Source organism: Pseudomonas brassicacearum, assembly GCF_003732265.1.
GTDB lineage: Bacteria > Pseudomonadota > Gammaproteobacteria > Pseudomonadales > Pseudomonadaceae > Aquipseudomonas > Aquipseudomonas brassicacearum_D.
Map to the genome: position 1 here is coordinate 400,672 of NZ_MOBK01000006.1, position 56,863 is coordinate 457,534.

The following is a 56,863-nucleotide window of genomic DNA, read 5'->3' on the forward strand; positions in this document are numbered from 1 at the left end:
CCCGAAACCTGGCGCAGTACCCTGGAAACCGCGGCCCAAGGCACGGACAGATTGACCCACCTGGCCAATCAATTGCTGTCGCTGGCACGGGTCGAAAACGGTGCTCGGGCGATCGCCGAGGGCGGCGCGCAGTTGCTGGATTTGAGTCAATTGGCCCGTGAGTTGGGCATGGCCATGGCGCCGCTGGCCCACGCGCGCGGCGTGGCGCTGGCACTCGAAGCGGACGAGCCGGTGTGGCTGCGCGGTGAGCCGACGCTGCTGAACGAACTGCTGAGTAATCTGGTGGATAACGCGTTGGCCCATACGCCGTCGGGCGGCAATGTGATTCTGCGGGTCACGGCACCGGCGGTGCTGGAGGTCGAGGATGACGGGCCGGGGATTCCGGTAGATGAGCGGGATCGGGTGTTTGAGCGCTTTTATCGGCGTAATCAACAGGTCGCCGGGTCGGGACTGGGGCTGGCGATTGTGGGCGAGATCTGCCGCGCGCATTTGGCGCAGATCAGTTTGCATGATGGTGAGACGAAGGGGTTGAAGGTGCGGGTGAGTTTTATTGCCGGGTAGTTTTCTATTGTCTGGACTGGCCTCTTCGCGAGCAAGCCCGCTCCCACAAGGGATCTTCGGGGTAACGGAGATCTAATGTGGGAGCGAGCCTGCTCGCGAAGGGCGCGACTCGGTCTCGTCTAGTAAAACATTGACCGCGATTCTTCCAGATCCTTGATCACCGCGTCGTTCTCCAGATCAATCCCAAGCTTCTTGAAGGAAGGCACGCTGGTCAGGTCGAAACGGGCCAGCGGGTGATCGCTGTCCTTGTGGCAATACAGACTGGCCACTTGCACCAGATCCACATAATCAATCCGCTCAGACTCACGCTTGAAGTCCAGGTATTGTCCCGGAACCATCACCAGCTTCTCCGGAAACTCCCAGACCCTGAGCAGTTTGTCGCCGATCAAGGGGTGAATGTGGTCGATCACATGGTTGAGGCTGACCGGGTCGGACAGCAGCTCATAGTGATCTTCGGCGTAGGTCAGAATCGGCAACACGCCAATCTGATGCACCAGACCGCCGAGGGCGGCCTGATCGGGCTTGAGTTGTGAGTAGCTGCGGCACAGCGCATAGCTGACCCCGGCGATTTCCAGGCTTTTGCGCCAGACATCGTGCATCTTCTGCTGCACCACATCGGAGCGGGCGTGGAATATCTGTTCCATCACCAGGCCGATCGCCAGATTGCTGCTGTAGTTGACGCCCAGCCGCGTGATCGCCGTGTGCAGGTCGTTGACTTCCTGGGTCGCGCGCAGCAGCGGGCTATTGACCACTTTGATCAGGCGCGCCGACAACGCCGTATCGCGGCCGATCACTTTGCTCAGGGTGCTGACACTGATTTCCGGGTCTTCGGCGGCCTTGCGAATCTGCATGGCCACTTCCGGTAATGTTGGCAGAACCAGGTCATCGTTATCGATGGCCTCAACCAAATCCTGTTGGACCTTTTCCGCCAGATCGCTCATTTCGTTTCTCTAGGTGTTGCCACAAATGCTGCGGTTAACGCTGAATCTCGCGATCGCGGTCCAGTGAGTAAGGCAGGTCGAGCAAGTTCAGGGCTGGTCCTTCCAGGGTGCCGAGATGAATGTCGCCACCCTCGGCTGCTTCGGCTTGCAGTACGGCCAGGAGTTCAATGTTTTGTTGCGCATTGGCCGCCAGCACCACTTCGCCGATGGAACTGCCGTGGCTGGGGGAAAACAGCGGCGTGCCGGGGGCGGGCAATTCGCTGGCGTCCAGGGTCAGACGGTACAAGCGACGCTTGAGTTTGCCCAGGTACTGCATGCGCGCGACGATTTCCTGGCCGGTGTAGCAGCCTTTCTTGAAGCTCACGCCACCGACGGCTTGCAGATTGAGCATCTGCGGGATGAACAGTTCGCGTGTTTCTGGCATGACCTGACCGATCCCTGCGCGGATCTGGCCCAGCAGCCATTGATTCAGATTGTCTTCGGCCAGCAGGGCGGACAGCTTGCCCTTGATGGCGTCGGCCTGATCGGCGGCGACCCACAGTTCTGCGCGATCAGGCGAGACGCGGATGGCGATCAGACCTTCGTGACGCACGACGCTGTCGGTGTCTGCCGGCAACTCAAGACCGAGGCTGCTCAGCGCGGTATCGCCATGATCAAGGCCGAAGCGGACCCAGGCGGCGCTTTCGTCGGTCAATTTGGATTTGGAGAACACGGCGTATTTCTTCAGGTCCGCCAGTTGCGGCTCCAGCAGTTCGGTGGCCATGGCCATCACCACGCCATCACCTTCCAGCAGGATGCGGAAACTCGACTGCATCCGGCCTTTTTGCGTACAGCGCGCGCCCAGACTGGCCTGGGTTTCACTCAGGTAATTGAGGTTGCAGGTCAATTGGCCTTGCAGGAATTTGCCGGCATCCGCGCCGCGGACCGCGAGAACGCCTTCGTGAGACAGGGTGCAGAAAAAAGCAGAATCGGCCATGGGTCATCGCAGGATAAAGAGTCTGGGGGACATCATAAGGGGGCGCCCGTGAAATGGGTAGTTCACAAAAGGTCGGTAGTGCCCGACCAAAGCCGACTGTTCGATGAGGCGCGGGGCTGTATACTTGCCGCCTATTTGAGGAGCGCTCCATGGTCGAAGATGTTGAACTGAATCGCCTCTACTGGCACAGCCGCCGCGGCATGCTTGAGCTGGACGTATTGCTGGTGCCGTTTGTAAAAGAAGTCTACCCGCACCTCAATGATGTCGACCGCGATTGCTACCGCAAGCTGCTCGAATGCGAAGATCAGGACATGTTCGGCTGGTTCATGGAACGCGCCGAATCGGAAGATCCGGAGCTTCAGCGCATGGTTCGCATGATCCTGGACCGTGTCCAGCCCAAGTAATACGTTCGAATGCCGCTGGCATGCCTCACGGCAGTTGCTGGCGGCGTATCTCCTGGCCCAGCTGTTCGCGCTGGGGTCGTTGTTTCTTCTATCTATACCGATCTGGGCCAGTGTGCTCGGCGCTTTTTGCTGTCTGGCACATGGCGTTCGGGTATTGCCCCGTCAGATTCTGCTGACACACCCGCAAGCAATTCGCGGCTTGCGTCGCGATGCCGAGGGCTGGCAGTTGTGGAATCAGGCACGGGGTTGGCAACCGGTGCAGCTGCGACCGGACAGCCTGGCCCTGCCCTTGATCGTGGTGCTGCGGTATCGCTTGCGTGGTGAACGGCAGGTCCGGTCGATCTGCGTGCCCCGCGACTCGCAGGCGGCGGATGTGCACCGGCGCCTGCGGGTTCGATTGACGTTCAGTCGACGTAGGTGGGCGGCACCAGAATAGTATCGAGGGCAACCGGGAGCATATCGGGATAGTCGAGGGTGTAATGCAGGCCCCGGCTTTCCTTGCGCTCCATGGCGGACTGGATCATCAGTTCTGCCACCTGAGCCAGGTTGCGCAATTCGATCAAGTCGCGGCTGACCTTATAGTTGCTGTAGAACTCGTCGATCTCGTCCAGCAGCAGCCGCACGCGGTGTTGAGCGCGCTGCAGGCGCTTGTTGGTGCGCACGATGCCGACGTAGTCCCACATGAATCGGCGCAGTTCATCCCAGTTGTGCGCAATGATCACGTCTTCGTCGGAATCGGTGACCTGGCTCGCATCCCAGATGGGCAGGGCGGCTGGAATCGACACGTGCGGCAGCTGTTCAAGAATGTCCGCCGCCGCCGAACGGGCGTAAACGAAACACTCCAGCAGCGAGTTGCTGGCCATGCGGTTTGCGCCGTGCAGGCCGGTGAAGCTTGTTTCGCCAATGGCATACAGCCCCGGCACGTCGGTGCGGCCGTTCTGATCGACCATCACGCCACCGCAGGTGTAATGCGCCGCCGGAACCACCGGGATCGGCTGCTTGGTGATGTCGATGGAAAACTCGAGGCAGCGTTCGTACACCGTCGGAAAGTGCGTCTTGATGAACGCTTCGGGCTTGTGGCTGATGTCCAGATAGACGCAGTCTACACCCAGGCGCTTCATTTCATGGTCGATGGCCCGGGCAACGATGTCCCGTGGTGCCAGTTCTGCACGCGGGTCAAATCGCTGCATGAAGCGTTCGCCGTTAGGCAGCTTCAGATGCGCACCCTCGCCGCGCAGGGCTTCGGTGATCAGGAAGCTTTTTGCCTGCGGGTGGTAAAGGCAGGTGGGGTGAAACTGGTTGAACTCAAGGTTCGCCACCCGGCAACCGGAACGCCAGGCCATGGCGATGCCATCTCCGCAGGCGCCGTCGGGGTTGCTGGTATAGAGGTAGACTTTGGCCGCGCCACCGGACGCGAGGATGACGAAGCGTGCGCCGTAAGTGTCGACTTCGCCGGTCCCGCGATTGAGTACGTAGGCACCGAGGCATCGGTCGCCTTCCAGGCCGAGGCGTTTTTCGGTGATCAGGTCCACCGCGACGCGCTGTTCCAGCAATTCGATGTTGGGCCGTTGTTTGGCTTGGGCCAGCAACGTTCTGAATATCGCGGCGCCGGTGGCATCGGCGGCATGAATGATGCGCCGATGGCTGTGGCCGCCTTCGCGGGTCAGGTGAAACTCGAACCCGCCGTCTTCGGTGCCGGATTGTTCATCGCGGGTAAATGGTACGCCTTGGTCGATCAGCCATTGGATCGCCTCTTTACTGTGCTCGACGGTAAAGCGCACGGCGTCTTCATGGCACAGGCCACCGCCGGCATTGAGGGTGTCATCGACGTGGGACTCGACGGTGTCGGAGTCATCCAGCACGGCAGCGACGCCGCCCTGAGCCCAGAAGGTCGAGCCGTTGGCGAGGTCGCCTTTGCTCAGTACCGCGATACGCAAGTGACCGGGCAGGGTCAGCGCAAGACTCAAACCGGCAGCGCCGCTGCCAATCACCAGAACATCGTGTTGAAACTGTTGGCTCATTTCAGGATTCCGCTCAAAGCGACCCGGGTCGGGGTTGGCGCAAGACTGCTGGAACGGCGAGTCAAGTCGGCCACACAGCCCACTAGTATATAGAGGGGGGGAGCGGCACAATACCCGAGCGCATATGGCATTGTGAAACTACTGTGACGGGATACCCGACGCTTCGTCGGATGGTTTTTTGACCGAATCGACGACAAGACGACTGTATCGTCGATTTAACAGTATTTTTCCATTCACGGTTGCACAATGTCGGCGCCGTCCGGTTATAAATAATGGAACTTTTGCCAAAGGCTCAAGATCAATAGACGGTTGCCTGATTCAAGGAACAGTGTCGGCTTCAGGGCAGGATCTGCAGTTTGATCCTTGCTGGCGAATCTGATGACAAGATTATTCGCGCAGCCGGTAACCCGCGCTGCGCTTTTCGTGCGTGCCAAATCAGAGCCCGCAGGAAACTTGCTTGGAGGGGGAGAACTTTTGCGAAAAGCCCGAGTCTATGTTTGCAAGTCTGGTCGTTTAGTTATGCAAGCTTCCTCCGAGCTTATCGAGGAGTGTTCATGCTAACCCAGGAAGAGGATCAGCAGCTGGTCGAGCGCGTTCAACGTGGCGACAAGCGAGCTTTCGATCTGCTAGTGCTGAAATACCAGCACAAAATTCTCGGGTTGATCGTGCGTTTTGTGCACGACACCCATGAAGCCCAGGATGTGGCACAGGAAGCCTTTATCAAGGCGTACCGAGCCCTTGGAAATTTTCGCGGAGACAGCGCGTTTTATACGTGGCTTTACCGCATCGCCATTAACACGGCGAAAAACTATCTGGTTTCACGCGGCCGTCGGCCGCCGGATAGCGATGTCAGTTCCGAGGATGCAGAGTTCTACGATGGCGATCATGGCCTCAAGGATCTCGAGTCGCCAGAACGCGCATTGCTGCGGGATGAGATCGAAGGCACCGTCCATCGGACCATCCAGCAACTGCCAGAAGATTTACGTACGGCTTTAACTTTACGTGAATTCGATGGTCTGAGTTACGAGGACATTGCGGCCGTCATGCAATGTCCGGTGGGTACCGTGCGCTCCCGGATTTTCCGCGCTCGGGAGGCCATCGATAAAGCCCTGCAGCCGTTGTTGCAGGAAAACTGAGACAGCGGCGACAGCCAAGAGAGGAACGCCATGAGTCGTGAAGCCCTGCAGGAATCGCTGTCCGCAGTGATGGATAACGAAGCGGACGAACTGGAATTGCGTCGGGTATTAAATGCCTTTGACGATGTTGAAACCCGTGAAACCTGGGCTCGTTACCAAATCGCTCGGGCAGTCATGCACAAGGACTTGCTGCTTCCACGCCTGGACATCGCTGCGGCAGTGTCTGCTGCGTTGGCCGACGAAGCCGTACCGGCAAAAGCCTCCCGTGGTCCATGGCGCAGCCTGGGTCGCCTGGCAGTAGCTGCTTCGGTAACACTGGCTGTACTGGCCGGCGTTCGTTTGTACAACCAGGACGAGATCGCTGGTGTCGAACTGGCTCAGCAATCCAATCAACCGGGTCTGGCCGTTCCTCAGGTCAAAGGTCCAGCTGTATTGGCAGGCTACAATGAGAGCTCGGATGCCACCGGCCCTATGGCCAGCGGTGTATTGCAAGGTCAGCCAGGCTGGCACGATCAGCGTCTGCCAAGCTACTTGCGCCAACATGCTCAACAAGCTGCGCTGAAAGGCACTGAAAGTGCTCTGCCTTACGCTCGTGCAGCAAGCCTGGAAAACCGCTAAGGAGGATCATGCGCGCCATACCTCTACTTTCGCTTCTGCTCGCAGGCTGGTTTGTCGTACCAGCCCACGCTGATGAAGCCCAGGACTGGTTGACCCGTCTGGGCCAGGCCGAGCAACAGCAAAGCTTTTTCGGTACTTTCGTTTACGAGCGTAACGGTAGTTTTTCTACCCATAACATCTGGCATCGCGTCCAGGATGGCAAAGTCCGAGAGCGTTTACTCCAGCTCGACGGCTCCGCACAGGAAGTCGTGCGCATTGATGGGCGTACTCAATGCGTCAGCGGCACCCTGATAGCGGGATTGGGTGACTCACCCAGTTCCGCTGCTCGTGCACTGGATCCACAGAAGTTAAAGAATTGGTATGACCTTGCCGTCATCGGCAAGTCGCGTGTGGCTGGGCGTGCGGCAGTGATTGTTTCACTGACGCCACGTGATCAGCACCGATACGGTTTTGAGCTCCATCTGGATAAAGAAACCGGCCTGCCGCTCAAGTCATTGCTGCTTAATGACAAAGGGCAGTTGCTGGAGCGATTCCAGTTCACGCAACTGGATACCGCCGACGTGCCGTCTGACAAAGACTTGCAGGCGGGCGACGATTGCAAGGCTGTCACCCTCGACAGTGACAAGGCTTCCGCCGTCAAGGCTGCACAGGTTTGGCATTCGGACTGGTTACCACCCGGTTTCGAGTTGACCAGCAGCAGTGCTCGCAAGGACCCGGAGACCAAAACACAGGTCAACAGTCTGATGTATGACGACGGTCTGGCGCGTTTCTCGGTGTTCCTTGAGCCATTGAATGGCGCAACCGTGACGGACACTCGCACACAGTTGGGTCCCACCGTTGCTGTATCCCGCCGTCTGACCACGCCTCAGGGTGAAATGATGGTGACGGTGGTCGGTGAGATCCCGATAGGTACCGCTGAACGGATTGCGCTGTCCATGCGCACCGATGCCACTGCTACCAAGTAGTGAGCCATTGTCGAAATGTTTGGTGAGCATTTCAATTTGCAAAAAATCCTGAATTTTTCTATAGGTCAGAGCCTCACGGCTCTGGCCTTGTTTTGTTGTTCCCGGAACAAAAATACCGGCGTATTGTTCCCGGTGTTCCTTGCTCCATATCGCTTAACCATGCTCGTCGTAACGGGAGCCGTATGTCGATACCACGCTTGAAGTCTTACCTTTCCATTTTTGCCACCGTGCTGGTGCTCGGTCAGGCGGTCACTGCGCAAGCGGTTGAACTGCCTGATTTCACCCAGTTGGTCGAGCAGGCCTCGCCTGCCGTGGTGAATATCAGTACTACCCAGAAACTACCGGACCGCAAAGTGTCCGGGCAAATGCCCGACCTTGAAGGCCTGCCACCAGCGCTGCGCGAGTTCTTCGAGCGGGGCATGCCTCAACCGCGTTCGCCTCGTGGTGATCGCCAGCGTGAAGCCCAGTCCCTGGGTTCAGGTTTCATCATTTCGCCTGATGGCTACATCCTGACCAACAACCACGTAATTGCCGATGCCGATGAAATCCTCGTGCGTCTTGCTGATCGCAGTGAGCTGAAAGCCAAACTGGTCGGCACTGATCCACGTTCCGACGTGGCGCTGCTGAAGATTGAAGGCAAGGACCTGCCGGTGCTTAAACTCGGCAAATCCCAGGACCTGAAAGCCGGTCAGTGGGTGGTTGCCATCGGTTCGCCGTTCGGTTTCGACCACACCGTGACCCAAGGCATCGTCAGCGCCATCGGGCGTAGCCTGCCGAACGAAAACTATGTGCCGTTTATCCAGACTGACGTGCCAATCAACCCGGGTAACTCGGGTGGTCCGCTGTTCAACCTGAATGGCGAAGTGGTCGGGATCAACTCGCAGATCTACACCCGCTCCGGGGGCTTCATGGGCGTATCGTTCGCGATCCCTATCGATGTCGCCATGGACGTTTCCAATCAGCTCAAAGACGGCGGCAAGGTCAGCCGTGGCTGGTTGGGTGTGGTGATTCAGGAAGTGAACAAGGACCTGGCCGAGTCGTTTGGTCTTGAGAAACCGGCCGGTGCGCTGGTCGCTCAGATCCAGGACGACGGTCCTGCTGCCAAGGGTGGTCTGCAAGTGGGCGACGTGATTCTGAGCATGAACGGTCAGCCGATCGTCATGTCGGCCGACTTGCCACACCTGGTAGGCGCACTGAAGGCGGGCGCCAAGGCTAATCTTGAAGTGATTCGCGAAGGTAAGCGCAAGAACGTCGAACTGACGGTCGGCGCGATTCCTGACGAAGGTAAAGAGCTGGATGCAATGCCTAAGTCTGGCGTTGAAATGAGCAGCAATCGTCTGGGTGTTTCCGTCGCCGAACTGTCCGATGAACAGAAGAAAACCTACGACCTCAAAGGTGGTGTGGTGATCAAGGAAGTTCAGGACGGCCCAGCTTCGCTGATTGGCTTGCAACCAGGTGACATCATCACTCACCTGAACAACCAGGCCATCGGCTCCAGCAAGGAGTTTACCGAGATTGCCAAGGCGCTGCCGAAGAACCGTTCGGTCTCGATGCGGGTTCTGCGTTCGGGTCGTGCCAGCTTCATCACCTTCAAACTGGCTGAATAAACCGGTTGTTGGCTGAATAAAAAACCGCCTCGAAAGAGGCGGTTTTTTTGTGCGCGTAATTTACAACTGAGCCGTCAGCCCATCATGTCCTTGATCATGCGCTCCTGTTCCATCAGTTCACGCTGACGTGCATCGATACGCGAAGACAACGGGAAGTTACTGCCAGCCTTACGCTTGGCGAAATCCAGCTGCTGAATGGCCTGGCGATAATCGCCGACCAACGCAAAGTACTCTGCGCGAGCCTGATGCAGGCCGATGATGTTGCCCGACAGGCCGCGAGTCTCGGCCACCTGATACCACACGTCCGGATCGTCCGGTCGCGACTTGAGCAGGCCTTCCAGCGCCTTTTCAGCATCGGCGGTACGGTTCTGTTTCAGCAGCAAATCGACACGCACCTGATTCAGCGGGTAGTTACCGGGGTATTGCGTGAGCAACCGGTCGACGCGTGATTGAGCATCCGGCAGGCGATTGTTGGTGATGTCCAGATCGACTTCTGCCAGGTTATAGATGATCTCGTTCGGCGACTTGGCCAGCAGCGGCTTGAGGTTTTCCCTAGCTTCATTCAACTGGCCGCCCTTGATTTGGGCGATAGCCAAGCCATAACGCGCGACGTCGTTTTTCGGGTTTTCTTCAAGCAGGGCACGGAAGCGCTTGGCGCCCAAGCCTGGGGTTTCTTCGTAGAACAACTGGACGCGCGCGCGAATCAGCTGATAACGCAGGGTGTCTTCGATGCCGCCCTGCGGAGCCTGTTCGGCACGGTTGCGGGTGTCGGCGATCCGCGATTCAGTAACCGGGTGAGTCAGTAGGAATTCTGGCGGCTTGGCGTCGAAGCGGTACTGGCGCCCCAAGCGCTCGAACATGGAGGGCATTGAGCGTGGGTCGTAACCGGCTTTTTCCAGATTGACGATGCCAATGCGGTCGGCTTCCTGCTCGTTCTGACGCGAGAAGCGTCGTTGTTCCTGAATAGCCGCCGCTTGCGTGCCCGCAATGGCCGCGATCCCGGCATCGCCGGCACCGGCCGCCGCAATCACGATCCCGGCCAGCAGGGCGGCCATCATCGGCACTTGCATGCGCTGCTGAGCTTCAATGCCGCGGGCAAAGTGGCGTTGGGACAAGTGAGCCAATTCGTGAGCCAGTACCGACGCGTATTCGCCCTCGGTCTGCGCATTGAGGAACAAGCCGCCGTTGACCCCGACAATCCCGCCCGGCGCCGCAAAGGCGTTGAGCTGTGGGCTGTTGATCAGGATGAACTCCAGGCGCCGGTCATTGACCTGGCTGGTTTCCACCAGTCGGTAAACGCTGGATTCGACGTAGTCCTTGAGCTGCGGATCGTTGAGCTGCGCAACCTGGCTGCGCAACAGCGCCAGCCAGGCACGGCCCAACTGGTATTCCTGTTGCGGCGAGACGATGGCAGAACTGGCGTCGCCGAGTGACGGCAAGTCGTCGGCAAAGCCCGGTGAGGCGAGCAGGCAAGCGAGCGTCAGCAGGGTAGGGCGCAAAAAAGTCATGCACAAAGCCTTAGTCGACAAAGACCTTACTGTAGCCGGACACTGGGCTTGGGACCAGATATTCTAGGCAACTCAACCACCTGACCCGGAGTGAAACAATGACCGACGCTTTAGCCCATGACGCCGAACTGGACGCCAGCGGCCTGAATTGTCCGTTGCCGTTGCTCAAGGCCAAGCTGGAGCTCAATCGCCTTGCCAGCGGTGCGGTGCTCAAGGTGATCGCCACGGATGCGGGTTCGCAGCGCGACTTCCGCACCTTTGCCCGATTGGCCGGTCATACGCTGCTTCGCGAAGAAGATGAGGCGGGTGTTTACCGCTACTGGTTGAAAAAAGCCTGAAACCGGCTGCGTTCGTTTCTAAGGAATATTGATGTTCAAGGTGTTACGCGACTGGATTCAGCGCTACTTTTCCGATGAAGAAGCCGTGGTGCTGGCGGTGCTGCTGGTGCTGGCATTCACCGCCGTGCTCACCTTGGGCGGCATGCTCGCGCCGGTACTGGCCGGGATGGTGCTGGCGTACCTCATGCAAGGCCTGGTGGCCACCCTCGAACGCCTGCGCATGCCCGGTGGCGTCGCCGTGGGGCTGGTCTTCGCGCTGTTCATGGGAGCGCTGCTGGTCTTCATGATTGTGTTGGTGCCGCTGCTGTGGCATCAGCTGATTACGCTGTTCAACGAGTTGCCGGGCATGCTCGCCAAGTGGCAGTCGCTGTTATTGCTGCTGCCCGAGCGATATCCGCATCTGGTGTCGGATGAGCAGGTATTGCAGGCCATCGAAGTGGCGCGGGGCGAGATCGGTAAATTCGGCCAGTGGGCGCTGACGTTCTCGTTGTCGAGTCTGCCGTTGCTGGTAAACATCATGATCTACCTGGTTCTGGTGCCGATCCTGGTGTTCTTCTTCCTCAAGGATCGGGAGATGATCGGCCAGTGGGTGCGCGGTTACCTGCCCCGCGAACGGGCGTTGATCACCCGCGTCGCTCACGAAATGAATCGACAGATCGCCAATTACATTCGCGGCAAGGTCATCGAGATCTTCATCTGTGGCGGCGTGACCTACATCGGATTCGTCGTGCTGGGACTCAACTACGCCGCGCTCCTGGCCTTGCTGGTGGGCGTGTCGGTGGTGGTGCCTTACGTCGGTGCAGTGGTGGTGACCGTGCCGGTGATGCTGATTGCGCTGTTCCAGTGGGGCTGGAGCGATCAGTTCATCTATTTGATGGCGGTCTACGGGATCATTCAGACGCTGGACGGCAACGTGCTGGTGCCGTTGCTGTTCTCGGAAGCGGTCAACCTGCACCCGGTCGCAATCATTTGCGCGGTGCTGTTGTTTGGCGGGTTGTGGGGATTTTGGGGCGTGTTCTTTGCGATTCCGCTGGCGACACTGTTCAAGGCCGTGCTCGATGCGTGGCCGCGCAAGGAGCCGGAAGTCGCGCCGCTGCTTTAGTTCTTCAGTGAGGCTGATGGCCTCTTCGCGAGCAGGCTCGCTCCTACATTAGATCGCGTCAGTCAAAACAATTCGGTCAACTGTAGGAGTGAGCCTGCTCGCGATAGCGTCGGAACAGGCACCAAAAAAATCAGGCCTTGTTCAACGCCTGTGCAGCCGCCAACACCGCATCCACATGCCCCGGCACCTTCACACCGCGCCATTCCTGACGCAGCACACCGTTCTTGTCGATCAGGAACGTGCTGCGATCAACGCCCATGTATTCCTTGCCATACAGCTTCTTCAGCTTGATCACATCAAACTGCTGGCAAAGCGCTTCTTCCTTGTCGCTGATCAGCTCGAAGGTGAACGCCTGCTTGGCCTTGAAGTTTTCGTGGGACTTGAGGCTGTCACGGGACACACCGAACACTTCGGTGTTAGCCGCTTTAAACGCCTCAAGCTGATCGCGAAAGCCCTGACCTTGAGTGGTGCAACCCGGCGTGCTGTCCTTCGGATAGAAGTAGATCACCACTTGCTTGCCTTTAAGGCCCGCGAGGCTGACGGTCTGTCCATTGGTGGCGGGTGCTTCGAAGTCGGCAACCGGTTGGTCGATGGCAACGGCCATGAAAGCTTCCTTACATTGGGTTTTGTGGGCGCCACGGTTCGATCAGGGCGTCCAGATTCAACGCGTCGGCGAAATCCAGGAACTGATCGCGCAGCCAGCTGATCTGCACGCCAGCCGGCAAGGTCACGGTGAACGTGGCATTGAGCATGGTGCCGCCGGTTTGCGGCGCCTGATACGTGTCACAGGTCAGGTTTTCCAGCTCGACGTTGTGATCCATGAAGAACTGGCACAGCTCATTGATAATGTCCGAGCGGTAGGCCGAGCTGACATAAGCCACGTAAGGCAGCGCCTGCGGACGGTTCTCCAGGGCCGCGCTGCGCACCACATTGACGGTGAACGCATGCTTTTTGGAGAGGCTCGGCAAGCTGCCTTCCAGACGCGCCAGGGCGTCCCAGCTACCGGAAATCTCGAGGATCAACGCACTGCACTCGCCATGACGGGTCAGGCGGGAAGTGACCACGGCGCAGCGATTTTCATGGCTGGCGCGGCACAGGACGTTAGTCAGCTCCATGGGGTTGGCGCCGAGGGCACTGATGACAAGGAATTGTTCGCGAACTGTGGGGGTGGACATGCAGCATTCCTAAAGCGATGAGCGGTCGGTACGTCTATGGGCTTTTTTCCGGGAACGAGCCTGCGGATGCGAATTCAGAAAACCCGAGCTACAAGTTGCAACGTGCTCCAGTGAGGCCGGAGCGAGGGGTGGCAACGCTGGATCGGGGCTTGTGATGCCGTAAATGGAGGCTGGAACCTGGCGTACGAGCTTATCAGTACCGATCAAAGTCTGAAGGGTAGCGAAAAGCAACGCCAAGGGGAATGGCGGCAGCGCAGTACTTTGCTTGTGCAAGCATCTTGGCGCCAGTACCATTACCGCTCTCTTTTTCCGGCAGGAGCGGTTTCATGATTGCGGGCAGTATGGTGGCACTGGTCACACCCATGGATGCACAAGGGCGTCTTGACTGGGACAGCCTCAGCAAACTCGTGGACTTCCACCTTGAAAACGGCACCCATGCCATTGTCGCGGTCGGTACTACCGGCGAGTCGGCAACCCTCGACGTAGACGAGCACATCGCGGTCATCAAGGCCGTGGTCAAGCAGGTCAATGGCCGTATTCCGGTGATCGCCGGTACCGGCGCCAATTCGACTCGCGAAGCCGTCGAACTGACCCGCAACGCCAAAGCGGCCGGCGCCGATGCCTGCCTGCTGGTCGTTCCGTACTACAACAAGCCGACTCAGGAAGGCTTGTACCAGCACTTCAAGCACATCGCTGAAGCGGTCGACATTCCACAGATCCTCTACAACGTTCCTGGCCGCACCTCCTGCGACATGCAGGCCGAGACCGTGATTCGCCTGTCCACCGTGCCGAACATCATCGGTATCAAGGAAGCCACCGGCGACCTGAAGCGTGCCAAGGCAATCCTTGATGGCGTGAGCAAGGACTTCATCGTGCTGTCCGGCGATGATCCGACCGCTGTCGAGCTGATCCTGCTTGGCGGCAAGGGCAACATCTCCGTCACCGCCAACGTCGCCCCGCGCGAAATGGCCGACCTGTGCGAGGCCGCGCTCAAGGGCGACGCCGAGACTGCACGGGCCATCAACGAAAAATTGATGCCGCTGCACAAGGACCTGTTCATCGAAGCCAACCCGATTCCGGTGAAGTGGGCTTTGGTCGAAATGGGCCTGATGCACGAAGGCATTCGCCTGCCGCTGACCTGGCTGAGCACACCTTGTCATGAAACGCTTCGCACGGCCCTGCGCCAGTGCAGCGTCCTGGTTTAATTGAGGAAGTACAACGCATGAAGCGAATGGCCGGACTTTCCGCACTTGCCTTGATTATCTCCAGCACCAGTGGCTGTGGATGGGTCTGGGGCCCGGAAGGTTATTTCCGTGACCGTGGTAGCGACTACCTGGAAGCGCAACAGACAGCACCCATGCAATTGCCACCGGATGTCACCACCGCCAAACGTCTGGATCCGCTGCTGCCGATCCCGCGTAACGTGGCCGATGACACCGCCAAGGGCGAATACATCGTTCCTCGTCCGCAGCCGTTGTCGGCGTCGGCCGATGCCAGTGCCTACACCCTGCAGAAAGTCGGCGATTCGCGTTCGATCCTGGCGCAGAACCCTCCGGCCGAAGCCTGGCCAGTGGCTGTGCAGTTCTTCCAGGACAACGGTTTCCGTCTGGATGAACAAAAGCCGCAAACCGGCGAGTTCACCACCACCTGGCAGCATTCCGACGAACTGTCTGCAGCGATGGCCAAGCGCCTGAGCGCAGCCGGTGTCGCCACCGACAGCGAAACCCGCGTGCGAGTGCGGATCGAGCCAGGCGTGCAGCGCAACACCAGTGAAATCTATGTGGTCAGCGCCGAGCGTCCTGCCGGCAGCACCGCCGATGTGGACTTCACCAACCGTTCGGTCAACACCGGCCTGGACGCAGCACTGGTCGACGACATGCTCGCGAGCATGAGCCGCATTTCGGAGAAGGGCGGTTCGGTCTCCATGCTGGCTTCGCGTGATTTCGATACGCCAAGTCGTATCAGCCTGAGCGAAGACGGCAGCGGCAACCCGGTGCTGAACGTCGGCAACGACCTGGACCGTGCCTGGTCGAGTGTCGGTCGTGCGCTGGAGCAAGGCGAATGGCGCGTTGAAGACATCAACCGCAGCCTGGGCCTGTACTACATCAACCTGTCTGAAAAAGCCGAGAAGAAAGACGAGAAGCCTGGCTTCTTCAGTAGCCTGTTCGGCAGCGCGCCGAGCAAGGAAGAAGTTGAAGCCCGTGCCGAGCGTTATCAGGTTCGCCTGAGCAAGGTCGGTGAAAACGTCCAGGTGACCGTCGAGAAAAACATCAACACCGTGGCGCCAGCAGACGTGGCGCGTAAAGTGTTGAGTGAGATTCAGGACAAACTGGGCTGATCACATGCGTTTTGCCGTTCTCGGCAGCGGTAGCCAAGGGAACGGCACGCTGGTAGCCAGCGATGACACGTACGTGCTGGTGGATTGTGGTTTCTCCCTGCGGGAAACCGAAAAACGCCTGCTGCGCCTGGGTGTGAACCCTGCGCAGTTGAGCGCGATACTCGTGACCCACGAACATGCCGACCACGTGCATGGCGTGGGTTTGCTGTCTCGGCGCTACAATCTGCCTGTCTACCTCAGTCGCGGGACCCTGCGCGGGATGCGCAAACCGATTGAACCGGCTGGCCTTCTGGCTGGCGGCGAGCAACTGCAGATCGGCGCTCTGAGCATCGGCGTCATTGCGGTGGCCCACGATGCACAGGAGCCGACGCAATACGTCTTCAGCGACGGAGAGCGGCGCTTCGGCCTGCTGACCGACCTGGGCTCGTATTGCAACACGGTGCTGGACGGCTATCGGGACCTCGATGCGTTGATGATCGAGTCCAACCATTGCCGTGACATGCTGGCTCGAGGTCACTACCCGTACTTTCTCAAGCAGCGGGTGGGCGGTGAACTGGGACATTTGAACAACCACCAGGCGGCATTCCTGGTGTCTGAGTTGGGCTGGCAAGGCCTGCAACATCTGGTCCTGGCCCATCTGAGCAGCAAGAACAACCTGCCGCAGCTGGCCCGGCAATGTTTTGTCGACACCCTCGGGTGCGACCCCGACTGGCTGCAACTGGCCGATCAAGATTCAGGGCTCGACTGGCGACACATCGCCTAGCCCACCTACTTAGCAAGCGGAGCCCATCATGGAAAAACGTGAAGAACTCTACCGCGGCAAAGCCAAATCGGTTTACAAGACCGACGACGCTAACCGCTTGATCCTGCTGTTTCGCAACGACACCTCGGCGTTCGACGGCAAGCGCATCGAGCAGCTCGACCGCAAAGGCATGGTGAACAACAAGTTCAACGCCTTCATCATGCAGAAACTCGAAGCCGCCGGCGTGCCGACCCAATTCGATAAGCTGCTGGGCGACAACGAATGCCTGGTGAAAAAACTCGACATGATCCCGGTCGAGTGCGTCGTGCGTAACTACGCCGCTGGCAGCCTGGTCAAGCGTCTGGGCGTCGAAGAAGGCCTGAAGCTCAACCCTTACACCTTCGAACTGTTCCTGAAGGACGACGCCAAGGGCGACCCGTTCATCAACGAATCCCACGTCGTGGCGTTCGGTTGGGGCACCGCCGAGCAACTGGTTCGCATGAAAGAACTGTCGCTCAAGGTCAACGAAGTCCTGAGCAAACTGTTCGACGACGCCGGCCTGCTGCTGGTCGACTTCAAACTCGAATTCGGCGTATTCCACGACGGCTCCATCGTCCTGGGCGACGAATTCAGCCCGGACGGCTGCCGCCTGTGGGACAAGGCCACCGGCAAGAAAATGGACAAGGACCGCTTCCGCCAGGGCCTCGGTGACGTCATCGAAGCCTACGAAGAAGTCGCCAATCGTCTGGGCGTACCGCTTTAATCGACGCAAGCATCTGATAGCACAGAATTATTTTGCTTAGGGGGGTTCGCTTCCTGCGAAAGTGTTGTTATGATGCGCGCCGTTGGAGAGATGCCAGAGTGGCCGAATGGGACGGATTCGAAATCCGTTGTACCTTCACCGGTACCTAGGGTTCGAATCCCTATCTCTCCGCCATTATTGAATAAGACTAAGCCCTCGTAATCGTTGACGATTACGAGGGCTTTTTCGTTCCTGGTGTTTCGTTTAGGGCAAATTTAGGGCGAAACACCATCGTATTAACCCGGTCACTACCTCTCAGTGCCTTAATTTTGGTAGTGATGTTGTTCCGCTGAATGACATTGATCTTCTCGAAGGGCGACTCCTGGCCCGCAACGACAATCTCCCTTATCAGATCAAGGGCTGGATCAAATCAGCTCCACAAATCGCTATCTGGTACGCTCCTTAGCCACCCTGAACTCCCCTTCAACCAATGCCCGGCGGATATGCACCACGCCGGCAACCAGGTCTATGTCCTCCATAGCCAGCGCGATGAGTTCCGAGAGAGATAATCCGCTCCTGACGGAAATAGAGTAGGGCTGTTGGTCAAACCAATAATGAATGAAGCAAATGAAATACAGGAACCCGGCCTAGTGCCGGGTTTTTTGTTTGTACACCGGCGTGCGCCGTCCTGCTGGAGCCTTTCGAAACGTCCGGTGGTACATTACTGCCCTCATTAAGCGCAACCAGAAAGGAATCTGAAATGGCAAAGCCTGCCGCCCGCATCACTGACCCTACCGCGTGTCCCTTGCCTGGGCATGGTACAAATCCAATCGTTACAGGCTCCCCCAGATGTTTTCTTTGATGGATTGGCCGCGGCCAGAAAAACTGATCAGAGCGCATGCGCAAGCCCGATAGTCGGTGAGTTTTCCACCACTGTGTTTATCAATGGATTGAATGCCGCGACCGTGGGGAGCACTGGCGCTCATGGGAACACCGTCACAGCGGGTTCGGGCACCATCATTATTGGAAGCAGTCACACCCCCGTACCTTTCATTGCGCCACTACCTTTGTCCTTTCAAAAATTATTCGGGCAGTCGTTTAGTGTTAGCGATAGTGAAACTGGGCAGCCTTTGGCGTTACGTGAATTTGTCGCCACTGTTGATGGTGTGCAAATCCCGGGCGTGACCGATGCGAGCGGTGTCGCACACGTGAAGGCACCTTCACCCGACTCTAAAATATCCCTGCATATTAAATTCAGCGCACCCGCGCGCACCCTTCACGAAATGTCGGAGGGCGTTTGAATGGGCGCCAAATTTGCTACTGAGGCGACTGTGCAGGAGATCAAGCCGGGCGAGTTCATGTGCCCTGTTCCGATCACCGTCAATGACCGTGCTGCCACTCGCGAGGCGATTATTAAAAAGGTGCAGTCGCTTGGGCACAGCTTCACGGAGCGCTCAGCGTGGGGCGCCGTGAAAGGGAAGCCGAACATGGTAAAGGACTGGGACTACACGATGATCGCGTTGCACCATGCTGGCCGCTCGTACGAATGCACGCCCGATGGAGTCAAACAGATGCAAGGCGTTCAAGCGCATCACATGGGTAATCAATACGACGACATCGGTTATCACTACGGCATCGCCTGTGACGGCACCGTTTTAGAAGGCCGTGATATTCGGTTGCAGGCATCCAGCGTCAAGCTATTCAACACAGGCGTTATCGGCATCGTCCTTTTGGAAAATCTGACAACCGCAGAAGAGGGCGGTGACATGGTTGCCAAAGGTCGTGAAACCCTTGAGTACTTGGGCTACAACACAACGAATGTGATACCTGCGCCGCAAATAGACGCATTGCTGCACCTGGTGGAAGCTCTGAAAAGTGTATTTGTCATTGAGCGGTTTGGTGGGCATAGAGAGTTTCCAGGCCAAGACAGAGACGGCAAGATTTGTCCGGGGAATATTGGTATGGAGTTGGTCAGAAACATCCGCACGAAAACGCAGCTTCTGCCACCTCCTCGTCCGGCCGCAGAATGAAGTACCTCCTATTAGCAGGTGTGCTTGCATTGCTGGTGGTTCTGAATATCGGCTACTACAACGAGGTTTCAGACGGTGAGGTCAACACCATCTACTTTGTGAAAAAGACGCCGACGTTGAGAATGAAGTTCTTCAACATTCACGCTAACGACGGTGACTACCGGAAGGTAGAGACCCTGAGCGATGAGTTACGCCAGGACATCATCGACTACTGCAAATACAGATTGGGCATTGAAACGGAAGTGAAGACGCAGGCAGATGTCGAGATGTGCGCGAAAATGTAGGTGTGTTGCTGCGGGGAGGTTCGCTGCTTATGCACCGCGTCAATTGTTCAGAGGCCCCGACAATGTCGGGGCAAACATCTGGAGTGAATAGTCGCTATTTTGCGACTTTCATACTCGGTCTAACAGGCCGCGGCGTAACTGCTTTGACCACGTCATCAATCACCGCTTTCCCCATTGCCGTCAAATAGTGCGCAGCCCACGAAAAGCGGTCCGTTTCTCTGTCATAGGCGGCGTCTTTTGTAAGCGCCTTGGCTAGGAACAGCAGATCTGAAGCCATTGCCAGTGCTGCATCGACAGGAACGCCGGCGCTGACGTGGAACAGTGGTTGGTCTACGCAATAGATGCAGGGGGTGAAGCCAATGGTTTTTGCTTCTGTTGGGTCGGTCATTTGCCACCTCCGTTGATGAGGTGGTTGTGGGATGTATAGCTGGAAAGGTATCCATTGTTTTGCATTTTGCAGCTCCTTGATTGGGGGAGTCGCTACCGTCCTTCCTACGGGATAAGGTGGCGACCGTACGCAGGGTAGGAATACCGGGAATCAAGGCACCCGGCACACCCGAAGGTGTCCCGCGCACAGCCGCCATAGAACGCTATTGCGGACACAAAAAAAGCGCCTGCAATACTTATTGGCGCTGTGACGCCTTAATTCATTTCAGGTTCCTACACCTGGTCGCTGACTTTGCAGCGACGTCTGGAGAGTATCCCGCCGAATATAAGGCTTTCAAGACGGTAGTCTGCCAAAACACTCAGCAAGCGTACCCTCTTACGCAAGTCTCGGATTTTGCCTACAACTTCGACATGAAGCCATCCTATGTTCTGAAAAAAAACGCAGTCAGAGGGGGCCGTGTGCGTGATTAAAGCCGGCGGTTGCCGCGCAAATTGAACACAGCCACGTAGGTGGCTTGGTCTAAGGCCATATCACGGCTCCACACGGTGTGACACTGGCCGAGTTGGCACATATGCAGATAAGACCGAAAAGGCAGGCGAAAAAAAACCGCCTTTGCGGGGCGGTTCTTTTGTAAGCCTCAGCTTGCGGCTGGGACTTGGTACATCTCACGGGAAAACACTGGCGTGGGTGCCATGGTATTAAGCTTTGCTGATCCCTGCAACGTATTTTGCCACATCAGGTGAGGGCAAATGAATGTGCAGAAGCGGGTGTTCGGCGTTGAATCAGAACCAGTAGACTCTGACAGAAATAACGTTTTACAAAAACATGTCTGTTCATCGCTTGGATGCCCAAAAGATCACCCATATCCGACTGCCGCGTTTGGAGTTCTAGGTTAATATGCCGTCGCTCGCACGCCAGTGCAGCGATGAGGTTTGGCCGGCGACATAACAGTTTCGTCCCCTCTGACACGGTTTTGCACCCGTGCCGGAATGATGGTTCGGAGGGAACTCAACCGGCCGCCTCACGGAAAACATTGGCGTGTCTTCCCGAAGGCACGCGTGATCCGGTAAGTGCGCTGGAGGTTTGGCCCCCAACCTGGAGGCCAAAACGTATGAAGCTTTTGCTGCGTACGCTGAGCCTCGTATGGAGATCGTTTCAAGCGTTTCGCTTTTACGAGTTCCTGCGAGACCACTTTGACGACCTGAAGTAACGGTCGTCATTGCGGGGAAAGCCCGTTTCAGCTTCCGCTGAGACGGGCTTTTTTTTTGCCCTTGATTAGCTGTCAAAAGTACGACTTGTCCTACCCCGTTCTCTGATAGCTGTAGGGCGTTTCGTCGACATCTGGAGGTGTCAATCGAAGATCGTGGATATACTGTATATACATACAGTATTGGCCGCCCTGGATCCGAGTCGATGACAACCAAAATCACATCCGAAGTCCCCGCGGTACAGCAGGATTTATCGCGATGGCAAACCATGCTCGCAGACAAAACCGCGTTGCTCCTCCAGCCAGGCGCTCATGACAAGGCGTTGCTGACCCAGGCTTACGCGCTGCACGAAAACAAGCTGATTGATAGCGACGACCTAAGGGGCCTGCTTGAGCTGGCTGATGGCGCGCTGGCCTTTGCGGTGGAATCAATGCTCGACATCGATAGCGACGAGTAGGGCCACCATATGCACGCACTGGTCACTCCGATGAGGTCACGCGGCATCGCGCTCGACGCTAAGGCACGACGCCGATACCTCGCGATCAAAGGCAATGTCATGGTGAGTTCATCGGTCTGCCAAGAGCTGGTACGAGCCACGAACGTCGCTCGTGTCGTGGTGGGGATGCCGCTGGATCCTGATCCATTGCCGGCGCTGCTGGACGCAACACTTGCAGGAATGGCTGCGACCGGTTTTGTACTCAGTGGCATTGAGTTCATCGATGGCTGCGCGTACGCGCAATCTTGGTGGTGCCGGGAAGGATAGTTTCCGGCAGCGAAAGCCTTTGCAAGGTTGGCCGCATCCAGTCCGAGGCAAAACCCATCATCCTCAGCCGTTCGCTGCCGCTCAGCCATCTGATCCCATCCGTTCGCGTGAGCGACGAGATTGGTACAGCCCATAGCGATCTGGGAGCCGGCCTTGCTGGCCAATAGAGTATTGGCAGCCCAGGCATTCGCGGGGCGTGGCCACTGGATCGATTGAGACGCTGGAGGTATTGCGTCCACTGGCGCGGCGTCAGCCAGGAACTCGAAGGGGGGCATTCGTCGATAACCTGCGACCAGGAATATTAGGCGACGTTGCTGAGGGACTCCGAAATATTGAGCATTAAGCACTCGCCAAAATCCCACATACCCGCAGTCCGCAAGGTCCGGATGACTGTTTCAAAGTCTTGGCTATCGTTGACAGCGAGCAGGTTAACGACGTTCTCAAGGACCACCCAGCGACGCTGATGTCCTGGCAAGGGAAGCCGGCAGTGATGACATCGACGGGGGACAGGTTGTGGGCGCCGCACTGGCGCACGTCTTCAAATTGGCGTGCATGGCGAAATCGATCGGCAAGCACAGCCCGGTTGACCGGGTTGAGTTCAACTTGCCAGGCGCTGCGGTAACAGGCGTTTTCAAATCCGACATCAAAGCCTCCTATGCCTGCGAACAGGCTGCCAAGGGTGGGTTGCTGCATTCATGAACTCGTTGTTCTGGATGCTCGCGGCACGCTTGGGGGAGGCTCTGGGCCTTCAAGTGGTTGAGTGCCCCGCAACGCGGGCACTTAATCTGTAATTCGATGAAGCCGGTGGCGGCGGCGAGTTTGCGGCAGCAGTGGCCGCAGCGTATGTCCTGCATGGAGTCGACCTTGATGGCCTCAGTAATTGACGCGATTCTGGAGTCTGCTAACCGAGCAACACAAAACCTGAACGCCAAAACAGGAAGCGACTGCTCGAAGGCAAATCCCCGTCATTAGCTATCATGCAATACACAACAAATATCCGGATGACGGAGGACGCATGAACAGATGGCAACGGCTTTGGTTGTCTGTGAAGCTGATAACAGCCGTAGCGGCCTGCGTGGCCGCCGGTGTTCAGGCCTTCTTTTACATGATGGACAGCACCGATGCCTCCCGAATACACCCGTTGAGTATTCTGGTCGCCGGGCTGATTTTCGGCTTCATCACCTTCGGGCTTCTCTCATTCATTGAAGAAGGTATACGGCGACTATTAGCCCCATTGTTCACCGCCAAACCCCAACCTCAAGCGAACGCTGACACCGATTCAGAGCTGGTAGCGCAGCCGCCGCTCATCCTGTCTACTGACGATTCAGCTCAACAGAAGAGCCTGTGAGCTGACATTCGACAGCCAATGCCAACGCCAAACCCTCAAAACGTAGGCGGCGTAACCACCCAAATCACCACCGCATCCACATCCCCAGGATTCCCATACCGATGCGGTTCCTGGCTGGAAAAACTAAAGCTATCCCCTTCACCCAGCGAAAAATGCCGTTCCCCGACCCACAGCTCAAAACTCCCCGACAGCACATACCCAGCCTCTTCACCTTCATGGCTATAACTCTGCTGACTGTAAGCCCCCGGCGGAAACCGCGAGTGCAGCATCTCCAGCTGCCGATTCGGCTGCGGTGTCAGCAAGTGATCAACGATGCCGTCTTCGTAATGCACGCTCATGCGGGTGTTTTTACGCACGACTATGCCGTCATCTTCCGGCGCCGTTTGCGTTTCGCTGGCGAAGAACCATTGAATGGTCACGCCCAGGCTGCGGGCGATGTTGAACAGGGCCGGGATGGAAGGATAGGCGAGGTTGCGTTCGAGCTGGCTGATGTACCCCGCCGTCAACTCGCTCATCTGCGCCAGTTCGGCCAGGGTCATGCCCCGGCGCTTGCGCAGGCCACGAATCCGGGTGCCAAGGAAGTGCGGCGCGGCGGCGCTGTCCTGTGTGGGCGCGCCGGTGGCAGGCTGCATCTTGCTGCTGTTGCTCATGGCGTGCTCCAAACCGGGGTCTGCAAAACCCCGGAGTATAAACAGCCTTAAAGCTCCCAGGCGACTTTCAAACCCTCGTAGATGGCTTCTTCGGCGGTGCGGGGGGCGAGGCAGTCGCCGATGCGGCGAAACTCCACCAGGCCTTGCAGTTCTGCGCCGAGGGTATCGACGGGTTGATGGCCTTGGCAGAGCACCAGGGTGTCGATGTTTTCGAAGAGCATCGGTTCGCCGCTGGCGGTGTGTTGCAGGTAGACGGTGTTGTCGTCGCAGCCATACAGGCGGGCGTAGGGGGTGATCGGGATGCCGAGTTTGTGCAGTTCGCCAGCCAGTTGATCGCGCACGTACAGCGGCAGGTTCTCCCCGCAATGAGTGCCGTTGACCGCCAGTTGCACTTGATGCCCGGCGCGGACCAGGCGTTCGGCGATGCCGGGGCCGATCCAGTCGCAGCGCCAGTCGACCACCACCACCGAACGACCGATTTGTACTTCGTCGCGCAGCACTTGCCAAGCGTCGACCACCTGCAATTCGCCGCCGCGCTCGAACGCCGGCCAATACGGTTCGGCACCGGTGGCGACGATCACCATGTCTGGCCGTTCGCGTTCCACCAGTGCCCGGTCGACGCGGGTGTTGCGCACGACGCGCACGCCGGCCAGTTCCATTTCCCGTTGCAAGTTGGTGCTGGCGCCGCCGAATTCAGCGCGTTTCGGCAAGAGTTGCGCGAGCAAGACCTGGCCGCCGAGTTGTGAGCTGGCCTCGTAGAGGGTCACGTCGTGTCCACGCTGGGCGGCAACGGCGGCGGCTTTCATGCCGGCGGGACCCCCGCCCGCGATCATGATGCGTTTACGTTGCTTCGCCGGTTGGCGTTGGCCGAAGATCAGCTCGCGCCCGGTTTCCGGATGCTGGATGCAGGAGATCGGCAAACCTTTGTGGAAGTGGCCGATGCAGGCCTGATTGCAGGCGATGCAGGCGCGCACATCTTCGACGTGGCCGGTGTCGGTTTTGTTGGGCATTTGCGGGTCGCAGATCAGTGCGCGGGTCATGCCGCAAACGTCTGCCTGACCGCGCGACAGAATCAATTCGGCTTCCTGTGGCTGGTTGATGCGCCCGGTGACGAACAGCGGAATCGACAGGCCAGCCTTGAACGTGCCGGCCTCCTTGGCCAGGTACGCGGCTTCGATCGCCATCGGCGGCACGATGTGTACCGCACCGCCCAAGGAAGCCGAGGTGCCTGCGACGATGTGCACGTAATCCAGCAGCGGTTGCAGCGATTGCACGGCCGACAAGGATTCGTCTTCGGTCAGCCCTTCGGGATCGCGTTCATCGGCGGAGATGCGCAGGCCGATGATGAAGTGTTCATCGGTGTTGGCGCGCACGGCGGCGATCACTTCGCGCAGAAAACGCAGGCGCTGTTCGAGCTCGCCGTTGTAGCCATCGGTGCGACGGTTGACCCGTGGATTGATGAATTGCGCCGGCAGGTAACCGTGGCTGGCAACCACTTCGACGCCGTCGATTCCGGCCTGATACAAACGCCGGGCCGCGGCCCCGTAACCGGCGACGATCTCGTCGATCATCGCCTGATCCAGCGCACGCGGCATCACCCGGAAACGTTCGTTGGGCACCGCTGAAGGCGAGTACGCGACCGCCAGCAGGCCATCGCTGGACTCCATGATTTCGCGCCCCGGATGGAAGATCTGCGACAGCACCACCGTACCGTGTGCGTGGCAACTGTCAGCGATTTTCCGATAGCCCTCGATGCACGCGTCATCGGTCGCCATCAGCACATGCGAGGTGTAACGCGCGCTGTCATGCACCCCGGCCACTTGCAGCACGATCAGCCCGACACCGCCTTCGGCTCGTGCGGTGTGATAGGCGATCAGTTGCTCGTTGACCAGGTTGTCGGTGGGCATCGACGTGTCGTGACCGCTGGACATGATGCGGTTTTTCAGGCGTTTGCCCCGCAGCTGCAAGGGTTCGAACAGAAGTGCAAAAGCGGCGGAAGAGGACGGCATGGTGCAGGTACTCCAGGCAGGCTGAAGCCGAAAGGCCGGGTTTTCGGCGTTGTTATTATTTGCCTATAGAAATTTACCTGTAGTAAAAAATCAACTTGTTTTTTTACTGGCGCTCGCAGTAGATTCATTTTTCGCCCGCTCCTGGGGCGAACCTCACAACAATAAAAATGGGTCACGGCGGCGTTGGTCGCGTGGCACCTGCAAGAGGAACCACTGATGAAATCGAACACGCTCAAGCACGGTTTTTATCCCTTGATGCTGTCCCTGGCCATGGGCCTGGGCAGCGCTCAGGCAGCACCGGACATGGTGGTGGTAGGTTACGGCGGTGCCGGCCAGAAAGCCCAGGATGTGGCGTTTTTCCAGCCGTTCAGCGTCGCGGATCACAGCAAGCTGATCCAGAGTGAATACAACGGCGAGATGGCCCGGATCAAAGTGATGGTCGACACCGGCAATGCCGATTGGGACGTGGTGCAGATCGAAGGCCCGGACCTGATGCGCGGCTGCGATGAAGGCATGTACGAGAAACTCGACTGGAGCAAACTCGGCCACGTCGAGCAATTGATACCCGATGCGGCACAGGCGTGTGGTTCGGCGGCGCTGGTGTGGAGCGTGGCGATTGCCTACGACACGCAGAAACTGGCGCAGGCCCCGACGTCATGGGCGGATTTCTGGGACGTGCAGAAAATCCCCGGCAAGCGTGGCCTGCGCAAACGCGCGGTGTACAACCTGGAATTCGCCTTGCTGGCCGACGGCGTGAAAGTCGAGGACGTGTATTCCGTGCTGAACACCCCGCAAGGTGTCGACCGCGCCTTCGCCAAACTCACCCAGCTCAAGCCTTACATCCAGTGGTGGGAAGCCGGCGCGCAACCGGCGCAATGGCTGACGGCGGGGGATGTGGTGATGACCTCGACCTACAGCGGACGAGTGGCCGCTGCCGCGCAAAACGGTAGTCACCTCGGGCTGGTCTGGCCGGGGAGTCTGTATGGCATGGATTACTGGGCGATCATCAAAGGTTCGAAACATGTCGATCAGGCCAAGCGTTTTATCGCCTTCGCTAATCAGCCGGACGCGCAGGTGAAGTACGTCGAGCAGATTCCGTACGGCCCGACCAATACCGAAGCGGCCGCGAAACTGGACAGAAAACTCGCGCAATGGGTGCCCACCGCGCCACAAAACCTGAAGGGAGCGCTGTCGATGGACGTGGCGTTCTGGGTGGATCACGGTGAAGAACTTGAAGAGCGCTTCAACGCCTGGGCCAGCAAGTAATCGCAAGCGGCTGGACGTGGCAGCGCGTCCAGCCTTACTGTTTCGCGCAGTCGATCAGCCTGGAGACTTAACAACAATGAACGAGATCGCCACGTTTTCTCAGCGCAGTGCCACCGAGCAACGCCTGCGTGAGGAGTTGGCTGCCTGTTACCGATTGATCGCGCACTTTCGCATGACCGATCTGATCTTCACCCATATCTCGGTGCGCATACCGGGGCCTGAGCATCACTTTCTGATCAATCCGTACGGGTTGATGTTCGATGAAATCACCGCGTCCAACTTGGTGAAGATTGGCCTGGATGGCCGGGCTGTGGAGGCGTCGCCGTACCCGGTGAATCCGGCGGGGTTTGTGATTCACAGCGCGATTCACGGGGCTCGTGAAGACGCGCAGTGTGTGCTGCACACTCATACCAAATCTGGTTGCGCGGTGGCTGCGTTGAAGTGCGGGTTGTTGCCGGTGAACCAGATTTCCATGGAGTTCTATGGCCGCGTCGCTTACCACGACTATGAAGGTGTGGCGCTGGACATGAGTGAGCAGGAACGTCTGGTGCGGGACCTTGGCGACAAGCCGGTGTTGATGCTGCGCAATCATGGTTTGTTGACCGTGGGGGAGACCGTCAGCCAGGCGTTTTTGCGCATGTATTACCTGGAAAAAGCCTGCGAAATCCAGCTTGCCGCACAAGCTGCCGGTGAGTTGGTGTTGCCGTCGGCGGAGGTTTGCGAACACACCGAGCGGCAGTTCAATGATCCGGGCTGGCCGCTGGAAGAGGGCGAGTTGAGTGACCCTGATGCCATGCAATTGGCCTGGGCTGCGATGCTGCGATTGCTTGATCGGGTGGCGCCGGGTTATCGGGATTGACCTGTGTTCCTCTATTGATCGGGCTGGCGTCTTCGCGAGCAGGCTCGCTCCCACAGGGTTATGTGTCGGGCACCAATAACCGGGTGCGACGCAGATCAAATGTGCGAGCCTGCTCGCGAATGCAGTCTGTCAGGTGGCATCAATGCTGAATGTGCCGCCGCCATCGCGGGCAAGCCACGCTCCCACAGGTTGTGTGGCGAGCCCAAATAACCGGGTGCAACGCAGATCGAATGTGGGAGTGAGCCTGCTCGCGATGGCGGACTGTCAGGCGGCATCAATGCTGGATGTTATGCCCCCATCACAGGGTTATGTGTCGGGCACAAATAGCCGGTTTACACAGATCAACTGTGGGAGCGTGGCTTGCCCGCGATGGGCGCACCGCGGTCCCATACCCATGCAACCGACTAGAGACATCCCACCCTCTTGCTGTACAGTCGTTCAGCGCGCGGATTAACCCAACGCGTCCCTAACGATTGATCCACGGAGAGTGTCGCGCATGAGTCAGGAAGCCCGTTTTTCCCGCATGGAGCCGGAGTTGCGCAAGGCCAATCTGATCGAGGCGACGCTGGTGTGCCTCAAGCGCCACGGTTTCCAGGGGGCCTCGATCCGCAAGATTTCCGCCGAGGCCGGTGTCTCGGTCGGGCTGATCAGCCATCACTATTCCGGCAAGGATGAACTGGTGGCCGAGGCCTACCGCGCGATTACCGGCCGCGTCATGAGCTTGCTGCGCGAGGCCATGGCCCACGCGGCACCCAACGCCCGTGAAAGACTGTCGGCGTTCTTCCGCGGTTCGTTTTCCGCCGAATTACTCGACCCGCAATTGATCGACGCCTGGCTGGCATTCTGGGGCGCGGTGCGTACGGCCGAGTCGATCAACCTCGCGCACGAACATTCCTATGGCGAGTACCGCGGCATCCTGCGCAAGGTCTTGACCGAGTTGGCACAGGAAGAACACTGGGAAAATTTCGACGCCGATCTGGCCGCCATCAGCCTCAGCGCCTTGCTCGACGGTTTGTGGCTGGAGTCGGGCCTCAACCCCGGCACCTTCACCCCAGAGCAGGGCATCCAGATTTGCGAAGCGTGGGTCGACGGATTGCAAGCAGGCGGCCGCCAGCGGTTTTGCGTCCAGACGACGGGCTGTTGATCAGTCGTTCAGCAGTCGATACTCTCTGGCGCCACAGCAACAAAACACTCTAATAAGAAACACGCCTTCGGGCACACGCGGGACACCATGCGATGACTCCTCGGGTATTGATCGTCGACGACGATCCGCTGATTCGCGAACTGCTGCAGGCCTACTTGTCCCAGGAAGGTTACGAGGTGTATTGCGCCGCCACGGCGGAGCTGGCCGAGACTTTCCTGGCGAGCCAGACGGTCGATCTGGTGATGCTCGATATCCGCCTGCCGGGCAAGGACGGCCTGACCCTGACCCGGGAGCTGCGGGTGCGTTCGGAAGTCGGGATCATTCTGATCACCGGGCGCAACGACGAAATCGACCGCATCGTTGGCCTTGAATGCGGCGCCGATGACTACGTGATCAAACCGCTCAATCCTCGCGAACTGGTGTCCAGGGCGAAAAACCTGATACGTCGGGTGCGTCACGCGCAAACGCCGCAACCGGCAACCGTCATCGCCAAACCGGTCAAACAGTTCGCTGACTGGGCGCTCGACACCGACCGTCGACGGTTGATCGACCCGGCCGGCAGCGAGACTTTACTGACCCACGGCGAATACCAATTGCTCAGCGTGTTCCTGCGCAACAGCGGCCACACCTTGAGTCGCGATCAATTGATGGACCAGATCCGCAACCGTGAATGGGTGCCCAACGATCGCTCCATCGACGTGCTGGTCGGACGTTTACGCCGCAAGTTGCACGACGATCCGGCCGAGCCGCAGTTGATCATTACCATTCACGGCGCCGGTTATTTGTTCACTGCCAGCGTGGCGGCCTGAGCCCGATGCTGCGTATGTTTGGCCTGCTGTTGGCGCTGGCCGCGAACAGCGCGATGACCGCAGAAAAAGTGCGCTACTGCGACTACCCGGTGTACCCGCCGATCTCCTGGAGTGACGGCAAGCAAGTGCGCGGCCTGGCCCCGAGCGTGGTGAAGAACCTCTTCGGTCGTTTGGGCTACGACGTCGAAATTGTCGTACTGGGCAACTGGAAACGCTGCCTGCTCGACGCTGCCGAAGGTCGGGTCGATGTGGTGCTGGCCTACAGCACCGCGCAACGCGAGCAGAGCATGGTGTTTTCGACGGTGCCGGTGTTGCGTGAGGAGGTCGCGTTGTTCATCAACCGTCAGCACCCGGTGAAATTCGAGCGTCTGGAGGACCTGGCCAACTACCGTGGCGGGTTGTTGTTCGGTGAAAGTTACGGCGTGGATTTCGACCGTCTGGTTGCGCAACACCAGAACATCGAATGGGTGTCTGACAGCGGCCAGAACTTCGGCAAACTGATTCGCGGGCGCATCGATTTCATCACTTCGGAACGGCGCACCGGTCAGCTCTACGTCGAGAACCTGCCGGGCGCGCAAGACATCGTCGCGCTACCGAATGCCTTGAGCGTCGACTATTTGCGGGTGGCCGTCTCACGCAAATCGCCCTTGGCCAATCGTATGCCGGAGATCGACGCGCAACTCAAACGCATGGTCGATGCCGGGGAGGTTGAGCAGTGGTTGAATGAAAGCGAAGTCACCTACCGCGACATGATCAACCTGCCGGTGAACTCCCAATGATCCGCGTGCGCCCGGGTGGCCTGTTGCGGCGCTTGCTGTTGTTCATTCTGTTGTTCAGCCTGTGTTTCACCGTGCTGGCGAGCACTGTGCAGCTGTACTTCGAATACCGCCGCGAGATGCGCGACATCGACTCGCGCATGGAGCTGATTCGGGCCGGTTACCTGGCCAGTCTGGAGCGCAGTCTCTGGGACTTGAACCAGGAACAACTGAACGTGCAGTTGCGCGGGTTGGTGGACTTCTCCGATGTGGCGCGGGTGCACCTGATCAGCCCCGATTTCGACCTGCTGCAAGGCAATGCCGACCCGATCGGGCCGTTGCGCATTGAGCGTTTTGAACTGGATTATCAGCCGCCGACCGGGCCTTCACGGCACTTGGGCCAGTTGGAGGTCAGCACCGATCTGGGCGCGGTGCATCAGCGCCTGTTCGCCACCGGTTTGACCAGCCTGCTGTGGATGAGCGTGTTTCTGTGCGGTCTGGCCGTGGCGTTGTCCGGGCTGTTCTACCGCTTGGTCACCCGGCACCTGCAAGTCATGGCCGAGTTTGCCCGACGCATCGCTGCCGGCGACTGGCACGAGCCGTTGCACCTGGACAAGCGCCGCCACGCCCACGAAGACGAAATCGACACCGTGGCCCACGCGCTGGACGATATGCGCCGGGCGATTCTCAGTGACATTGACCGCCGTGAAACGGATCGGCTGGCCCTGCAAGATAACCGCGATGAACTGCTGCGGCTGGTTGAGCGTCGCACCGCCAGCCTGATGCGCGCCAAGGACGAAGCCGAGGCCGCCAACCTCGCCAAGTCGCGCTTTCTGGCGACCATGAGCCACGAGTTGCGCACACCGCTCAACGGCATTCTCGGGATGGCCGAACTGCTGCGCGGTGCACGTCTGGATGAGCGCGACGGCAAACGTCTGGATGCGCTGTACAAGGCGGGCGAAGGGCTGCTGTCGATTCTCAACGAAGTGCTGTATTTCGCTCGGTTGGAGGAGGGTGTCAGTCACCCGGAACCGGTCGACTTCTCGATCCGCCAACTGCTCGATGAAGTGCTGACGCTGCTGGAGCCGCGCGCGCTGAGCAACGACACGACGCTGCACTGTCGAATCGATCCGCAGGTCCTCGAGCGGCATCATGGAGCCGAGCAATTCTTGCGTCAGGTGCTGAGCAACTTGCTGGCCAACGCGATCAAGTTCACCGAAGGCGGCAAGATTGAGGTCGACGTCGCGCTACTGACTCACGATCAGGAACAGACCGGACAACGGCTGCGCGTGAGCGTGACGGACAACGGCATCGGCATCGCTCCGGCCATGCAGGAGAAGATTTTCGAGCGCTTCACCCAGGCCAGCGAAGAGGTGGCGCAACGCTTCGGCGGAACCGGGCTGGGGCTGGCGATCAGCAAACATCTGGTCGAGCAATTGGGCGGACGGATCGGTGTTGAAAGCGACGTCGGGCGGGGCAGTTGCTTTTGGTTCGAACTGACGTTGCAGGCGTCTGCCGGCATCTCCATTGCGGCGCTGAGCAGCGCATCCGTGCAGGCGCTCAAGGTGCTGGTGGTTGAGGATGTAGCGCTGAACCGCGAAGTGGTCAGCGGTTTGTTGCAGCGCGACGGGCATCAGGTCTGGCTTGCCGAAGAAGGCGAACAGGCGCTGGTGCACTGTGCCGCGCAGGCTTTCGATTTGATCCTGCTCGATGTGCACCTGCCGGGTATCAGCGGCGTCGAACTGTGCAAACTGATCCGCCACAACCAAGGCCCGAACCGTCAGGCGCGGATCTTCGCCCTGACCGCCAGCGTGCAGCCGGCCTTGATGCGCGGGTACCTGGAGGCCGGGATGGACGGCATTCTCGCCAAGCCGCTGAAACTCGAAAACCTGCGACAAGTGCTCGCCGGGCAACTGCTGGTGTCCACGCCACAACCGGATGACGAGGCGATGGATTGGCCGCTGCTGGACACCCATCGCACGTTGCTCGGGGAACAGAAACTTCAGGGCTTGCTGGCGGTGTTGCGCGACTCGATCAATCAGCATCGCGACGCACTCACCGAAGCCATCGAGGCCGACGACTGTACCGAAGTCGCGCACCTCGCGCATCGACTGGCCGGCAGCAGCGACTCATTGGGCTTTCGCGCGTTGGCCAATGTGCTGCGCGCCTTGGAAGAGGCCGCGATGGTCAACGACGAGTCGGCATTGCGGGCGTTGGCGCCCAAGGTTCAGGAGCAACTGCGGGTCTCGCAACAGACGCTGGCGGACCTTTTGCAGCGCTGACGTACAAGTTCGTTACGACTTTTTACAACTTCGATCTTTACGGTCAACCAGACCTTACATGCGCTTCCAATAATCGAGGCAACCGCCACAGCGCGGTCTTCGAAGCTTATTGGAGATAATAATAATGAACTGCCGTAAAGCTGATCCTTCCCCGCGCCATGCCGCCCACCTTGCTGACTATTGAGGGGCGGACATGAGCGAATCTACCGAAACTAAAGGCATCCAACTCACCCGCGCCCTGAAAAGCCGGCACATTTTCATGTTGTCGCTGGGCGGCGTGATCGGCACCGGGCTGTTCATGGGCTCCGGCGTAACGATCAATCAGGGCGGGCCGGTGGGCGCAATTCTGGCGTATCTGGTCGCTGGTTTTTTGATGTACCTGGTGATGGTTTGCCTGGGCGAACTGTCCGTGCAAATGCCGGTGTCCGGCTCGTTTCAAACTCATGCGACAAAGTTCATCGGACCTGCCACCGGCTTCATGATCGGTTGGGTGTACTGGATGAGCTGGGCGACCACCGTGGGCCTGGAGTTCACGGCGGCGGGCATGTTGATGACGCGCTGGTTTCCGGCGGTGCCGATCTGGTATTGGTCGGCGCTGTTCGTGGTGGTGCTGTTCGGTTTGAACGCACTGGCGACCCGCGCCTTCGGTGAAGCGGAATACTGGTTCTCCGGGATCAAGGTCGCGGCGATTCTTGGCTTTATCGTCGTCGGCGTGCTGGTGATCTTCGGCGCCATCCCGCTGACCAGCGGTGCGCCGGCGCCGATGACGAGCAACCTGATCGGCGACTCACTGTTCCCCAACGGCCTGTCGGCGGTGTTCGCGGTGATGATGACCGTGGTCTACGCCTTCCAGGGCTGCGAGATCATGGGGGTGGCCGCTGGCGAAACCGATCAACCGGAAAAAAGCATCCCGCGCGCGGTGCGCAACGTGGTGTTTCGCGTGTTGATTTTCTATGTGCTGGCAATTGTGGTGCTCTCGGCGATTGTGCCGTGGCAGCAGGCCGGGTTGATGGAAAGTCCGTTTGTACAGGTGTTCGACATGGTCGGCATTCCTTATGCCGCTGACCTGATGAACTTCGTGATCCTCACGGCGATTCTGTCGGTGGGCAACTCCGGCCTGTATGCCTCGACGCGCATTCTGTGGGCGATGTCGAAGACCGGCATGGCGCCGAAAAGCCTGTCGCCCTTGAGCAAGCGCGGCGTCCCGTTGCGGGCGCTGAGCATCACCTTGTGCTTTGCGCTGGTGTCGCTGATGACCAGTTTTGTCGCGGCAGACACGCTGTTCATGGTGCTGATGGCGGTGAGCGGCATGTCCGGCACGGTGACCTGGATTGTGATAGCGCTGGCGCAGTACAAATTCCGCAGGGCGTATCTGCGTGATGGCGGCAAGCTCAGCGATCTGAAATACCGCGCACCGTGGTTCCCGCTGCTGCCGCTGACGTGCATCGCGTTGTGCTGCTCGCTTTTTGTGTTCCTAGCACTGGATGAAACGCAACGGCCTTCGTTGTACTGGGGCTTTGGATTTATTGCGCTGTGTTATGGCGCGTACTTCCTGATCCATCGCAAGCGCGAAGCGCTGCTGGCGCCGAGTTTGCCGACTGCTTAAATCTTTGATTCAAAACGCATTCCCTGTGGGAGCGAGCTTGCTCGCGAAAGGGGTCTGTCAGTGGACATCAATGTTGACTGACAGGCCCTCTTCGCGAGCAAGCCCGCTCCCACATTTGTTTTGCGGTGGGCTGTAGGCAGTTGTTCGAAGTTGTAACAGCGCCATCCTCAGGGCACCGGATTAATAAAATAAATCCTATAAATACAAATAGTTATATATATTTTTAAGCTGTTACAGCTCATTTCCCTGCCGATTGCCGCCTTACTGAACACTCGTTTAGTATGGCCTCAAGTCGCATCACCTCAGACCAATCACAATAATTCGAGGATTCGCATGACTACTCATTCTTCTCTGCTCAGTCAGGTCGAAGCCGGCGTTGCCTGGATCACCCTCAATCGCACCGCCCAGCGCAATGCGCTGGACATTCCGACCCTGAAAGCCCTCCACGCCTTGCTCGACCAATTCAACGCCGACCCCGCCGTGCGAGTGGTTGTGTTGACCGGCAGTGGTCGCAGTTTCTGCGCCGGTGCCGACTTGGCCGAGTGGGCCGAAGCCGAAGCCCGTGGCGCCCTCGAAACCTACGGCTGGACCGAGACCGCTCACGCCTTGATGAGCCGTTTGTACAGTCTGGAAAAACCCACTATCGCCGCCATCAACGGCACCGCCGTCGGCGCGGGCATGGACCTGACGCTGTGCTGCGATTTGCGCATCGCTGCGCAATCGGCGCGCTTCAAGGCTGGCTACACCAGCATGGCCTACTCGCCGGACGCCGGTGCCAGTTGGCATCTGCCACGGCTGATCGGTACCGAACAAGCCAAACGCCTGTTGTTCCTCGACGAATTGTGGGGCGCCGACCGTGCCTTGGTCGCTGGCCTCGTCGGTGAAGTCTGCGCCGATGAGCAACTGCTCGACGTCGCCACTGAACTGGCCACCCGCCTGGCCAACGGTCCGACCTTCGCGTTTGCCCAGACCAAAAAACTCATGCGTGAAGGCGCCCAACGCAGCCTGCCGGAGCAACTGCAGGCCGAACTCGCCGCCGGCCTGTTGTGCGGTCGCAGCGAAGACGGCAACGAAGCCCTGCGCGCCTCCATCGAAAAACGCCCGGCCAACTTCATCGGTCGCTAAGCCCCGACACCACCTCCAGCACACGAACAACAGGTAGCCCCATGAATTTCCAACTGACCCAAGAACAAGAAATGTTGGTGGACGCGGTACGCAGTTTTGTCGCCAAGGAACTGCTGCCCCATGAGGAAGCGGTCGACCGTGCCGACGAAGTCTCCCCGGAGCTGGCGGCACAGATTCGCGGCAAGGCCATCGCCGCCGGTTTCTATGCCTTCAACATGCCGGAAGAAGTCGGCGGCGGCGGTCTGGACTACCTGTCTCAGGCGCTGATCGAACGTGAGCTGTCGAAGGTCTCCTGGGCGTTGCATGTGTTCGTCGCCCGGCCGTCGAAAATCCTCATGGCCTGCACCGGCGACCAGATCAACGACTACCTGTTGCCGTGCATCCAGGGCGAGAAAATCGACTGCTTCGCACTGACCGAACCAGGTGCCGGTTCCGACGCCAACGCGATCAAGACCCGCGCCGTCCGCGACGGTGATGACTTCATTCTGAACGGCAGCAAACACTTCATCAGCCACGCCGGCCATGCCGACTTCGCCATCGTCTTCGCGGTGACCGACACCTACGAACACAACGGTCGCCAGCGCAACGCCGTGACCTCGTTTCTGGTCGACCGCAACACACCGGGCATGACCATCCGCCGTGGTCCGAAGTGCGTGAGCAACCGTGGTTATCACACCTACGAAATGTTCTTCGACGACTGCCGCGTACCGGCTTCCAAAGTGCTCGGCGAAGTCGGCAAGGGCTGGGACGTGGCCAACGCCTGGCTGACCGCCGGGCGCGTCATGGTCGCCGCCAACTGTGTCGGTCAGGCGCAACGGGCGCTGGATGTGTCGCTGCAATGGGCGGCGGATCGCAAGCAGTTCGGCCAGCCGATCGGCACCTATCAAGGCGTCTCGTTCAAGCTCGCGGACATGGTCACGCAGATCCGCGCGGCCGAGCTGCTGACCTTGCACACTGCATGGAAAATGGACCAGGGCACCATGACCGATGGCGAGGCCGGCATGGCCAAACTGTTCGCCAGTGAAGTGCTCGGCAAGGTCGCTGATGAGGCGGTGCAGATTTTCGGTGGCATGGGCCTGATGGATGAATGCCCGGTGGAACGCATCTGGCGTAACGCGCGGATCGAGCGTGTCTGGGAAGGCACTTCGGAGATCCAGCGCCACATCATTTCCCGCGAATTGCTGCGGCCGCTGTTGCGCTGATCGGCCCGGAGAATTTTTATGTCGCAGACAATTCGTGACAACCTCAAACGCCTGCTCGCGCCGCGCCATCTGGCGTTTGTCGGTGGCCGCAGCATGGCCCGCGCGCTCAAGCGCTGCGCCGAAGGTGGTTACCTGGGCGAGATGTGGCTGGTCAATCCGCAGCACGACACGCTTGAAGGCGTGCCGTGTGTGCGCAGCATCGCCGAACTGCCCTGCGGCCCGGACGCGGTGTTCATCGCGACCAACCGCGAGCTGACCCTGGCCTGTGTCGCCGAACTGGCGGCCAAAGGCGCGGGCGGGGCGATTTGCTACGCCTCCGGGTTTGCCGAAACCGGCGCGGAAGGCCAGGCCTTGCAGCAACAATTACTCAAAGCCGCCGGCAGCATGGCGTTGCTCGGCCCCAACTGCTACGGCTTGCTCGACTACCTGCACAGCTCCGCGCTGTGGCCGGTGGCCCATGGCGGAAAACCGGTGGAGAAGGGCGTCGCCGTCCTGACCCAGAGCGGCAACTTCGCCTACAACCTGTCGATGAGCGACCGTTCGCTGCCGGTGGCCTACATGGCGTCGGTCGGCAATCAGGCGCAATTGGGCATTGCCGAATTAATGGACGTGTTGCTCGATGAGCCGCGCGTCACCGCCATCGGCTTGCACCTCGAAGGCCTGAAAAACGTACCGGGTTTCGCTCGCGCCGCACACAAGGCGCTGGAGAAAGGCATCCCGATCATCGCCCTGAAAACCGGCGTGTCGCAGATCGGTGCGGAACTGGCGCTCAGTCACACCAGTTCGCTGTCCGGCTCGGATGCGCTGTACGACAGTCTGTTTGCGCGCCTCGGCGTGATCCGTGTCAGCGGCCCGGTGAGTTTTGTCGAAACCCTGAAAGCGGCGGCGTGCGGCCAGTTACCGGCAGGCAATAGCCTGATTGCGCTGGCCTGTTCCGGTGGTGACGCCGGGTTGATTGCCGACTACGCCGAACGCAATGACTTGAGCCTGCCCAAACTCGATGACGGTCAGGTCGGGGAGCTGGCACAGGTACTTCCAACCTACGCCAACCTGGTCAATCCGCTGGATTTCACCACGGCGATCTGGGGCGACGGTGAAGCCTTGAACCGCATGCTCGACAGCGCCCTGCGCACCGAAGCCGACGCCGCGATGCTGGTGCTCGATTACCCGGCGGAGTTCACCGGCGAACGCAAGGAATGCGACCTGCTGCTGGAGCTGTTTTGCGCCGCACTGGTGCGCCACGGCAAGACCGGTTTCGTCACTTCGGCGTTTCCTGAGTTGCTGCCGGCCTACGCTCGTGATCGTCTGCATGCGCAAGGCGTTGCTGCGTTGCAAGGTGTGGAAGACGGCTTGGCGGCGTGGGGGCGCATTGCCGGTTATCAGCGCAATCGTCAGGCACTGCTGGCGCTCGGTGAATCGGCGCTGGTGCCGCACTGTCCGCACGCCTTGGTCGGCGAAGGGCGCCTGCTCAACGAGTGGGATTCGAAAAAAGCACTGCGCGCCTTTGGCCTGCCGACGCCCAACGGCGTCTTGAGCACGCCGGACAACGCGCTGAGTAACGCCAACGTGTTGGGTTATCCGCTGGTACTGAAAGCGGTCAGCGCGCAACTGCCACACAAAACCGAGGCCGGCGCCGTGGCGCTGAATATCAAGGACGCCACCGCCCTGAGCGCCGCCCTGAAAAAAATGCGCGCAAGCATTGCCGAGTACGCACCGCAGGTGCCGTTCGATCAAGTGCTGCTGGAGCCGATGGCCAAGCCGCCGCTGGCTGAATTGATCGTCGGCATCAAGCGCGAAAATGACTTCGGCCTGGCCCTGGTCATCGGCGCTGGCGGGATTCTGGTGGAGTTGCTCAAGGACAGTCGCAGCCTGCTGTTGCCGACTACCGATGGCGCCATCCGCAAGGCCGTTTTAAGCCTGCGCAGTGCCGCGTTGCTGCAAGGTTTTCGCGGTCGGGAAGCGGCGGATCTGGATTCGCTGGTCGCCGCAATCCGTGCGGTGGCCGATTACGCCTGCGAGAACGCCGGGCAGTTGCTGGAACTCGATGTGAACCCATTGTTGGTCGGTGCCGCTGGCACGACTGCGGTCGATGCGTTGATTCGCCTTGGCCACGAGTGAGGATGTGAACATGCAAACCACAACATTGACCGGCGGCCAGGCCCTGGTGCGTCTGCTGGCCAACTACGGCGTCGACACCGTGTTCGGCATTCCCGGCGTGCACACGCTGGAGTTGTATCGCGGCTTGCCCGGCAGCGGCATTCGCCACGTCCTGACCCGCCACGAGCAAGGCGCCAGTTTCATGGCCGACGGCTATGCGCGAATCAGTGGCAAACCGGGCGTGTGCTTCATCATCACCGGGCCAGGCGTGACTAATGCCGCCACCGGCATCGGCCAGGCCTATGCCGACTCGATTCCGATGCTGGTGATTTCCAGCGTCAACCACACCGCCAGCCTCGGCAAGGGTTGGGGCTGCCTGCACGAAACCCAGGACCAGCGTGCGATCACCGCACCCATCACCGCGTTCTCGGCGGTCGCATTGAGCGCCGAGGACCTGCCGGAACTGATCGCCCGCGCCTACGCGGTGTTCGACAGCGAGCGTCCGCGCCCGGTGCACATCTCGGTGCCGCTGGACGTGTTGTCCGCAAAAATCAGCCGCGACTGGAGCAACGACGTCGTGCGTCGCCCGGGGCGCGGTGCAGCATCAACCACAGCGCTGGACGAGGCCGTGGCCAAGCTGCAAAACGCCAAGCGGCCGATGATCATTGCCGGTGGCGGCGCGTTGAATGCGCAACCAGCCCTGCAAGACATCAGCACCCGACTGGCCGCGCCGCTGTTCACCAGCGTCGCCGGCAAAGGTTTGCTGCCGCCGGATGCGCCGCTGAACGCGGGCTCGACCCTGTGCGTCGAACCCGGCTGGAACCTGATCGCCGAGGCCGACGTGGTGCTGGCGGTCGGCACCGAAATGGCCGACACCGATTTCTGGCGCGAGCGTTTGCCGCTGAATGCCGAACTGCTGCGCGTGGACATCGACCCGCGCAAGTTCAACGACTTCTACCCGTGCGCGGTGGCGTTGCACGGCGATGCGCAGCAAACCCTCGCCGCGCTGCTGGAACGTCTGCCGTCCGCTGCGCGTGATGTCAGCGCAGCGATTGCTGCCGTCGCGGCGTTGCGCGAAGCCGTAAAGGCAAGTCATGGCCCGTTACAGTCGATCCACCAGGCGATCCTCGACCGTATCGCCGCCGAGTTGCCGGCCGATGCATTCATCAGCACCGACATGACTCAACTGGCCTACACCGGCAACTACGCCTTCAACAGCCTGGCACCGCGCAGCTGGTTGCACCCCACCGGTTACGGCACGTTGGGGTATGGCTTGCCGGCGGGTATCGGCGCCAAGTTCGGCGCGCCGCAGCGGCCGGGTCTGGTGCTGGTCGGCGACGGTGGTTTCCTCTACACCGCGCAAGAACTGGCGACCGCTGTCGAAGAGCTCGACAGCCCGCTGGTGGTGCTGTTGTGGAACAACGACGCGCTGGGCCAGATTCGCGACGACATGCTCGGGCTCGACATCGAACCGATTGGCGTACTGCCACGCAACCCGGATTTCGCTGCCCTCGGTCGTGCGTTCGGCTGCACCGTGAACCAGCCGCAAAGCCTGGCCGAGCTGCAAACCGATCTGCGCCACGGCTTCAAGCGCAACGGCGTGACCCTGATCGAACTCAAGCAGGCGTGCGCGCACTGATTTTCATTTTCTGGCAGAGGTATCGCCATGCGCTTTTCCGATCTGACACAACGTATCGCCGGGGACGGCGCTGCCGCGTGGGACATTCATTACCGCGCACTCGCGCTGCAAGAGCAGGGTGAAGACATTCTGCTGCTGTCGGTCGGCGACCCGGATTTCGACACGCCGGCGCCGATTGTGCAGGCGGCCATCGACAGCCTGTTGTCCGGCAACACCCACTACGCCGACGTGCGTGGCAAACGTGCCTTGCGCGAAAGCATCGCCAGGCACTACGGACGACGCAGTGGTCAGCAGGTCTCGGCTGATCAGGTGATCGTCCTGGCCGGCGCGCAATGCGCGTTGTTCAGCGTTGCCCAGTGCGTGCTCAACCCTGGCGATGAAGTGATTGTCGCCGAGCCGATGTACGTGACCTATGAAGCCGTATTCGGTGCCTGTGGCGCGGTGGTGATTCCAGTGCCGGTGCGTTCGGAAAACGGTTTCCGCGTGCTGCCTGAAGATGTCGCCGCCCGCATCACGCCGCGCACTCGGGCCTTGGCGCTGAACAGTCCACACAACCCGTCGGGCGCCAGTTTGTCCCGCACCACGTGGCAAGCGTTGGCCGACCTGTGCATCGCCCACGACCTGTGGCTGATTTCCGATGAGGTCTACAGCGAGCTGTTGTTCGACGGCGAGCACGTCAGCCCGGCCAGTTTGCCGGGTATGGCCGAGCGCACCGCGACGCTCAACAGCCTGTCGAAATCCCATGCCATGACCGGTTGGCGAATCGGCTGGGCGGTGGCACCACCGGCCCTCGCTGCACATTTGGAAAACCTCGCACTCTGCATGCTTTATGGCTTGCCGGACTTCGTGCAGGACGCCGCCGTCGTCGCCCTCGAAAGCAACTTGCCCGAGCTGGAGGCGATGCGTGAAGCCTATCGCCAACGCCGTGATCTGGTCTGCGAATGCCTGGCCGATTGCCCCGGCGTGCGGGCCTTGAAACCCGATGGCGGGATGTTCGTGATGGTCGATATCCGCGACACCGGGCTCAGCGCCCAGGCGTTTGCCGACCGCTTGCTCGACCGCCATGGCGTGTCGGTGCTGGCCGGTGAAGCCTTCGGCCCGAGCGCTGCCGGGCACATTCGCCTGGGGTTGGTGTTGGGCGCGGAGCCGCTGCGTGACGCTTGCCAGCGCATCACCCGTTGCGCCACTGAATTGCTGGAGTCTCAGGTTTATGCATAACCATAAAGCGCTGTTTATCGATGGCCGCTGGCAAACCCCGTCGGGGCAGGGCATCGCCGAGGTGATCAACCCGGCGACCGAGGAAATCGCAGGCTCGGTGCCGCTGGGCGATGAGCGTGATGTCGACCACGCGGTGGCCGCCGCACGCAAGGCGTTCAGTTCATGGTCGCGCACGCCGTCGAGTGTGCGTGCCGGTTACATCCGCGCCCTCGCCGAGCAGTTGCGCGCGCGGGCTGACGAGATGGCGTCGGTCATCACCGCTGAACTGGGCATGCCGGTGCAATGGTGTCGCTCCGTGCAAGTCGACGGCCCGATCATCGGGCTCGAGCAGTACGTCGAATTGGCCGGCCTGATGGACGAAGTGCGTGAGGTCGGCAACTCGCTGGTGATTCGCGAAGCGGTGGGCGTGTGCGCCTTTATCAACCCGTGGAATTACCCGCTGCATCAACTGATCGGCAAGCTCGCCCCGGCGCTGGCCGCCGGTTGCACGGTGGTGGTCAAACCGAGCCAGGAAACTCCGCTGCACGCCTTTTTGCTGGCGCAGATGATTGAAGCCATCGGCTTGCCGGCCGGCGTGTTCAACCTGGTCAGCGGGCCGGGTTCCAAGGTCGGTGAAGCGCTGGCCAAGCACCCGGACGTCGATATGGTGTCGTTCACCGGCTCCACCGGCGCCGGGGTTCGCGTGGCACAAGCCGCCGCGCCGTCGGTGAAGCGCGTGTGCCTGGAACTGGGCGGCAAGTCGCCGCTGCTGATTGCCGAAGACGCCAACTTCGCCGCCGCCGTACGCTACGGCGTGCAAGACGTGATGATCAACTCCGGGCAGACCTGCACCGCGCTGACCCGCATGTTGCTCCCGGCCAGTCGTTACGCCGAAGCCGTGGAACTGGCCATCGCCGAAACCCAAAGCCTGCGCATGGGCGATCCACTGGACCCGCAGAGCTTTCTTGGCCCGATGTGTTCGGCGGCGCAACGGCGCACCGTGCGTGACTACATTCAGGTCGGCCAGCAGGAAGGCGCAAGGCTGGTGTGCGGTGGCGACACGGCCGAGGCATTCGAGCGTGGTTTCTACGCCAGCCCGACGCTGTTCGCCGATGTCGACAACCGCATGCGCATCGCCCAGGAAGAAATCTTCGGCCCGGTGCTGTGCCTGATTCCCTACACCGATGAAGCGCAGGCGATTCAGCTCGCCAACGATTCGCCGTTCGGTTTGTCCAGCGGCGTCTGGGCCGGCAGCGCTGAACGCGCCTTGACGCTTGGGCGGCAGTTGCGTGCCGGGCAGTGTTTCCTCAACGGCGCGGCGTTCAATTATCAGGCGCCGTTCGGTGGCTACAAACAATCGGGCAATGGCCGCGAGTGGGGCGAGGAAGGGCTCAACGAGTTCGTTGAAGTGAAGGCGATTCAGGTGTGATCGCTCATTGAATGCGCGCGTTACCGACTCCAAACTCACTGCTGGTCAATGTTTAAGGAATTGTCATGAAAGTACTGATCGTCCACGCTCACCCGGAGCCGAAATCCTTCACCGCCGCCCTGCGTGACCAGGCCGTCGCGACCCTTGAAGCTCAAGGGCATGAGGTGCAGGTCAGCGACTTGTACGCGATGAACTGGAACCCGGTGGCGAGCGCCGATGACTTTTCTTCGCGGGAAAATCCGGAGTACCTGGTGTATGCACTGGAGCAACGGCTGGGGGTGAAAAGCCAGTCGCTGGCGCCGGACATCCGGCAGGAACTCGACAAGTTGCTGTGGGCTGACCTGCTGATCCTCAATTTCCCGATTTTCTGGTTCTCGGCGCCGGCCATGCTCAAGGGCTGGATCGATCGGGTGCTGGTGTCGGGGATTTGTTACGGCGGCAAGCGCTTTTACGATCAGGGCGGCTTGAGCGGCAAGAAGGCGCTGGTGACCGTGACCCTGGGCGGGCGCGAGCACATGTTCGGGGATGGCGCGATTCACGGTCCGCTGGAAGACATGCTGCGGCCAATCCTGCGCGGTACGCTGGCGTATGTTGGTTTTGATGTGCTGGAACCGTTCGTGGCGTGGCATGTGCCGTACATCAGCGACGAGGCGCGCAAGGAATTCCTGACGAGCTATCAGCAGCGACTGGAGCATTTGAGCGATGATCAGCCGATGCAGTTTCCGCGGTTGGCGCAGTTTGATGAGGCGTTGTATCCGTTGCCGGTCTGAGCCTCTGATCGGCCAATAGTGTTGCAGTGTTCTTCGGGCCTCTTCGCGAGCAAGCCCGCTCCCACATTCGATCGCATTCTTCTTGGAAGAACTCGGTTAAATGTGGGAGCGGGCTTGCTCGCGAAGGGGCCAGTGAATCCAACCCGGAAAATCAATGGATAACTCCATGCCCAAGCTTAACAGCCCGGGCATTGGCTATCGGGCTTAGATCTCTTTCACCGGCGTCTCACCCTCAACCCCTTTGATCAGCCCGATGGCATGCAGGCAATCGGCCTTGTTCACATACGACTCGCCACTGGCGATGGTCTCGTGATTCCCCGCCCTCAACCGCCAGCGCCACTGTCCTTTGCCGGTGCTCGGGGTGCCCCTGGATTGCCTGTAAATTTCGAAATACATACTGCTCGCTCCATGCGATGGGTTATTGCGACAACCTGTGTGACGCGTCGGGGGCAAGCCTAGCGGAGCTGGCTTTTTTGGCCACCGGGCATTTGTTTCCGGGCATTTGAAAATATTTCTGCCGACGCCGGCGGGCCGGTGGGAATGGCCAAAACCCCCTCGGATTCGCCCTTGCATCACCACCCTCGGTCCTGCTTAATACGACTCGGCTCATGGCGTCGAGAAACCGGCGACGACCCCGGATTGTAGAAAAACCACTATAAAAAAGAGCAATCAATGACTCTTCAGCACGGAACGCAACTGGACGGGCACCTGGCGTTATCGCTCGTCATCCCGGTGTTCAATGAAGCCGCCACCGTCGATTTGTTCCTCGCGCGGATCAATGACGTCTTCAAGGATGTGGCACTGATCAGTCTGGAGTTGGTGTTCGTCAATGACGGCAGCACCGACTCCACGCTGGACCTGTTGCTGGAACGCCAACTGACAGACCCGCGCCTGCGCATCGTTGATCTGAGCCGCAATTTCGGCAAGGAAGCGGCGTTGACCGCAGGTTTGCAGACCGCGACCGGCCAGGTCGTGGTGCCGATCGACGTTGATTTGCAGGACCCGCCGGAGGTCATCCTCGAGATGATTGCTCGCTGGCGTGAAGGCTTTGAAGTGGTGCTGGGCCATCGTGTGAGTCGTAAAACCGATTCCTGGGCCAAACAGACCTCGGCCAACTGGTTCTACCGCCTGCACAACAAAATCGCCGAGCAACACCTGCCGGAAAACGTCGGTGACTTCCGGCTCATGGATCGCTGCGTGATCGATGCCTTGCAGACCCTGCCCGAGTCCCGGCGCTTCATGAAAGGCCTGTTTGCCTGGGTCGGGTTTCGTACCACCCACGTTAACTACGAACGCCCGGAGCGGGCAGCTGGCGCGACCAAATTCAATGGCTGGCGCTTGTGGAACTTCGCTTTGGAGGGCATCACCAGTTTCAGCACCGAACCGCTGCGGATCTGGACTTACCTCGGGCTGCTCGTTTCACTGATTTCCTTCTCGTTCGCCATCTTCATCATCCTGCGCACCTTGATCTCCGGTATCGACCTTCCGGGTTATGCCTCGCTGATGGTCGCCGTGACCTTTCTGGGTGGCCTGCAATTGATCGGCATCGGTGTGCTGGGTGAATACCTGGGCCGAACCTATATCGAATCGAAACGCCGACCGGTGTATCTGGTGCGGCGAGTCTATGACCCCAAGGACTGAACCGTGGATCTCAAGGAAACCGACATTCTCGGTTCAAGCATCGATCAGCATTGGTATTACGCCTCCAAAGCGGCGGCGACCACGCGGTTGCTCGGCAGCACTCCGTTCAAGAAGATTCTTGATGTGGGCGCAGGCTCCGGGTTCTTTTCTCACCATCTGCTGAGTCATTCACCGGCCAGTGAAGCGTGGTGCGTGGACATCAGTTACGACGCCGACTCGGACGCCAGCACTGCCGGTAAACCGGTGCATTACCGTCGCGAAATCGCTGCGGTGGACGCCGACCTGGTGTTGCTGATGGACGTGCTGGAGCATGTCGAAGACGACGTCGGGTTGCTCAAGGCCTATGTCGACAAAGTCCCGTCCGGCAGCCGGTTCCTGATGACGGTGCCGGCGTTCCGGTTTCTCTGGAGCGGGCACGACGAGTTTCTCGAACACAAGCGCCGCTACACCCTGGCGCAACTGGAAACCGTGGCCCGGGACGCCGGATTGACGGTGCAGCAGGGCGCTTATTATTTCGGCCTGGTGTTCCCGATTGCCGCCACGTTGCGCTTGCTGCCCAAAGGCGCACAACCTTCGCCGCCGCGTTCACAACTCAAGCGACATCACCCGCTGGTGAACACGCTGTTGAAGACCCTGTGCAGCATCGAGTTGCCGTTCATGAACGCCAATCGTCTGGCCGGGTTGACCGTGTTTGTCCTGGCGCAGAAACCGTGACGTCAGCTGAAAAATCCGCCCTGATCAAGCGTGGCCTGCGCTTTGCCGTGACCGGGTTGTTCGTCACGGCCCTGCATGCGCTGGTGGCCGTGCTGTTCATCAATTACGTGTCGCCATTGCCGCCATTGGCCAACGGCGTGGCGTTTGCCGTGGCGACGGTGGTGTCCTACGTAATCAATACCACCTGGAGTTTTTCCGCGCGGTTGCACGGCCGGACACTGCTGCGTTTCATGACGGTGTCCGTTGCCGGTTTTCTGCTGGCGATGCTGGTGGCCTGGGCTGCGCAGATGGCCGGGCTGCATTACTTGCTGGGGATTGGCGCCGTGGCGCTGACGATTCCAGCCTTCACCTTTGTACTGCATAACTTCTGGACGTATCGATGAAGGATCTTGTTAAACGCCTGCCGCTCAACCTGCTGCCCCTGTTGATTGGTGTAGTGGCCTTTTTCATCGTGGTCGGGCCGAGGGCGCTGAACCCGCAAAATATTGCGTGGCTAGGGAACGGTGATCCGGCGACGCATTATTTGGGCTGGGTGTTTTTTCGCCAGTCGCCGTGGTCCTTTCCCGTCGGGCTTAATCCTTCCTATGGGCTGGAACTGGGCAATGGCATCATTTTTTCTGATTCCAATCCGCTGCTGGCCCTCTTGTTCAAACCGTTCGCTTCGCTATTGCCGACGCCTTTCCAGTATTTCGGGCTGTGGTTCCTGGCCTGCTTCGTCTTGCAGGCCTGGTTTGCCTGGAAGCTGGTGGGTCTGGTTTCTTCCCACGTGGGTATACGCGCCGTCGGTACGGCGCTGTTTCTCTTCGTGCCGCCCATGATCATGCGCCTGCCGTTCCATCTGTCCCTCGGTGGGCAATTTCTGGTTCTGGCCTCGTTGTACCTGGGGCTGCACCCGAATTTGTGCCGTCGACGACTGGCCTGGGGGGCATTGCTGGCGGCGGCCGCGTTGATCCATGCGTACTTTCTGGCGATGGTGGCCGCGATCTGGATCGCCGACCTCATGACCGGTTTTTTCAAGAAAAAACTGACGCTTCGGTCGGCTGCCATTGAATTGATCGGGCTGTTTGCGCTGGTCAGTTTTTGCTGTTGGCAGGCCGGCTACTTTTCAGTGGGCAGCGGCGCGGTATCGGACGGTTTCGGCCTGTACTCCATGAACCTGTTGTCACTGGTCGATCCGGGCAATTGGGCAGGGCAATGGTCTTATGTGCTGAAGGATTTACCCGGTGTTCAAGGGCTCGGTGATGTCGAAGGGTTTCTCTTCCTCGGGCTCGGGCTGATCATGCTGGGCCTGTGTGCACTGGTGGGGCTGCTGCGCGGCAACACCGGTTTTGCCCAGCGATTGCGGCAGCGCCCCATTTTACTGGCGGCACTGCTGGGGTTGAGCCTGTTCGCGATATCCAGCCACGTGACGCTGGGCTCGCTCGAATGGACCTTTGCGCTACCGCAGTGGGTGATCTCGGTCGCCAACATTTTCCGGGCTTCGGGACGGATGTTCTGGCCGGTCTACTACGCGATGATCTTCGCCATCATTTTCCTGGTGATTCGCGCCAATACGCCCCGCACTGCCGTGAGCCTGTTGTCCCTGGCGCTGCTGATACAGGTGCTGGACACCCACGCCGGCTGGGCAGGCGTGCGCAAGCAGTTGATGGCTGAACCGGCGGCGCAGTGGGCGTCGCCCATGGTCGATCCGTTCTGGAAAAGTGCGGCGGCCCATTACCGGAACATTCGCTGGATTGTTCCGCAAAACCAGGCCCCGCAGTGGATGTCGGTGGCTGATTTTGCCGGTGTCCATGGCCTGGCGACGAATGCCGTTTACCTTGGCCGGGTGGACACCACCAACGCGATCAAATCCGAGCAGCAGGCGGCGGAAGAAATGGCCTCGGGCAAATATGCCGCCGACTCGTTGTACCTGCTTGATGAGCGGGCGGTGATCCAGGCGGCGAGAAGCGTAGATACCCAAACGGATCTGTTCGCCAGAATTGACGGGTTCACGGTGTTGGCCCCTGGCTGGAAGCAGTGCAGCACGTGCTTGCAGGTGGCCTCGCCAATCAACCCACTGGAGCTGATGCCCTCCGTGGAGCCCGGGCAAAAGACCCTGTTCAACCAAGGTAACAAGGGCGGGGCGCTGCTCGGCAAGGGCTGGTCCGAGAGCGAAGTGTGGGGCACCTGGTCTAAAGGTCCCGACGCCGAAGTCATATTCCGGGTCCCGGCGCCCGTGCACTCCTTGCGTCTGGAGGCCACGGCGTTCCTGCCACCGGGGCATGCGCGGCAACGTGTCGTCATCCGCATCAACGGCGTGCCGGCCCTGAGTACTGCGCTTGAGCAGGCCGATGGCAACGTTATCGACGTGCCTCTCACGACCGAGATGCAACAGCAGGTGGCGAGTCAGGGCGTGTTGTTTTTGCAATTGCAGTTGGCCGACGCCGTCAGCCCGAAACAGCTCGGGATCGGCGCCGACGTTCGGCCCCTTGCGCTCGGGTTGAAGGCCTTGACCGTCAATTGATGCCCGCTGGACATAGACGCCTCCCTCGGGCCTTTCTACACTGCCTCAAGTGTTGGGGACCGAGGGCAAGGAATGAATCGTAACGAACTGCGCAAGGCGGACATCAACCTGATGGTGGTGTTCGAAACGTTGATGCTCGAGCGCAACGTGACGCGGGTGGCGGAGAAGCTGTTTCTCGGTCAGCCGACGATCAGCTCGGCGCTCAACCGCTTGCGGGCGATGTTCAACGATCCACTGTTCATTCGCGTCGGCCACCGTATGGAACCGACGGCCCGCGCCGAGGAGTTGATCCAGTACCTGTCGCCGGCGCTGGATTCGTTGTCGGTGGCGTTGAGCCTGACCCACAGTTTCGACCCGGCCAGCAGCACCATGACCTTTCGCATCGGGCTGTCGGATGACGTCGAGTTCGGCCTGTTGCCACCGTTGCTGCGCGCCTTGCGCCAGGAGGCGCCGAAAGTGGTGTTCGTGGTCCAGCACGTCGATTACTGGCGCATACCGGACTTGCTGGCGTCCGGCGACATCACGGTCGGCATCAGCCAGACCCGCGGCCTGCCGGCCAACGCCAAGCGCAAATTGTTGCGCCACATTCAGCCGAGCATCCTGCGCGCCGATGCGTCCGACACACCGCTGACGCTCGATGAATATTGCTCACGCCCTCACGTGCTGGTTTCCCACACCGCGAACGTCAGTGGTTACGCCGATGAGTGGCTGGCCGAGATTGGCCGGACACGCCAGGTGGTCCTGTCCGTGCCGCAATACAGCTCGTTGCCGGCGTTGCTCGCGGGCACCGATCTGATTGCCAGCCTGCCGGATTACACGGCCGACGCCATGGCGGCCACCGGTCTGCTGTTCAAGGAACCGTTCCCGTTCAAGACCCCGACCCTGGACCTGTCGATGGTCTGGCTCAGCCATGTCGATACCGACCCTGCCGAACGCTGGTTGCGTTCGCGCCTGGAGGTGTTCATGAGTGAACGTCCACCCTTGCCGCTGCCCGAGTGAGTCAGACGGCGCTGTGTTATACGTAGGATCTTTCTGCCGACTACCTGGAGCCGCCTCATGCCACACCTGCACATGGAATACACCGCCAACCTGCCCGGGCTGAACGCCGACGTAGCGTTGATCCGGCTCAATAATGCCTTGGTGGCTTCCGGTCAGTTTGCGGCGGAATTCGACATCAAGAGCCGCGCGCTGAAGGTCGAGACTTTCAAAGTCGGCACCGCGTTGAATGAGCGGGCGTTTGTGCATGTGAAACTGGCGCTATTGAGCGGTCGCCCACCGCAGATCAAACAGCAGTTGTCGGAAAGCCTGCTGGCGGTGGTCCAGGACCTGTGCGAATGGCCAGCCGGCGTCGAAGTGCAGTTGTGCGTGGAAATCCTCGATATCGATCGCGAGTCTTACACCAAGACCGCCATCAGCCTCTGAATCTCAGGCCAGTGCCTGCTCGGCGCAGACATCAATCACCTGCTCGCGCAGCCAGGTGTTGGCGCTGTCCCGATCGGCGCTTTGACTCCACTGCATGTCCAGGGTGAAACCCGGCAGGCCGTTGGGCGCTTCGCAATGATTGAAAATGGCCTCATTGGCCAGCAATTGCTGGAGGCGGCGGGGCAGGGTGAGGATGTAGTCGGTGCCGGTGATCATCTTCAGTGCCGCGCTGTAGCTGTTGGCCCGCGCGACAATCTGCCGTTTGTGCGCCTGTTGCGCCAGCCAGCCATCGACCATGTTGGTGCTGGACGTCCACGGGGTTGGAAACACATGCCGGCGTTGCACAAAGGCTTGCAGGCTTAACCGCGGCTCCAGCGGCGTGGCGCGTTTGTCGAACACGCAGACCAGGTCATCTTCCAGTAACAGCCGGGATTTGAAGTCGGTGTGGCTGCGATGGAAATTCGGGCCGAAACAGATCACCAGGTCGAGACGGCCATCGCGCAATTCGTCGACGGGGATGTCGGTTTCGAACTTGTGCATGTTGACCATCACCGGCAGGTCGGCGAAATCGAAGCGCTTGAGCAGCCGCGGCAGAATCAGTTGCTCGAAGTACTCCGGCGCGCAGATATTGAACGTTACCGCTTGCACGGTCGGGTCGAATGCCTGGGCGCCGGCGTGGCACAAGTTGATGCTTTCGAGGATTTTCAGCACATGCGTGTACATGGTGCTGGCCTTGTAGGTGGGACGCATACCGGTGCGGGTATTGATGAACAACTCGTCTTCAAAACTGGTCCGCAGCTTTTTCAGGCAGTAACTCACCGTGGACTGGCTGACGCAGAGCGCCTCCGACACACCGGTGACGCTGCTTTGCTCGTACACGGCGACAAACACCATGAGGTCCTGCATGTCGAGCTTTCTAAGCAAGTTACTGTTCAGCATCCGTTCTGTCTCGCTGTGCTGCGTGCGCGATCAGTGCGCAAACGTGTGCGAAAGATCCTAACGGAACGATGGTGCCAGGAGAATGCCTTGTAGGAAGTTTCTGCGCCGATCAGTGAATGTGTTGGTGGTAATGCCGCGGATTGAAGCGCAGGACCATCAGAATCATCAACCCCACGACCCCGGTCAACGCCCACCAGGCCCATTCAAAACTGCCCAGCTCATCGCGGATCATCCCCGCTATCAGCGGTGAGAGGCCGGCGATCAAGTACCCGATGCCCTGCACGAATGCCGTCAGCGCGCCGGCGCGTTGCGGGTCATCGAGGTGATCCAGCGACACAATCAGGCTCATCGGGAACAGTCCACCGATGCCCAGCCCCAGAAGGCACGGCCAGAGCAAGCTCAGCTGTTGCGGGCAGAGAATCAGCCCGCAGAAACCAGCCATGATCAGTGCCAACAACACCACTAGCACCAGACGCCGGTCACGGCTGCGATTGGCAATGGCGGGCGTCACCAGCCCGGACAACACTTCCATGGCCGTCAAAAAGCCCAACAGCAACCCGGCGTTCTGTTCGCTCCAGCCCTGTTCCACGTAGTACGGCGCGAGCCACGCCAGTACACAGGTGTAGGACGCAGTGCCCAGGCCGAAGAAGATGGCGAGTAACCAGGCGCGGGAATTGGCGAAGAAGCTCGACTGGCGGGCTGATTGCGTCGAGCGTGCCGTTGATTCGCCGCGCTGGCCAGACCACAGCAGCAGGGCCACCATGGCCAGCGCCGCCCAGATCGCCAGGCCGATACGCCAGCTGCCGCTCTGATTCATCACCAGCGGCGCAAACGAGGCTGAAATCGCCGCGCCGCCCATAATCGACGTGACATAGAGGCCCATGCACAGTGCGACGTTGTCACTGAACCGGGCTTTGATCAGCGCCGGCATCAGGGCCTGGATCAGCGCAATACCGATACCCGCCAGCACCGCACTGAGGATCAATTCGGCGGCCGAATCGAGAAACAACCGCGACGCAGTGGCCCCGCCAATGATCAACAGCGACAGCACCACCGTGCGCTGCACGCCGAAGCGTTGGCTGACCCGCAAGCCGAAAAACATCGCCAGGCCCATGGTCATGACCGGCAGCATCGTCAGCAGCGAGGCCATGCTGAAACTGAGCGCGATGTCCGCACGAATCGACGACAGCAAGGGCCCGACCGCCGCCATCGACGGACGCAGGTTAAGGGCGACGAGCATGATGCTGAACATCAGCCAAAGGGCAGGGCGGGTCGTTGCGCGAACGTTTTCCATCAAACAGACCTTCAAAAACAAGGCCCCGATTAGGCGCGCGAGGGCTGGCGGCCGCAAATCAGATAATCCGCGGCACTATTTAAAAATTAAATACCCCACCCACACCACCGTCCCAATGTGGGAGCGGGCTTGCTCGCGAAGGCGTCGTGTCAGTCACCCTATGTATCGACTGTCACACCGACTTCGCGAGCAAGCCCGCACCCACATTGGATGCCGGGTGTTTGGAGGTGATTGTTTAGTCAATCCGCAACCAAGGTTCTTCAAATCCCGATTTAAAGACCTGACCTCCCGTGTGACGCTGACTCATCTGTCCTCTGCGGTTTGACCTATGGGCGATTGTCCCGTCGCACTTCCCTCCGAGTTGGCCTTCTGGGCGCTGTGGCATTGCCGTCACGCACGCCCACCGGATTCCTGCATTTCCCGTTGATTGTTCTGACAGGTCCTGCGCTATGCGCTGGATCACATCGGCGACGCCTGCGCGTTTGCCTGACGCGGAAAAAAGAGAATACCCATGAGTTGTGCCACGACATCGTTCGCCTCCCCGCAAGAAGCCCTGACCTTTCTCGAACAGAACCCGGACATTGAAATGTTCGAGCTGTTCATCCTCGACAACAACGGCGTACCACGGGGCAAGTTGCTGCATCGCGATGAACTGCTGGCGGTGTACGAAAGCGGCCGGCCGCTGCCGAGCACCATTCTGGGCCTGACCATTAATGGCGACGACGTGGAAAATTCCGGACTGGTCTGGGACGTCGGCGACATTGACTGCCGTGCCTACCCGATCAGCGGCAGCCTGACGCGCATGCCGTGGCGGTTGATTCCGACCGCGGCGGTGCAAGTCAGCATGCACCCCAAAGAAGGCATGCCGGCGACGATCGCCGATCCCCGGCACTTGTTGGCGAAAGTGATCGAAGGCTTGCAGGCCGACGGGTATTACCCGGTGATGGCGGCGGAGCTGGAGTTTTACCTGCTGGATCAGCAGCGCGACAGCAACGGGCGGCCGCAACCGGCGCGGGATGTCGGTGGCGGGCGACCGCGCACGACGCAAGTTTATGGCTTGCGTGAACTGGAGCAGATCGAACCGTTTCTGGCCGATCTCTACAGCGCCTGCAAGCTGCAAGGCATTCCGGCGCGCACGGCGATTTCCGAATACGCGCCGGGGCAGGTGGAAATTACCCTCGAACACCGAACCGATGCCCTACAGGCAATGGACGAAGCCGTGCGTTACAAACGGCTGGTCAAGGGCGTGGCCCACAAACACGGGATGACGGCTTGCTTCATGGCCAAGCCCTTCGACGACCTGGCCGGCACTGGCATGCACATGCATGTCAGCCTGGCGGACAGCGAGGGCAACAACCTGTTTGCCAGCGAAGCCCCGGACGGCACGCCGTTGCTCAGGCAAGCGGTCGGCGGCATGCTCAGTACCTTGCTCGATTCATTGCTGTTGTTCTGTCCGAACGCCAACTCCTACCGCCGATTCCAGACCAACAGCTACGCGCCCCTGGCGGCGACCTGGGGTGTGGACAACCGCACGGTGAGTTTGCGCGTGCCGGGTGGGCCGGCGTTCTCCCGGCACATCGAACACCGTATTTGCGGCGCTGACGCCAACCCGTACCTGGCCGCCGCGGCGATTCTGGCCGGTATTCATCGCGGTATCCGCGAACAACTCGACCCAGGTGCGCCGGTGGAGGGCAACGGGTACGCCCAGGCCACGGAGTTGTTACCCACCGATTGGCTGACCACGTTGCGTGCGCTGGAGGGGTCGACCTGGGCGCGTGAAGCGCTCGGGCAACCCTTTCTGGGCGTCTACCTGGCCGTTAAACGCGCCGAGTACCGACAGTTCATGGGCGAGGTCGGCGAGCAGGATTGGCGCTGGTACCTGAACCAGGCCTGAATCATTCTCAAATAATCAAAACGTTTGTCGCTGGTTTTATTAGCCAACTAATCGTTGGCTTCTTTTTCACAAAAAATTGATGGTTGGGTGCCTAACATAAGTGTTGTCACGGTCAATGAAATTTTCACATTTGCCGTAGGCACTTCTTTTCAGGAACAGCCGATCACCATGTTGAAGATTAAAGCCGTGCGCCCGGAATGGGTGACACTGATTGCCAGCGCCTTTTTGTTAACTGCCTTCAATTTTGTGCTGTGGCAGCACCTGTTTGAAATCACCGCGTCCGACGGTAAAGGCATTGTCATGCGCGTGGCGTTCGGGGCGATGATTCTCGCGGCTTTCAACATTGTGCTGACCTTGCTGGCGTTCAAGCGTGTGCTCAAGCCGGTCTTGACGCTGATCTTCATGATCAGCGCCGGGGTGGCCTACTTCATGAGCCAATACGGTGTACTGATTGACACCGGCATGTTGCGTAACTTTGCGCAAACCAATGCGACGGAAGTTCGAGACTTACTCTCGTTGAAGTTGTTGGCTTATATCTTTTTCCTGGGTGTTTTACCGTCGTGGTTATTGTGGAAAACACCGATCAGTTATCGTCGCTGGCACCATGAGTTATTAAGCAAAGTACTGGTGAGTGTTGTTTCCGCGGCCGTCATCGGCGGCGTGGCACTGATTAACTATCAGGGCTTGTCCTCTTTGTTCCGTAATCACCATGAATTGCGCCTGATGGTCGTGCCGAGCAACTACATCGGTGCCTCCGCCGGCTACGTGCGTGAACAGGTTGCTTCTGCCCATCAACCCTTTGTCAAAATCGGCGAAGACGCGCAGAAGAATCCGGTCTGGCAATCCCATGGCCGCAAATCCCTGACCGTACTGGTGGTGGGCGAAAGCGCCCGGGCCGAGAACTTCGGCATCCTGGGTTATGGCCGTGACACCACCCCGAAGCTGAGTAAAGAAGCCGGCCTGATTTCGTTTACCGATGTGCATTCCTGCGGCACCGAAACTGCCGTGTCCGTGCCGTGCATGTTCTCCAACATGGGCCGCAAGGACTACAACGCGGGCAAGGCGAAGAATGAAGAGGGCCTGCTGGACGTGCTTAAACGGGCCGGCCTGGACGTGATCTGGCGTGACAATCAGTCGGGCTGCAAAGGCACGTGCGATCGGGTCACCATCGACGACGTAAGCAACCTGAAAGACCCGGTGCTGTGCGCCAACAGCGAATGCCGCGACGAAATCCTGCTGCAAGGTTTGCAACATTTCATCGACACACTCGATAAAGACACCGTGCTGGTCTTGCATCAAATGGGCAGTCATGGCCCTGAATACTTCAAGCGTTATCCAAAAGAGTTCGAACATTTCACGCCGGTTTGTGAAAGTAACGCGCTGAACAATTGCAGTCGCGAAAGTATCGTTAATGGTTACGACAACACGCTGGTGTACACCGACCACGTGCTCTCGACCCTGATCGATCTGTTGCGCAAGAACCAGGAGAAAGTCGACACCGCGATGCTCTACCTGTCGGACCACGGCGAATCGTTGGGTGAATACAACCTGTTCCTGCACGGCACGCCTTACATGCTGGCGCCGGAACAACAGAAGCACGTGGCCATGCTGGCGTGGTTCTCCGACAGTTATCAGAAGTCGTTCTCGGTGGACACACATTGCCTGCAATTGAGTCGCGACAAACCATTGAGCCAGGACAACCTGTTCCATTCGATGCTGGGTCTGCTGGAAGTCAACAGCAAGGTCTACAACCAGGATCTGGACATGTTTGCCGGCTGTCGCGGAGCGGTGGTCGACGGCGTGTTGGCCAAGGAATGAACGTTTCAATTTTTTCAGGGACTGGCCGCTAACCTGCGGCCACTAGAGTCATCACCAAGAGTCAATTGCACATGTCTGCGCAACCCACATCCGCCATCGAGCTTGAGTTCGCCCGGCGCTACGATCAGGAACACGCCCGCGTCTGCCGTCAGCCGCAACCGCGTAGCCTGATGGGGCGCCTGGTGTTCTGGCGCGAGGAAAACCTGGTGCGCAATGCGCTCAAGGTGGCGGGCGAACCGGGGTTGATCCTTGACGTGGCCTGCGGTGCCGGGCGCTTCTGGCCGGTGCTGGCCGAGCACGCGAACCGCGTGATTCTCGCGTCGGACCCGTCCCAGGACATGCTCAACCATGCGCAGACTCACCATCCGCAGAGCCTGCTCAAGCGGATCAAGACCTTTCAGAGCTCAGCCTTCAGCCTTGGCTTGTCCGTTAACGCGGTGGACTGCATTTTTTGCCTGCAACTGTTTCAGCACATCACCTGCGCCGAACATCGGTTGGCGATGCTCCAGGAGTTCCACCGGGTCAGCCGCGATACCGTAATCGTGGCGGCTCGGGTCGACGGCTATTTCAATCTGCGCCGACCAGAGTCGGAGGCCGCTCACGC

Annotated in this window: 55 protein-coding genes, 1 tRNA gene and 1 pseudogene (2 of these 57 running past the window's edge); 43 read left to right on the plus strand and 14 right to left on the minus strand. The window is 59.6% G+C overall.

Going from position 1 to position 56,863, the window contains the following annotated elements; genetic code table 11:
• Positions 1-561: the 3' portion of a sensor histidine kinase gene (locus BK660_RS14545; protein WP_123433856.1), read on the plus strand. The gene continues 825 nt to the left of window position 1, outside the view; only the last 561 of its 1,386 coding nucleotides appear in the window; the start codon falls outside the window, past its left edge; it ends in the stop codon at positions 559-561.
• 119 nt (positions 562-680) lie between these two features.
• Here the strand turns inward: BK660_RS14545 and BK660_RS14550 are convergent, their stop codons facing one another.
• On the minus strand, positions 681-1,502 hold the full coding sequence (locus BK660_RS14550) for an HDOD domain-containing protein (protein ID WP_123433857.1): 822 nt from the start codon (positions 1,500-1,502) through the stop codon (positions 681-683).
• 34 nt (positions 1,503-1,536) lie between these two features.
• Positions 1,537-2,478 (minus strand): CAF17-like 4Fe-4S cluster assembly/insertion protein YgfZ, encoded by a 942-nt coding sequence (ygfZ, locus tag BK660_RS14555; RefSeq protein ID WP_123433858.1) that lies wholly within the window; start codon positions 2,476-2,478, stop codon positions 1,537-1,539.
• Positions 2,479-2,627: 149 nt separating this feature from the next.
• Between ygfZ and BK660_RS14560 the strand changes: the two genes are divergently transcribed.
• Both BK660_RS14560 and BK660_RS14565 read left to right on the plus strand, forming a co-directional pair.
• On the plus strand, positions 2,628-2,882 hold the full coding sequence (locus BK660_RS14560; RefSeq protein WP_007944081.1) for an FAD assembly factor SdhE: 255 nt from the start codon (positions 2,628-2,630) through the stop codon (positions 2,880-2,882).
• The gene (locus BK660_RS14565) at positions 2,866-3,318 is read left to right on the plus strand and encodes a protein YgfX (RefSeq protein WP_123433859.1); all 453 of its coding nucleotides are present in this window, start codon (positions 2,866-2,868) and stop codon (positions 3,316-3,318) included. The genes BK660_RS14560 and BK660_RS14565 overlap by 17 nt, the downstream gene beginning before the upstream one ends.
• Here the strand turns inward: BK660_RS14565 and nadB are convergent.
• Positions 3,287-4,903, minus strand: a complete 1,617-nt coding sequence (gene nadB / locus BK660_RS14570) for an L-aspartate oxidase (RefSeq protein ID WP_123433860.1) — start codon at positions 4,901-4,903, stop codon at positions 3,287-3,289. The two genes, BK660_RS14565 and nadB, sit on opposite strands and share 32 nt — an antisense overlap.
• 554 nt (positions 4,904-5,457) lie before the next feature.
• Here nadB and rpoE point away from each other — a divergent pair.
• From rpoE to BK660_RS14590, 4 genes are all read left to right on the plus strand, one after another.
• Positions 5,458-6,039 (plus strand): RNA polymerase sigma factor RpoE/AlgU, encoded by a 582-nt coding sequence (gene rpoE, locus BK660_RS14575; RefSeq protein WP_007944079.1) that lies wholly within the window; start codon positions 5,458-5,460, stop codon positions 6,037-6,039.
• Between the two features lie 30 nt (positions 6,040-6,069).
• Positions 6,070-6,657 carry a sigma-E factor negative regulatory protein gene (locus tag BK660_RS14580; protein WP_123433861.1) on the plus strand — a complete coding sequence of 196 codons (588 nt, stop codon included), beginning with the start codon at positions 6,070-6,072 and terminating at the stop codon, positions 6,655-6,657.
• Between the two features lie 8 nt (positions 6,658-6,665).
• A complete protein-coding gene (locus BK660_RS14585; RefSeq protein WP_123433862.1) occupies positions 6,666-7,622 on the plus strand; it encodes a MucB/RseB C-terminal domain-containing protein in 957 nt (318 codons plus the stop codon).
• 182 nt (positions 7,623-7,804) lie between these two features.
• Complete coding sequence (locus BK660_RS14590; protein ID WP_123433863.1) at positions 7,805-9,229, plus strand: DegQ family serine endoprotease; 1,425 nt, start codon at positions 7,805-7,807, stop codon at positions 9,227-9,229.
• Positions 9,230-9,303: 74 nt separating this feature from the next.
• Here the strand turns inward: BK660_RS14590 and BK660_RS14595 are convergent, their stop codons facing one another.
• Entirely contained in the window at positions 9,304-10,737 is a 1,434-nt protein-coding gene (locus BK660_RS14595; protein WP_123433864.1) for a M48 family metalloprotease, read from the minus strand.
• 98 nt (positions 10,738-10,835) lie between these two features.
• Between BK660_RS14595 and BK660_RS14600 the strand changes: the two genes are divergently transcribed.
• Positions 10,836-11,075, plus strand: a complete 240-nt coding sequence (locus BK660_RS14600) for a sulfurtransferase TusA family protein (protein WP_123433865.1) — start codon at positions 10,836-10,838, stop codon at positions 11,073-11,075.
• Between the two features lie 31 nt (positions 11,076-11,106).
• The gene (locus tag BK660_RS14605; protein ID WP_123433866.1) at positions 11,107-12,177 is read left to right on the plus strand and encodes an AI-2E family transporter; all 1,071 of its coding nucleotides are present in this window, start codon (positions 11,107-11,109) and stop codon (positions 12,175-12,177) included.
• A 130-nt stretch (positions 12,178-12,307) separates the two neighbouring features.
• On the opposite strand, the gene BK660_RS14610 is transcribed toward BK660_RS14605, so the two are convergent.
• Complete coding sequence (locus BK660_RS14610; protein ID WP_123433867.1) at positions 12,308-12,781, minus strand: peroxiredoxin; 474 nt, start codon at positions 12,779-12,781, stop codon at positions 12,308-12,310.
• Positions 12,782-12,791: 10 nt separating this feature from the next.
• On the minus strand, positions 12,792-13,352 hold the full coding sequence (locus BK660_RS14615) for a glycine cleavage system transcriptional repressor (protein ID WP_027925530.1): 561 nt from the start codon (positions 13,350-13,352) through the stop codon (positions 12,792-12,794).
• 326 nt (positions 13,353-13,678) lie between these two features.
• On the opposite strand from BK660_RS14615, the gene dapA reads away from it, so the two are divergent.
• From dapA to BK660_RS14665, 8 genes and pseudogenes are all read left to right on the plus strand, one after another.
• Positions 13,679-14,557: a 4-hydroxy-tetrahydrodipicolinate synthase gene (gene dapA, locus BK660_RS14625; RefSeq protein WP_123433869.1), complete on the plus strand. Its 879-nt coding sequence runs from the start codon at positions 13,679-13,681 to the stop codon at positions 14,555-14,557.
• Between the two features lie 17 nt (positions 14,558-14,574).
• Entirely contained in the window at positions 14,575-15,690 is a 1,116-nt protein-coding gene (gene bamC, locus BK660_RS14630; RefSeq protein WP_123433870.1) for an outer membrane protein assembly factor BamC, read from the plus strand.
• A gap of 4 nt (positions 15,691-15,694) precedes the next feature.
• Positions 15,695-16,453, plus strand: a complete 759-nt coding sequence (locus BK660_RS14635) for an MBL fold metallo-hydrolase (protein WP_123433871.1) — start codon at positions 15,695-15,697, stop codon at positions 16,451-16,453.
• A 28-nt stretch (positions 16,454-16,481) separates the two neighbouring features.
• Complete coding sequence (purC, locus tag BK660_RS14640; RefSeq protein ID WP_123433872.1) at positions 16,482-17,195, plus strand: phosphoribosylaminoimidazolesuccinocarboxamide synthase; 714 nt, start codon at positions 16,482-16,484, stop codon at positions 17,193-17,195.
• Between the two features lie 84 nt (positions 17,196-17,279).
• A tRNA-Ser gene (locus tag BK660_RS14645) sits at positions 17,280-17,369 on the plus strand.
• A gap of 565 nt (positions 17,370-17,934) precedes the next feature.
• A pseudogene (locus tag BK660_RS14655) lies at positions 17,935-18,475 on the plus strand (PAAR domain-containing protein).
• Positions 18,476-19,204, plus strand: coding sequence for a peptidoglycan recognition protein family protein (locus tag BK660_RS14660; RefSeq protein WP_123433873.1), 729 nt, complete (start codon positions 18,476-18,478; stop codon positions 19,202-19,204).
• Positions 19,201-19,488 (plus strand): hypothetical protein, encoded by a 288-nt coding sequence (locus BK660_RS14665; RefSeq protein WP_123433874.1) that lies wholly within the window; start codon positions 19,201-19,203, stop codon positions 19,486-19,488. The genes BK660_RS14660 and BK660_RS14665 overlap by 4 nt, the downstream gene beginning before the upstream one ends.
• A 94-nt stretch (positions 19,489-19,582) precedes the next feature.
• On the opposite strand, the gene BK660_RS14670 is transcribed toward BK660_RS14665, so the two are convergent.
• The gene (locus BK660_RS14670; RefSeq protein WP_123433875.1) at positions 19,583-19,876 is read right to left on the minus strand and encodes a DUF3077 domain-containing protein; all 294 of its coding nucleotides are present in this window, start codon (positions 19,874-19,876) and stop codon (positions 19,583-19,585) included.
• A gap of 1,476 nt (positions 19,877-21,352) precedes the next feature.
• Between BK660_RS14670 and BK660_RS14675 the strand changes: the two genes are divergently transcribed.
• Positions 21,353-21,541: a hypothetical protein gene (locus tag BK660_RS14675; RefSeq protein WP_259698505.1), complete on the plus strand. Its 189-nt coding sequence runs from the start codon at positions 21,353-21,355 to the stop codon at positions 21,539-21,541.
• 9 nt (positions 21,542-21,550) lie between these two features.
• A complete protein-coding gene (locus BK660_RS14680) occupies positions 21,551-21,847 on the plus strand; it encodes a hypothetical protein (protein ID WP_123433877.1) in 297 nt (98 codons plus the stop codon).
• A 339-nt stretch (positions 21,848-22,186) separates the two neighbouring features.
• Here the strand turns inward: BK660_RS14680 and BK660_RS14690 are convergent, their stop codons facing one another.
• Together BK660_RS14690 and BK660_RS14695 are read right to left on the minus strand one after the other, a co-directional pair.
• A complete protein-coding gene (locus tag BK660_RS14690; protein WP_123433878.1) occupies positions 22,187-22,540 on the minus strand; it encodes a DNA cytosine methyltransferase in 354 nt (117 codons plus the stop codon).
• The gene (locus tag BK660_RS14695) at positions 22,501-22,701 is read right to left on the minus strand and encodes a Com family DNA-binding transcriptional regulator (RefSeq protein ID WP_123434612.1); all 201 of its coding nucleotides are present in this window, start codon (positions 22,699-22,701) and stop codon (positions 22,501-22,503) included. Before BK660_RS14695 ends, BK660_RS14690 begins: the two co-directional genes overlap by 40 nt.
• A gap of 161 nt (positions 22,702-22,862) precedes the next feature.
• Between BK660_RS14695 and BK660_RS14700 the strand changes: the two genes are divergently transcribed.
• Positions 22,863-23,195, plus strand: coding sequence for a hypothetical protein (locus BK660_RS14700; RefSeq protein WP_123433879.1), 333 nt, complete (start codon positions 22,863-22,865; stop codon positions 23,193-23,195).
• 35 nt (positions 23,196-23,230) lie between these two features.
• On the opposite strand, the gene BK660_RS14705 is transcribed toward BK660_RS14700, so the two are convergent.
• Together BK660_RS14705 and BK660_RS14710 are read right to left on the minus strand one after the other, a co-directional pair.
• A complete protein-coding gene (locus BK660_RS14705; RefSeq protein ID WP_185045125.1) occupies positions 23,231-23,827 on the minus strand; it encodes a cupin domain-containing protein in 597 nt (198 codons plus the stop codon).
• Positions 23,828-23,892: 65 nt separating this feature from the next.
• Positions 23,893-25,854, minus strand: coding sequence for an oxidoreductase (locus BK660_RS14710; RefSeq protein ID WP_123433881.1), 1,962 nt, complete (start codon positions 25,852-25,854; stop codon positions 23,893-23,895).
• A 216-nt stretch (positions 25,855-26,070) separates the two neighbouring features.
• Here BK660_RS14710 and BK660_RS14715 point away from each other — a divergent pair, with 216 nt between their 5' ends.
• From BK660_RS14715 to BK660_RS14785, 14 genes are all read left to right on the plus strand, one after another.
• Positions 26,071-27,120, plus strand: coding sequence for an ABC transporter substrate-binding protein (locus tag BK660_RS14715; RefSeq protein WP_123433882.1), 1,050 nt, complete (start codon positions 26,071-26,073; stop codon positions 27,118-27,120).
• Positions 27,121-27,196: 76 nt separating this feature from the next.
• Positions 27,197-27,979: a class II aldolase/adducin family protein gene (locus BK660_RS14720; protein WP_123433883.1), complete on the plus strand. Its 783-nt coding sequence runs from the start codon at positions 27,197-27,199 to the stop codon at positions 27,977-27,979.
• A gap of 496 nt (positions 27,980-28,475) precedes the next feature.
• Entirely contained in the window at positions 28,476-29,123 is a 648-nt protein-coding gene (locus tag BK660_RS14725) for a TetR family transcriptional regulator C-terminal domain-containing protein (RefSeq protein WP_123433884.1), read from the plus strand.
• Positions 29,124-29,215: 92 nt separating this feature from the next.
• The gene (locus tag BK660_RS14730) at positions 29,216-29,932 is read left to right on the plus strand and encodes a response regulator (RefSeq protein WP_123433885.1); all 717 of its coding nucleotides are present in this window, start codon (positions 29,216-29,218) and stop codon (positions 29,930-29,932) included.
• Positions 29,933-29,937: 5 nt separating this feature from the next.
• Positions 29,938-30,711, plus strand: coding sequence for a substrate-binding periplasmic protein (locus BK660_RS14735; protein ID WP_123433886.1), 774 nt, complete (start codon positions 29,938-29,940; stop codon positions 30,709-30,711).
• The gene (locus tag BK660_RS14740; protein WP_123433887.1) at positions 30,708-32,969 is read left to right on the plus strand and encodes an ATP-binding protein; all 2,262 of its coding nucleotides are present in this window, start codon (positions 30,708-30,710) and stop codon (positions 32,967-32,969) included. The genes BK660_RS14735 and BK660_RS14740 overlap by 4 nt, the downstream gene beginning before the upstream one ends.
• Positions 32,970-33,162: 193 nt before the next feature.
• Positions 33,163-34,575, plus strand: a complete 1,413-nt coding sequence (locus BK660_RS14745) for an amino acid permease (RefSeq protein WP_123433888.1) — start codon at positions 33,163-33,165, stop codon at positions 34,573-34,575.
• Between the two features lie 333 nt (positions 34,576-34,908).
• Positions 34,909-35,700 carry an enoyl-CoA hydratase/isomerase family protein gene (locus BK660_RS14755; RefSeq protein WP_123433889.1) on the plus strand — a complete coding sequence of 264 codons (792 nt, stop codon included), beginning with the start codon at positions 34,909-34,911 and terminating at the stop codon, positions 35,698-35,700.
• Positions 35,701-35,741: 41 nt separating this feature from the next.
• Positions 35,742-36,902: an acyl-CoA dehydrogenase family protein gene (locus BK660_RS14760; RefSeq protein WP_059181450.1), complete on the plus strand. Its 1,161-nt coding sequence runs from the start codon at positions 35,742-35,744 to the stop codon at positions 36,900-36,902.
• Between the two features lie 18 nt (positions 36,903-36,920).
• Entirely contained in the window at positions 36,921-39,020 is a 2,100-nt protein-coding gene (locus BK660_RS14765; RefSeq protein ID WP_123433890.1) for an acetate--CoA ligase family protein, read from the plus strand.
• Positions 39,021-39,030: 10 nt separating this feature from the next.
• Complete coding sequence (locus BK660_RS14770) at positions 39,031-40,638, plus strand: 5-guanidino-2-oxopentanoate decarboxylase (protein WP_123433891.1); 1,608 nt, start codon at positions 39,031-39,033, stop codon at positions 40,636-40,638.
• Positions 40,639-40,665: 27 nt separating this feature from the next.
• Complete coding sequence (locus BK660_RS14775; protein WP_123433892.1) at positions 40,666-41,856, plus strand: pyridoxal phosphate-dependent aminotransferase; 1,191 nt, start codon at positions 40,666-40,668, stop codon at positions 41,854-41,856.
• Entirely contained in the window at positions 41,849-43,264 is a 1,416-nt protein-coding gene (locus BK660_RS14780; RefSeq protein WP_123433893.1) for an aldehyde dehydrogenase family protein, read from the plus strand. Before BK660_RS14775 ends, BK660_RS14780 begins: the two co-directional genes overlap by 8 nt.
• A 65-nt stretch (positions 43,265-43,329) precedes the next feature.
• On the plus strand, positions 43,330-44,034 hold the full coding sequence (locus BK660_RS14785) for an NAD(P)H-dependent oxidoreductase (protein ID WP_123433894.1): 705 nt from the start codon (positions 43,330-43,332) through the stop codon (positions 44,032-44,034).
• 204 nt (positions 44,035-44,238) lie between these two features.
• On the opposite strand, the gene BK660_RS14790 is transcribed toward BK660_RS14785, so the two are convergent.
• A complete protein-coding gene (locus tag BK660_RS14790; protein WP_123433895.1) occupies positions 44,239-44,430 on the minus strand; it encodes a YegP family protein in 192 nt (63 codons plus the stop codon).
• 276 nt (positions 44,431-44,706) lie between these two features.
• Between BK660_RS14790 and BK660_RS14795 the strand changes: the two genes are divergently transcribed.
• From BK660_RS14795 to BK660_RS14820, 6 genes are all read left to right on the plus strand, one after another.
• Entirely contained in the window at positions 44,707-45,675 is a 969-nt protein-coding gene (locus BK660_RS14795) for a glycosyltransferase family 2 protein (protein ID WP_123433896.1), read from the plus strand.
• A 3-nt stretch (positions 45,676-45,678) separates the two neighbouring features.
• Positions 45,679-46,389, plus strand: a complete 711-nt coding sequence (locus tag BK660_RS14800; protein ID WP_123433897.1) for a class I SAM-dependent methyltransferase — start codon at positions 45,679-45,681, stop codon at positions 46,387-46,389.
• Entirely contained in the window at positions 46,386-46,772 is a 387-nt protein-coding gene (locus tag BK660_RS14805; protein ID WP_123433898.1) for a GtrA family protein, read from the plus strand. Before BK660_RS14800 ends, BK660_RS14805 begins: the two co-directional genes overlap by 4 nt.
• Positions 46,769-48,892, plus strand: coding sequence for a DUF6311 domain-containing protein (locus BK660_RS14810; RefSeq protein WP_123433899.1), 2,124 nt, complete (start codon positions 46,769-46,771; stop codon positions 48,890-48,892). Before BK660_RS14805 ends, BK660_RS14810 begins: the two co-directional genes overlap by 4 nt.
• A 72-nt stretch (positions 48,893-48,964) precedes the next feature.
• On the plus strand, positions 48,965-49,891 hold the full coding sequence (locus BK660_RS14815) for a LysR substrate-binding domain-containing protein (RefSeq protein WP_123433900.1): 927 nt from the start codon (positions 48,965-48,967) through the stop codon (positions 49,889-49,891).
• A gap of 57 nt (positions 49,892-49,948) precedes the next feature.
• Positions 49,949-50,314 (plus strand): 5-carboxymethyl-2-hydroxymuconate Delta-isomerase, encoded by a 366-nt coding sequence (locus tag BK660_RS14820; RefSeq protein WP_123433901.1) that lies wholly within the window; start codon positions 49,949-49,951, stop codon positions 50,312-50,314.
• A gap of 3 nt (positions 50,315-50,317) precedes the next feature.
• Here the strand turns inward: BK660_RS14820 and BK660_RS14825 are convergent, their stop codons facing one another.
• Complete coding sequence (locus BK660_RS14825; RefSeq protein ID WP_123433902.1) at positions 50,318-51,253, minus strand: LysR family transcriptional regulator; 936 nt, start codon at positions 51,251-51,253, stop codon at positions 50,318-50,320.
• Between the two features lie 109 nt (positions 51,254-51,362).
• A complete protein-coding gene (locus tag BK660_RS14830) occupies positions 51,363-52,547 on the minus strand; it encodes a cyanate transporter (protein WP_123433903.1) in 1,185 nt (394 codons plus the stop codon).
• 511 nt (positions 52,548-53,058) lie between these two features.
• On the opposite strand from BK660_RS14830, the gene BK660_RS14840 reads away from it, so the two are divergent.
• From BK660_RS14840 to BK660_RS14850, 3 genes are all read left to right on the plus strand, one after another.
• Positions 53,059-54,441 (plus strand): glutamine synthetase family protein, encoded by a 1,383-nt coding sequence (locus BK660_RS14840; protein ID WP_123433905.1) that lies wholly within the window; start codon positions 53,059-53,061, stop codon positions 54,439-54,441.
• A gap of 168 nt (positions 54,442-54,609) precedes the next feature.
• On the plus strand, positions 54,610-56,259 hold the full coding sequence (locus BK660_RS14845; protein ID WP_123433906.1) for a phosphoethanolamine transferase: 1,650 nt from the start codon (positions 54,610-54,612) through the stop codon (positions 56,257-56,259).
• A gap of 71 nt (positions 56,260-56,330) precedes the next feature.
• On the plus strand, positions 56,331-56,863 hold the 5' portion of the coding sequence (locus BK660_RS14850; RefSeq protein WP_123433907.1) for a class I SAM-dependent methyltransferase. Its footprint extends 130 nt past the window's final position; 533 of the gene's 663 nt are visible here — the first part of the coding sequence; the start codon lies at positions 56,331-56,333; the stop codon falls past the right edge of the window.

Coding starts and splice junctions, on each gene's coding strand:
- BK660_RS14550 (WP_123433857.1), bottom strand. CDS start 1,502: ATGAGCGATCTGGCGGAAAAGGTCCAACAGGATTTGGTTGAGGCCATC.
- ygfZ (WP_123433858.1), bottom strand. CDS start 2,478: ATGGCCGATTCTGCTTTTTTCTGCACCCTGTCTCACGAAGGCGTTCTC.
- BK660_RS14560 (WP_007944081.1), top strand. CDS start 2,628: ATGGTCGAAGATGTTGAACTGAATCGCCTCTACTGGCACAGCCGCCGC.
- nadB (WP_123433860.1), bottom strand. CDS start 4,903: ATGAGCCAACAGTTTCAACACGATGTTCTGGTGATTGGCAGCGGCGCT.
- rpoE (WP_007944079.1), top strand. CDS start 5,458: ATGCTAACCCAGGAAGAGGATCAGCAGCTGGTCGAGCGCGTTCAACGT.
- BK660_RS14580 (WP_123433861.1), top strand. CDS start 6,070: ATGAGTCGTGAAGCCCTGCAGGAATCGCTGTCCGCAGTGATGGATAAC.
- BK660_RS14585 (WP_123433862.1), top strand. CDS start 6,666: ATGCGCGCCATACCTCTACTTTCGCTTCTGCTCGCAGGCTGGTTTGTC.
- BK660_RS14590 (WP_123433863.1), top strand. CDS start 7,805: ATGTCGATACCACGCTTGAAGTCTTACCTTTCCATTTTTGCCACCGTG.
- BK660_RS14595 (WP_123433864.1), bottom strand. CDS start 10,737: ATGACTTTTTTGCGCCCTACCCTGCTGACGCTCGCTTGCCTGCTCGCC.
- BK660_RS14600 (WP_123433865.1), top strand. CDS start 10,836: ATGACCGACGCTTTAGCCCATGACGCCGAACTGGACGCCAGCGGCCTG.
- BK660_RS14605 (WP_123433866.1), top strand. CDS start 11,107: ATGTTCAAGGTGTTACGCGACTGGATTCAGCGCTACTTTTCCGATGAA.
- BK660_RS14610 (WP_123433867.1), bottom strand. CDS start 12,781: ATGGCCGTTGCCATCGACCAACCGGTTGCCGACTTCGAAGCACCCGCC.
- BK660_RS14615 (WP_027925530.1), bottom strand. CDS start 13,352: ATGTCCACCCCCACAGTTCGCGAACAATTCCTTGTCATCAGTGCCCTC.
- dapA (WP_123433869.1), top strand. CDS start 13,679: ATGATTGCGGGCAGTATGGTGGCACTGGTCACACCCATGGATGCACAA.
- bamC (WP_123433870.1), top strand. CDS start 14,575: ATGAAGCGAATGGCCGGACTTTCCGCACTTGCCTTGATTATCTCCAGC.
- BK660_RS14635 (WP_123433871.1), top strand. CDS start 15,695: ATGCGTTTTGCCGTTCTCGGCAGCGGTAGCCAAGGGAACGGCACGCTG.
- purC (WP_123433872.1), top strand. CDS start 16,482: ATGGAAAAACGTGAAGAACTCTACCGCGGCAAAGCCAAATCGGTTTAC.
- BK660_RS14660 (WP_123433873.1), top strand. CDS start 18,476: ATGGGCGCCAAATTTGCTACTGAGGCGACTGTGCAGGAGATCAAGCCG.
- BK660_RS14665 (WP_123433874.1), top strand. CDS start 19,201: ATGAAGTACCTCCTATTAGCAGGTGTGCTTGCATTGCTGGTGGTTCTG.
- BK660_RS14670 (WP_123433875.1), bottom strand. CDS start 19,876: ATGACCGACCCAACAGAAGCAAAAACCATTGGCTTCACCCCCTGCATC.
- BK660_RS14675 (WP_259698505.1), top strand. CDS start 21,353: ATGCTCGCAGACAAAACCGCGTTGCTCCTCCAGCCAGGCGCTCATGAC.
- BK660_RS14680 (WP_123433877.1), top strand. CDS start 21,551: ATGCACGCACTGGTCACTCCGATGAGGTCACGCGGCATCGCGCTCGAC.
- BK660_RS14690 (WP_123433878.1), bottom strand. CDS start 22,540: ATGCAGCAACCCACCCTTGGCAGCCTGTTCGCAGGCATAGGAGGCTTT.
- BK660_RS14695 (WP_123434612.1), bottom strand. CDS start 22,701: ATGCAGGACATACGCTGCGGCCACTGCTGCCGCAAACTCGCCGCCGCC.
- BK660_RS14700 (WP_123433879.1), top strand. CDS start 22,863: ATGAACAGATGGCAACGGCTTTGGTTGTCTGTGAAGCTGATAACAGCC.
- BK660_RS14705 (WP_185045125.1), bottom strand. CDS start 23,827: ATGCAGCCTGCCACCGGCGCGCCCACACAGGACAGCGCCGCCGCGCCG.
- BK660_RS14710 (WP_123433881.1), bottom strand. CDS start 25,854: ATGCCGTCCTCTTCCGCCGCTTTTGCACTTCTGTTCGAACCCTTGCAG.
- BK660_RS14715 (WP_123433882.1), top strand. CDS start 26,071: ATGAAATCGAACACGCTCAAGCACGGTTTTTATCCCTTGATGCTGTCC.
- BK660_RS14720 (WP_123433883.1), top strand. CDS start 27,197: ATGAACGAGATCGCCACGTTTTCTCAGCGCAGTGCCACCGAGCAACGC.
- BK660_RS14725 (WP_123433884.1), top strand. CDS start 28,476: ATGAGTCAGGAAGCCCGTTTTTCCCGCATGGAGCCGGAGTTGCGCAAG.
- BK660_RS14730 (WP_123433885.1), top strand. CDS start 29,216: ATGACTCCTCGGGTATTGATCGTCGACGACGATCCGCTGATTCGCGAA.
- BK660_RS14735 (WP_123433886.1), top strand. CDS start 29,938: ATGCTGCGTATGTTTGGCCTGCTGTTGGCGCTGGCCGCGAACAGCGCG.
- BK660_RS14740 (WP_123433887.1), top strand. CDS start 30,708: ATGATCCGCGTGCGCCCGGGTGGCCTGTTGCGGCGCTTGCTGTTGTTC.
- BK660_RS14745 (WP_123433888.1), top strand. CDS start 33,163: ATGAGCGAATCTACCGAAACTAAAGGCATCCAACTCACCCGCGCCCTG.
- BK660_RS14755 (WP_123433889.1), top strand. CDS start 34,909: ATGACTACTCATTCTTCTCTGCTCAGTCAGGTCGAAGCCGGCGTTGCC.
- BK660_RS14760 (WP_059181450.1), top strand. CDS start 35,742: ATGAATTTCCAACTGACCCAAGAACAAGAAATGTTGGTGGACGCGGTA.
- BK660_RS14765 (WP_123433890.1), top strand. CDS start 36,921: ATGTCGCAGACAATTCGTGACAACCTCAAACGCCTGCTCGCGCCGCGC.
- BK660_RS14770 (WP_123433891.1), top strand. CDS start 39,031: ATGCAAACCACAACATTGACCGGCGGCCAGGCCCTGGTGCGTCTGCTG.
- BK660_RS14775 (WP_123433892.1), top strand. CDS start 40,666: ATGCGCTTTTCCGATCTGACACAACGTATCGCCGGGGACGGCGCTGCC.
- BK660_RS14780 (WP_123433893.1), top strand. CDS start 41,849: ATGCATAACCATAAAGCGCTGTTTATCGATGGCCGCTGGCAAACCCCG.
- BK660_RS14785 (WP_123433894.1), top strand. CDS start 43,330: ATGAAAGTACTGATCGTCCACGCTCACCCGGAGCCGAAATCCTTCACC.
- BK660_RS14790 (WP_123433895.1), bottom strand. CDS start 44,430: ATGTATTTCGAAATTTACAGGCAATCCAGGGGCACCCCGAGCACCGGC.
- BK660_RS14795 (WP_123433896.1), top strand. CDS start 44,707: ATGACTCTTCAGCACGGAACGCAACTGGACGGGCACCTGGCGTTATCG.
- BK660_RS14810 (WP_123433899.1), top strand. CDS start 46,769: ATGAAGGATCTTGTTAAACGCCTGCCGCTCAACCTGCTGCCCCTGTTG.
- BK660_RS14815 (WP_123433900.1), top strand. CDS start 48,965: ATGAATCGTAACGAACTGCGCAAGGCGGACATCAACCTGATGGTGGTG.
- BK660_RS14820 (WP_123433901.1), top strand. CDS start 49,949: ATGCCACACCTGCACATGGAATACACCGCCAACCTGCCCGGGCTGAAC.
- BK660_RS14825 (WP_123433902.1), bottom strand. CDS start 51,253: ATGCTGAACAGTAACTTGCTTAGAAAGCTCGACATGCAGGACCTCATG.
- BK660_RS14830 (WP_123433903.1), bottom strand. CDS start 52,547: ATGGAAAACGTTCGCGCAACGACCCGCCCTGCCCTTTGGCTGATGTTC.
- BK660_RS14840 (WP_123433905.1), top strand. CDS start 53,059: ATGAGTTGTGCCACGACATCGTTCGCCTCCCCGCAAGAAGCCCTGACC.
- BK660_RS14845 (WP_123433906.1), top strand. CDS start 54,610: ATGTTGAAGATTAAAGCCGTGCGCCCGGAATGGGTGACACTGATTGCC.